This is a genomic window from Virgibacillus sp. NKC19-16 (assembly GCF_021560035.1).
GTDB classification, from domain to species: Bacteria; Bacillota; Bacilli; order Bacillales; family Amphibacillaceae; genus Virgibacillus_L; species Virgibacillus_L salidurans.
This window is the reverse complement of the sequence record NZ_CP074373.1, coordinates 402,956-460,626: the sequence shown is the minus strand read 5'-3', so window position 1 is coordinate 460,626 and position 57,671 is coordinate 402,956. Positions and strand designations below refer to the sequence as shown.

General features: G+C 38.8%; 68 protein-coding genes, 1 tRNA gene and 1 riboswitch (2 of these 70 running past the window's edge). Of the genes, 25 read left to right on the top strand and 44 right to left on the bottom strand.

All coding sequences use genetic code 11. The features are described from left to right. From KFZ58_RS02540 to KFZ58_RS02530, 3 genes are all read right to left on the bottom strand, one after another. Positions 1-672 carry the 5' portion of an alpha/beta hydrolase family protein gene (locus KFZ58_RS02540; RefSeq protein ID WP_235793294.1) on the bottom strand. The gene continues 624 nt to the left of window position 1, outside the view, so only the first 672 of its 1,296 coding nucleotides appear in the window; the start codon lies at positions 670-672; its stop codon lies beyond the left edge, outside the window. Between the two features lie 103 nt (positions 673-775). Then, positions 776-2,131 carry a tripartite tricarboxylate transporter permease gene (locus KFZ58_RS02535; RefSeq protein WP_235793293.1) on the bottom strand — a complete coding sequence of 452 codons (1,356 nt, stop codon included), beginning with the start codon at positions 2,129-2,131 and terminating at the stop codon, positions 776-778. Between the two features lie 3 nt (positions 2,132-2,134). Then, positions 2,135-2,401: a hypothetical protein gene (locus tag KFZ58_RS02530; RefSeq protein WP_235793292.1), complete on the bottom strand. Its 267-nt coding sequence runs from the start codon at positions 2,399-2,401 to the stop codon at positions 2,135-2,137. A 190-nt stretch (positions 2,402-2,591) separates the two neighbouring features. Between KFZ58_RS02530 and KFZ58_RS02525 the strand changes: the two genes are divergently transcribed. Then, positions 2,592-3,200 (top strand): spore coat protein, encoded by a 609-nt coding sequence (locus tag KFZ58_RS02525; RefSeq protein ID WP_235793291.1) that lies wholly within the window; start codon positions 2,592-2,594, stop codon positions 3,198-3,200. Positions 3,201-3,257: 57 nt separating this feature from the next. Here the strand turns inward: KFZ58_RS02525 and KFZ58_RS02520 are convergent, their stop codons facing one another. After that, positions 3,258-3,419 (bottom strand): hypothetical protein, encoded by a 162-nt coding sequence (locus tag KFZ58_RS02520; RefSeq protein WP_235793290.1) that lies wholly within the window; start codon positions 3,417-3,419, stop codon positions 3,258-3,260. A gap of 96 nt (positions 3,420-3,515) precedes the next feature. On the opposite strand from KFZ58_RS02520, the gene KFZ58_RS02515 reads away from it, so the two are divergent. From KFZ58_RS02515 to KFZ58_RS02480, 8 genes are all read left to right on the top strand, one after another. Continuing rightward, complete coding sequence (locus KFZ58_RS02515; protein WP_235793289.1) at positions 3,516-3,686, top strand: YfhD family protein; 171 nt, start codon at positions 3,516-3,518, stop codon at positions 3,684-3,686. A 116-nt stretch (positions 3,687-3,802) separates the two neighbouring features. Beyond that, entirely contained in the window at positions 3,803-4,249 is a 447-nt protein-coding gene (locus tag KFZ58_RS02510) for a YueI family protein (protein ID WP_235793288.1), read from the top strand. A gap of 97 nt (positions 4,250-4,346) precedes the next feature. Continuing rightward, positions 4,347-4,595 carry a DNA alkylation repair protein gene (locus KFZ58_RS02505; protein WP_235793287.1) on the top strand — a complete coding sequence of 83 codons (249 nt, stop codon included), beginning with the start codon at positions 4,347-4,349 and terminating at the stop codon, positions 4,593-4,595. 167 nt (positions 4,596-4,762) lie between these two features. Further along, entirely contained in the window at positions 4,763-5,665 is a 903-nt protein-coding gene (locus KFZ58_RS02500) for an ABC transporter ATP-binding protein (protein WP_235793286.1), read from the top strand. 29 nt (positions 5,666-5,694) lie between these two features. After that, positions 5,695-6,441: an ABC transporter permease gene (locus tag KFZ58_RS02495; RefSeq protein ID WP_235793285.1), complete on the top strand. Its 747-nt coding sequence runs from the start codon at positions 5,695-5,697 to the stop codon at positions 6,439-6,441. A gap of 21 nt (positions 6,442-6,462) precedes the next feature. Next, positions 6,463-6,924: a LytTR family DNA-binding domain-containing protein gene (locus KFZ58_RS02490; RefSeq protein ID WP_235793284.1), complete on the top strand. Its 462-nt coding sequence runs from the start codon at positions 6,463-6,465 to the stop codon at positions 6,922-6,924. After that, on the top strand, positions 6,914-7,324 hold the full coding sequence (locus KFZ58_RS02485) for a DUF3021 domain-containing protein (protein WP_235793283.1): 411 nt from the start codon (positions 6,914-6,916) through the stop codon (positions 7,322-7,324). Before KFZ58_RS02490 ends, KFZ58_RS02485 begins: the two co-directional genes overlap by 11 nt. Before the next feature lie 265 nt (positions 7,325-7,589). Next, a complete protein-coding gene (locus KFZ58_RS02480) occupies positions 7,590-9,584 on the top strand; it encodes an acetoacetate--CoA ligase (RefSeq protein ID WP_235793282.1) in 1,995 nt (664 codons plus the stop codon). 32 nt (positions 9,585-9,616) lie between these two features. On the opposite strand, the gene panF is transcribed toward KFZ58_RS02480, so the two are convergent. The 3 genes from panF to KFZ58_RS02465 all read right to left on the bottom strand — a co-directional run bounded on the left by panF (position 9,617) and on the right by KFZ58_RS02465 (position 12,384). Continuing rightward, complete coding sequence (gene panF / locus KFZ58_RS02475; protein WP_235793281.1) at positions 9,617-11,062, bottom strand: sodium/pantothenate symporter; 1,446 nt, start codon at positions 11,060-11,062, stop codon at positions 9,617-9,619. Next, complete coding sequence (locus KFZ58_RS02470; protein WP_235793280.1) at positions 11,059-11,343, bottom strand: YhdT family protein; 285 nt, start codon at positions 11,341-11,343, stop codon at positions 11,059-11,061. Before KFZ58_RS02470 ends, panF begins: the two co-directional genes overlap by 4 nt. Positions 11,344-11,661: 318 nt before the next feature. Then, a complete protein-coding gene (locus KFZ58_RS02465) occupies positions 11,662-12,384 on the bottom strand; it encodes a recombinase zinc ribbon domain-containing protein (protein WP_235793279.1) in 723 nt (240 codons plus the stop codon). Between the two features lie 140 nt (positions 12,385-12,524). Here KFZ58_RS02465 and istA point away from each other — a divergent pair, with 140 nt between their 5' ends. Both istA and istB read left to right on the top strand, forming a co-directional pair. After that, a complete protein-coding gene (istA, locus tag KFZ58_RS02460) occupies positions 12,525-14,018 on the top strand; it encodes an IS21 family transposase (protein ID WP_235792327.1) in 1,494 nt (497 codons plus the stop codon). Further along, entirely contained in the window at positions 14,011-14,739 is a 729-nt protein-coding gene (istB, locus tag KFZ58_RS02455; protein WP_235792328.1) for an IS21-like element helper ATPase IstB, read from the top strand. Before istA ends, istB begins: the two co-directional genes overlap by 8 nt. Positions 14,740-14,763: 24 nt before the next feature. Here the strand turns inward: istB and KFZ58_RS02450 are convergent, their stop codons facing one another. The 19 genes from KFZ58_RS02450 to KFZ58_RS02365 all read right to left on the bottom strand — a co-directional run bounded on the left by KFZ58_RS02450 (position 14,764) and on the right by KFZ58_RS02365 (position 29,495). Next, positions 14,764-15,750: a recombinase family protein gene (locus tag KFZ58_RS02450; RefSeq protein ID WP_235793278.1), complete on the bottom strand. Its 987-nt coding sequence runs from the start codon at positions 15,748-15,750 to the stop codon at positions 14,764-14,766. A gap of 75 nt (positions 15,751-15,825) precedes the next feature. Next, positions 15,826-16,020 carry a hypothetical protein gene (locus KFZ58_RS02445; protein ID WP_235793277.1) on the bottom strand — a complete coding sequence of 65 codons (195 nt, stop codon included), beginning with the start codon at positions 16,018-16,020 and terminating at the stop codon, positions 15,826-15,828. Between the two features lie 87 nt (positions 16,021-16,107). Next, entirely contained in the window at positions 16,108-16,362 is a 255-nt protein-coding gene (locus tag KFZ58_RS02440; protein WP_235793276.1) for a hypothetical protein, read from the bottom strand. A 53-nt stretch (positions 16,363-16,415) separates the two neighbouring features. After that, positions 16,416-16,751 (bottom strand): hypothetical protein, encoded by a 336-nt coding sequence (locus KFZ58_RS02435; protein WP_235793275.1) that lies wholly within the window; start codon positions 16,749-16,751, stop codon positions 16,416-16,418. Between the two features lie 46 nt (positions 16,752-16,797). Next, positions 16,798-17,295, bottom strand: a complete 498-nt coding sequence (locus KFZ58_RS02430) for a YddI family membrane protein (protein WP_235793274.1) — start codon at positions 17,293-17,295, stop codon at positions 16,798-16,800. A 2-nt stretch (positions 17,296-17,297) separates the two neighbouring features. Further along, positions 17,298-18,254: a lysozyme family protein gene (locus KFZ58_RS02425; RefSeq protein ID WP_235793273.1), complete on the bottom strand. Its 957-nt coding sequence runs from the start codon at positions 18,252-18,254 to the stop codon at positions 17,298-17,300. 116 nt (positions 18,255-18,370) lie between these two features. Further along, complete coding sequence (locus tag KFZ58_RS02420) at positions 18,371-20,431, bottom strand: CD3337/EF1877 family mobilome membrane protein (RefSeq protein ID WP_235793272.1); 2,061 nt, start codon at positions 20,429-20,431, stop codon at positions 18,371-18,373. A gap of 38 nt (positions 20,432-20,469) precedes the next feature. After that, a complete protein-coding gene (locus tag KFZ58_RS02415) occupies positions 20,470-22,968 on the bottom strand; it encodes an ATP-binding protein (RefSeq protein ID WP_304956812.1) in 2,499 nt (832 codons plus the stop codon). Then, a complete protein-coding gene (locus tag KFZ58_RS02410) occupies positions 22,853-23,374 on the bottom strand; it encodes a conjugal transfer protein (RefSeq protein ID WP_235793271.1) in 522 nt (173 codons plus the stop codon). The genes KFZ58_RS02415 and KFZ58_RS02410 overlap by 116 nt, the downstream gene beginning before the upstream one ends. Positions 23,375-23,385: 11 nt before the next feature. Then, positions 23,386-23,643, bottom strand: a complete 258-nt coding sequence (locus tag KFZ58_RS02405; RefSeq protein WP_235793270.1) for a TcpD family membrane protein — start codon at positions 23,641-23,643, stop codon at positions 23,386-23,388. Between the two features lie 12 nt (positions 23,644-23,655). Further along, positions 23,656-24,633 (bottom strand): conjugal transfer protein, encoded by a 978-nt coding sequence (locus KFZ58_RS02400; RefSeq protein ID WP_235793269.1) that lies wholly within the window; start codon positions 24,631-24,633, stop codon positions 23,656-23,658. Next, positions 24,630-24,899, bottom strand: coding sequence for a hypothetical protein (locus KFZ58_RS02395; protein ID WP_235794641.1), 270 nt, complete (start codon positions 24,897-24,899; stop codon positions 24,630-24,632). The genes KFZ58_RS02400 and KFZ58_RS02395 overlap by 4 nt, the downstream gene beginning before the upstream one ends. A gap of 9 nt (positions 24,900-24,908) precedes the next feature. Continuing rightward, positions 24,909-25,196 carry a hypothetical protein gene (locus tag KFZ58_RS02390; RefSeq protein ID WP_235793268.1) on the bottom strand — a complete coding sequence of 96 codons (288 nt, stop codon included), beginning with the start codon at positions 25,194-25,196 and terminating at the stop codon, positions 24,909-24,911. An 11-nt stretch (positions 25,197-25,207) separates the two neighbouring features. Next, entirely contained in the window at positions 25,208-25,489 is a 282-nt protein-coding gene (locus tag KFZ58_RS02385) for a hypothetical protein (protein WP_235793267.1), read from the bottom strand. 279 nt (positions 25,490-25,768) lie between these two features. Then, on the bottom strand, positions 25,769-25,903 hold the full coding sequence (locus KFZ58_RS19115; RefSeq protein ID WP_255695018.1) for a hypothetical protein: 135 nt from the start codon (positions 25,901-25,903) through the stop codon (positions 25,769-25,771). 28 nt (positions 25,904-25,931) lie between these two features. Then, on the bottom strand, positions 25,932-26,900 hold the full coding sequence (locus KFZ58_RS02380; RefSeq protein WP_235794640.1) for a replication initiation factor domain-containing protein: 969 nt from the start codon (positions 26,898-26,900) through the stop codon (positions 25,932-25,934). 128 nt (positions 26,901-27,028) lie between these two features. Next, a complete protein-coding gene (locus KFZ58_RS02375) occupies positions 27,029-28,444 on the bottom strand; it encodes an FtsK/SpoIIIE domain-containing protein (RefSeq protein ID WP_370642400.1) in 1,416 nt (471 codons plus the stop codon). 101 nt (positions 28,445-28,545) lie between these two features. After that, positions 28,546-28,932, bottom strand: coding sequence for a DUF961 family protein (locus KFZ58_RS02370; RefSeq protein ID WP_235793266.1), 387 nt, complete (start codon positions 28,930-28,932; stop codon positions 28,546-28,548). Positions 28,933-29,264: 332 nt separating this feature from the next. After that, positions 29,265-29,495, bottom strand: a complete 231-nt coding sequence (locus KFZ58_RS02365; protein WP_235793265.1) for a helix-turn-helix domain-containing protein — start codon at positions 29,493-29,495, stop codon at positions 29,265-29,267. A gap of 178 nt (positions 29,496-29,673) precedes the next feature. Between KFZ58_RS02365 and KFZ58_RS02360 the strand changes: the two genes are divergently transcribed. Together KFZ58_RS02360 and KFZ58_RS02355 are read left to right on the top strand one after the other, a co-directional pair. Further along, entirely contained in the window at positions 29,674-30,018 is a 345-nt protein-coding gene (locus KFZ58_RS02360; RefSeq protein WP_235793264.1) for a helix-turn-helix domain-containing protein, read from the top strand. A gap of 63 nt (positions 30,019-30,081) precedes the next feature. Beyond that, positions 30,082-30,567 (top strand): ImmA/IrrE family metallo-endopeptidase, encoded by a 486-nt coding sequence (locus KFZ58_RS02355; protein ID WP_235793263.1) that lies wholly within the window; start codon positions 30,082-30,084, stop codon positions 30,565-30,567. A 231-nt stretch (positions 30,568-30,798) separates the two neighbouring features. Here the strand turns inward: KFZ58_RS02355 and KFZ58_RS02350 are convergent, their stop codons facing one another. The 8 genes from KFZ58_RS02350 to KFZ58_RS02320 form a co-directional block, all read right to left on the bottom strand. Next, positions 30,799-31,374: a cupin domain-containing protein gene (locus tag KFZ58_RS02350; protein ID WP_068444938.1), complete on the bottom strand. Its 576-nt coding sequence runs from the start codon at positions 31,372-31,374 to the stop codon at positions 30,799-30,801. Positions 31,375-31,872: 498 nt separating this feature from the next. Beyond that, entirely contained in the window at positions 31,873-32,328 is a 456-nt protein-coding gene (locus tag KFZ58_RS02345) for a DUF3995 domain-containing protein (RefSeq protein ID WP_255695017.1), read from the bottom strand. 93 nt (positions 32,329-32,421) lie between these two features. Continuing rightward, the gene (locus tag KFZ58_RS19285) at positions 32,422-32,721 is read right to left on the bottom strand and encodes a YhfC family glutamic-type intramembrane protease (RefSeq protein ID WP_441360061.1); all 300 of its coding nucleotides are present in this window, start codon (positions 32,719-32,721) and stop codon (positions 32,422-32,424) included. A 26-nt stretch (positions 32,722-32,747) separates the two neighbouring features. Beyond that, positions 32,748-33,137: a YhfC family intramembrane metalloprotease gene (locus tag KFZ58_RS19110; protein ID WP_255695016.1), complete on the bottom strand. Its 390-nt coding sequence runs from the start codon at positions 33,135-33,137 to the stop codon at positions 32,748-32,750. A 261-nt stretch (positions 33,138-33,398) separates the two neighbouring features. Then, positions 33,399-33,797, bottom strand: a complete 399-nt coding sequence (locus KFZ58_RS02335) for a DinB family protein (RefSeq protein WP_235793262.1) — start codon at positions 33,795-33,797, stop codon at positions 33,399-33,401. 448 nt (positions 33,798-34,245) lie between these two features. Further along, positions 34,246-34,686, bottom strand: a complete 441-nt coding sequence (locus KFZ58_RS02330; protein WP_235793261.1) for a hypothetical protein — start codon at positions 34,684-34,686, stop codon at positions 34,246-34,248. 232 nt (positions 34,687-34,918) lie between these two features. After that, entirely contained in the window at positions 34,919-36,712 is a 1,794-nt protein-coding gene (gene ltrA / locus KFZ58_RS02325) for a group II intron reverse transcriptase/maturase (RefSeq protein WP_235791690.1), read from the bottom strand. A gap of 479 nt (positions 36,713-37,191) precedes the next feature. Continuing rightward, positions 37,192-37,332, bottom strand: coding sequence for a hypothetical protein (locus KFZ58_RS02320; protein ID WP_235791691.1), 141 nt, complete (start codon positions 37,330-37,332; stop codon positions 37,192-37,194). A 255-nt stretch (positions 37,333-37,587) separates the two neighbouring features. Between KFZ58_RS02320 and KFZ58_RS02315 the strand changes: the two genes are divergently transcribed. Next, on the top strand, positions 37,588-37,770 hold the full coding sequence (locus KFZ58_RS02315) for a hypothetical protein (protein WP_235793260.1): 183 nt from the start codon (positions 37,588-37,590) through the stop codon (positions 37,768-37,770). A 245-nt stretch (positions 37,771-38,015) separates the two neighbouring features. Beyond that, a tRNA-Ala gene (locus KFZ58_RS02310) sits at positions 38,016-38,087 on the top strand. 459 nt (positions 38,088-38,546) lie between these two features. Here KFZ58_RS02310 and KFZ58_RS02305 read toward each other — a convergent pair. Both KFZ58_RS02305 and KFZ58_RS02300 read right to left on the bottom strand, forming a co-directional pair. Continuing rightward, positions 38,547-38,759 (bottom strand): hypothetical protein, encoded by a 213-nt coding sequence (locus KFZ58_RS02305; RefSeq protein ID WP_235793259.1) that lies wholly within the window; start codon positions 38,757-38,759, stop codon positions 38,547-38,549. A 62-nt stretch (positions 38,760-38,821) separates the two neighbouring features. Continuing rightward, positions 38,822-39,385 carry an aminoglycoside phosphotransferase family protein gene (locus KFZ58_RS02300; protein ID WP_235793258.1) on the bottom strand — a complete coding sequence of 188 codons (564 nt, stop codon included), beginning with the start codon at positions 39,383-39,385 and terminating at the stop codon, positions 38,822-38,824. A gap of 217 nt (positions 39,386-39,602) precedes the next feature. Between KFZ58_RS02300 and KFZ58_RS02295 the strand changes: the two genes are divergently transcribed. From KFZ58_RS02295 to thiE, 5 genes are all read left to right on the top strand, one after another. After that, a complete protein-coding gene (locus tag KFZ58_RS02295; protein ID WP_235793257.1) occupies positions 39,603-40,736 on the top strand; it encodes an alcohol dehydrogenase catalytic domain-containing protein in 1,134 nt (377 codons plus the stop codon). A 62-nt stretch (positions 40,737-40,798) separates the two neighbouring features. Continuing rightward, positions 40,799-40,916: riboswitch (TPP riboswitch) on the top strand. A gap of 80 nt (positions 40,917-40,996) precedes the next feature. Continuing rightward, a complete protein-coding gene (gene thiW, locus KFZ58_RS02290) occupies positions 40,997-41,482 on the top strand; it encodes an energy coupling factor transporter S component ThiW (protein WP_235793256.1) in 486 nt (161 codons plus the stop codon). Between the two features lie 55 nt (positions 41,483-41,537). Then, entirely contained in the window at positions 41,538-42,344 is an 807-nt protein-coding gene (gene thiD / locus KFZ58_RS02285; protein ID WP_235793255.1) for a bifunctional hydroxymethylpyrimidine kinase/phosphomethylpyrimidine kinase, read from the top strand. Continuing rightward, positions 42,341-43,111: a hydroxyethylthiazole kinase gene (thiM, locus tag KFZ58_RS02280; RefSeq protein WP_235793254.1), complete on the top strand. Its 771-nt coding sequence runs from the start codon at positions 42,341-42,343 to the stop codon at positions 43,109-43,111. Before thiD ends, thiM begins: the two co-directional genes overlap by 4 nt. A gap of 3 nt (positions 43,112-43,114) precedes the next feature. After that, entirely contained in the window at positions 43,115-43,738 is a 624-nt protein-coding gene (gene thiE / locus KFZ58_RS02275) for a thiamine phosphate synthase (protein WP_235793253.1), read from the top strand. A 106-nt stretch (positions 43,739-43,844) separates the two neighbouring features. Here the strand turns inward: thiE and KFZ58_RS02270 are convergent, their stop codons facing one another. Continuing rightward, positions 43,845-44,585 carry a MerR family transcriptional regulator gene (locus tag KFZ58_RS02270; protein WP_235793252.1) on the bottom strand — a complete coding sequence of 247 codons (741 nt, stop codon included), beginning with the start codon at positions 44,583-44,585 and terminating at the stop codon, positions 43,845-43,847. 197 nt (positions 44,586-44,782) lie between these two features. On the opposite strand from KFZ58_RS02270, the gene KFZ58_RS02265 reads away from it, so the two are divergent. Further along, complete coding sequence (locus KFZ58_RS02265; protein WP_235793251.1) at positions 44,783-45,193, top strand: hypothetical protein; 411 nt, start codon at positions 44,783-44,785, stop codon at positions 45,191-45,193. A gap of 82 nt (positions 45,194-45,275) precedes the next feature. Here KFZ58_RS02265 and KFZ58_RS02260 read toward each other — a convergent pair whose 3' ends face one another. The 3 genes from KFZ58_RS02260 to KFZ58_RS02250 all read right to left on the bottom strand — a co-directional run bounded on the left by KFZ58_RS02260 (position 45,276) and on the right by KFZ58_RS02250 (position 50,261). Then, positions 45,276-47,222, bottom strand: coding sequence for an FUSC family protein (locus tag KFZ58_RS02260; protein WP_235793250.1), 1,947 nt, complete (start codon positions 47,220-47,222; stop codon positions 45,276-45,278). Between the two features lie 336 nt (positions 47,223-47,558). Beyond that, positions 47,559-49,115, bottom strand: coding sequence for a BCCT family transporter (locus tag KFZ58_RS02255; RefSeq protein WP_235793249.1), 1,557 nt, complete (start codon positions 49,113-49,115; stop codon positions 47,559-47,561). A gap of 327 nt (positions 49,116-49,442) precedes the next feature. Continuing rightward, on the bottom strand, positions 49,443-50,261 hold the full coding sequence (locus KFZ58_RS02250) for a squalene/phytoene synthase family protein (protein WP_235793248.1): 819 nt from the start codon (positions 50,259-50,261) through the stop codon (positions 49,443-49,445). A 194-nt stretch (positions 50,262-50,455) separates the two neighbouring features. Here KFZ58_RS02250 and KFZ58_RS02245 point away from each other — a divergent pair, with 194 nt between their 5' ends. Continuing rightward, positions 50,456-51,610: an MFS transporter gene (locus tag KFZ58_RS02245; RefSeq protein ID WP_235793247.1), complete on the top strand. Its 1,155-nt coding sequence runs from the start codon at positions 50,456-50,458 to the stop codon at positions 51,608-51,610. A 150-nt stretch (positions 51,611-51,760) separates the two neighbouring features. Here KFZ58_RS02245 and KFZ58_RS02240 read toward each other — a convergent pair whose 3' ends face one another. Continuing rightward, on the bottom strand, positions 51,761-52,393 hold the full coding sequence (locus KFZ58_RS02240) for a DUF1269 domain-containing protein (RefSeq protein WP_235793246.1): 633 nt from the start codon (positions 52,391-52,393) through the stop codon (positions 51,761-51,763). A gap of 332 nt (positions 52,394-52,725) precedes the next feature. Beyond that, positions 52,726-52,875: a hypothetical protein gene (locus KFZ58_RS02235; RefSeq protein ID WP_235793245.1), complete on the bottom strand. Its 150-nt coding sequence runs from the start codon at positions 52,873-52,875 to the stop codon at positions 52,726-52,728. A gap of 283 nt (positions 52,876-53,158) precedes the next feature. Between KFZ58_RS02235 and KFZ58_RS02230 the strand changes: the two genes are divergently transcribed. From KFZ58_RS02230 to thrB, 3 genes are read left to right on the top strand one after another with little or no spacing between them, the layout of a single operon-like run. Continuing rightward, the gene (locus tag KFZ58_RS02230; protein WP_235793244.1) at positions 53,159-54,484 is read left to right on the top strand and encodes a homoserine dehydrogenase; all 1,326 of its coding nucleotides are present in this window, start codon (positions 53,159-53,161) and stop codon (positions 54,482-54,484) included. Further along, positions 54,456-55,514: a threonine synthase gene (thrC, locus tag KFZ58_RS02225; RefSeq protein ID WP_235793243.1), complete on the top strand. Its 1,059-nt coding sequence runs from the start codon at positions 54,456-54,458 to the stop codon at positions 55,512-55,514. The genes KFZ58_RS02230 and thrC overlap by 29 nt, the downstream gene beginning before the upstream one ends. Next, positions 55,511-56,425, top strand: a complete 915-nt coding sequence (gene thrB / locus KFZ58_RS02220; RefSeq protein ID WP_235793242.1) for a homoserine kinase — start codon at positions 55,511-55,513, stop codon at positions 56,423-56,425. The genes thrC and thrB overlap by 4 nt, the downstream gene beginning before the upstream one ends. 24 nt (positions 56,426-56,449) lie before the next feature. Here thrB and KFZ58_RS02215 read toward each other — a convergent pair whose 3' ends face one another. Both KFZ58_RS02215 and KFZ58_RS02210 read right to left on the bottom strand, forming a co-directional pair. Continuing rightward, entirely contained in the window at positions 56,450-57,130 is a 681-nt protein-coding gene (locus tag KFZ58_RS02215) for a uracil-DNA glycosylase (RefSeq protein ID WP_235793241.1), read from the bottom strand. A gap of 27 nt (positions 57,131-57,157) precedes the next feature. Further along, a protein-coding gene (locus KFZ58_RS02210) for a class I SAM-dependent rRNA methyltransferase (protein WP_235793240.1) crosses the window boundary here: on the bottom strand, positions 57,158-57,671 show its 3' portion. The gene runs 683 nt beyond the window's last position; 514 of the gene's 1,197 nt are visible here — the last part of the coding sequence; the start codon falls outside the window, past its right edge; the stop codon is at positions 57,158-57,160.

Sequence of the window (57,671 nt, the reverse complement as noted above, 5' to 3'; positions counted from 1 at the left end):
AAAATCCATTTCTTCCTCTGAAGTAATAGCTTGCTGATTTTTCCCTGCTACTCTCTTCCCGTAGCGCACACTCGCCACTCCAACTTCTGAAAGTTGTTCAGCTACAAGCTTTAAACTGTCTGCGTTGATACCTTGTGCATTTCCATTACGATCAGTCGGTCCAGACCCTGGGATAATAAGCATAACAGGGAATGGCCCATCTCCATCTGGCGTTTCAAGTTCACCAGTGAGTGTTCTAAGATCTGTTTCAACCTCGAGGAATTCACCTTCTTCTTCAGAATCCGCTGCTGGAGCTTCTCCCTTCATTAGTTCAAACGGAAATGATTGTCCGGCCTGCATAAATGTCCCCGCAATTGTTTCCGCGTCCACTTCCCCATCAAAGGAAGCGCTTTGTCCCGGCATTTCCATTACAAAAGCGATACTTTCTCCATCTAATGCCAGTGACGAGAGCGGATAATCCTGAACACCTTGTGCAGGGATACTGATTACACCAGTAAGATCATCCTCATTTTCAAATTCCACATTAATTTGTAGCGGCTGATTCGGAATTTCAATTGCTCCAGTCCAATAACCGGTTATTTCCATGGATGAATCGCCTCCTTCCGTATCCCCACTACAACCTATTGCAAAAGTCAACATACATAAAATAATAACAATAATTCCTTTTTTCATCCTCATCATCCCCATATATCGTTATCCTATTAGTCCTACGTGCAACATGAAAAAAGGTTTCAAAAAAGAAGCACATCCAGTAACTGCAGTGCTTCTTTACTTATTATAAAACCAACTGACTCACAATCCACGGAGCTGCATATAGCACCATAAATTGTACACCATAATTGACACCCCAGCGATGTAATAACCCAGCTACAAGGCCGATTAACAAAACACCAGCAATATTAATTAAACCTGCATCCATATAGCTAAGCATTAACACAAGGCCGAAAAACACGCCGAGTAATGCCTCATGTGGAATATATCTGAAAACAAATGTAACAATTTGCTGCGTATACTTGATTGCAACGAAATAGGTCAAGCTTATTGCAATGGCAGCCCCAATTATCGTTGCCACAATAAAGTCACCCATTGATAAAAGATGATGTAAATTACGATCTTCCGTAAAGACCGGTGGTGCGTTAAACAAAGCAATCCCTGGACCAAGTGCCGTCGGAGAAACCGGCACCCCGATCGCAATTAAGGGGATTAATGTTCCTGCTATGTATGCGGCATTTGTAACCCCATCCATGCTCGAAATCGCTCGGGACGCCTTTTTTATTGGATCTTTTATCCGGCTTGATAATGTTTCTCCTAAAAATATCGTCATCCCAGCAGGACTCATGAAGAACGTGAAGACACCTAAAACAGAACCCAAGGAAGAGGTGCGAATTTCTTTTTTATCCAAAATCTTAAACGGATTTGGAAACCCTTTTACAGGCTTTTGTCTTTTTATAACGATATCATTCGTATTGCGCCGTGGTAAGCTACCCCGAATCTCATTATTCAGCAATTCAAATAAGCGTAAAATAATCGGTCCAATGGTTATTCCAAGGAAAAATGAAGTAAATACCGTCACATCTTCCTCAACTGCACCTACTCCCCAGTAAAGATGTCTTAATCCTTGGATAAGCAACGCAAACGGGAAAATAGAAATTAGTGCGAGCCAACGGTTTTTCGTCATAAGCGCCAGAAAGATGGCGCCAGCAAAGAAAATCTGACTGGAATAATCCGCAATAGCGTCTCCTAATGGTGCTATTAAATTTGCCAGAATTAAACTTAATGGCACGGAAATGAGTGTACCAATCACGGAACCTGATGCCATTTTCCGAATACTGACATCAGGCAGCCCGTGTTTTTTCAAAACCATCGCGTGATCAACCATAGGAGCAGATAATACGCCTCCCGGGATACCTGCGATTGCTACAGGAATGGAGTCTGCTAATTTTTTTGCAACAATCGAAGAAATAAAAAAGGCTAAGATAACAATTGGTTCCATACCTGTCAGTACCAAAACCAATGTCACTGGTGCTAAGACCGCAGTTTCATCAGTTCCTGGTGCAATCCCAATGATCGTATATAATACTGCTCCAAATACGGATGCAGCAATCATTTCAAAAATTAATGTTATTTCCATAGCCTAGCTCTCCTCATCTTCAAAGCGGAGTGTTCGTTTAGGTTTAATAATGATACTGCTGATAATAAAACCTATGACGACCCCAACCAAACCATAGATGAGCGGACGAGGTGGCTCGTTCGGCGCGATCAGGTAACCGCCTAATGCTAGAGCACTGCAAATCACCATACTTAAAAGCAAATCCTTAATATTCACCAAATCTTCCCATACCTCAATATTCTTACCTTTATCCTGTTCTGGCTTATTTGTTTCAGGTGGTTGTTTGGACATACGTACATCCTCCTAAGAAATCCTATATATGTAAATTTACATTATACAACTTTACCATAAAAAAATGAAATTATTTATGTGAAGACATAACATGCTTATTATTTTTTCATAAAATTGGGCTTAAAAAGGCGCATAACATGACGAAGTTTGATCAAAATAATCAAGACTACTTTAAGGAGGTAATTGTCAAATGCAAAACCAACAACAGAACTTTCAAGGGTCTCAAGGTATGCCTGCTCAAGAAAGCCATGGTGGGCACGAACTATTTGATGCTCATGAAGCTATATCTACTCTAGTTGGAGGAATGGAACAATATTTATTATATGAGCAGCATATTCAAGATCCGGAATTAAAAACGATGTTACAACAGCACAAAACATTTTTAACGCAAACGTATAATACCATGGTGGAAACATTGCAAACCGGGCAGGAGCCTACAGTAAAAACAAAGAACTACAACATGGGACAAAGTAATGACGTTATATACGGCATGCAACCATCACAACCAAAGACGCCAGCCCAATCTGTAAATGAAATTAATGATCAATGTGTCTCAAGCTATATGATGAGTGTACTGAAAGCAGGAGCAACTACTTTCACAACAGCAGCACTTGAGACCACAAACCCTGTTCTTAGAAGAGTTTTTGCAGATAGCGTTCCAAATATGGTGGAAATGGCCTATGAAGTGTTTTTATACCAAAATAAAAATCAATATTACCAAGTTCCACAGCTGAAGCAAGCAGATATGCAGGCAATCATGAATAGCTTTGCGCCAATTCAGGGGACTATGCCGCATTAGTTAAAGCTAAGAGTAAAAAGACTACCTGTCGTCTATATGGAAACAGGTAGTCTTATTTTAATCCAGCAATCGGTTATTCTCATCGACAGACCTTATTCTAGCTGGCCTTGAAGCATCCGTTTCAGAATACTCCCCATCACCATCACAAACACTGCATCTGTACTGCCAACCTTCATCATCAGAGAGCAGACCTGTTCCTTCACATGCTTTGCATCTCATTATGATCCCTCCTAATATTTACTTGGATAGTCATAGTATGTGAAAAAAAGCTTCTACACATACTAAGCATGAAAATAATGAAGAGAGGTGATTCCTTTGGGAAGAGATGAACACAATAAAGCAAAAAATAGCTTTCTCGCACAGACACCTAAAAGACAATTGACAGATGGCAAAGATGTAGAATTTGCAGAAGAATTTGCTGATCATGAGGATAAAGAAGCACAAGCAAGAAGTCGTGCTGCTGATAAACGTGTGAGGAAGAAATAATAAAGGAAGATAGGGGGTATCCTTGTCCTTAAAAGGTAAGGATACCTCAATTATTTGCTTCTCCCCAGGCAACTTTGTACAATTGAAGTAGACAGATAAGGAAGTGAGGCACAGTTATGGGAAAGAAGAATGTAGACGATTATCTCACAGAGGGAATGTACGGAAAGCGAAGACCAAAAGAGGAAGAGCGTGAACAATTCCTCGGAACGCTCAGAGAACGTATTGTGATCGCCCTAACCAAAGGCCAGGTGATGTCTGATAAGGGACTTGAGGAATTAGAAGAAGCGATGAAACATAACACGCAAGCCAAATTATTAATTAACGGCCATGTTTCTTATCGATTTTTAAAGGAAGAAAGAGAGCTTGCAAATAAATATAACATCCCTTCCACTACCGTTACGAATAAGGAAAATGATACAGATATCGGCGCTGTTTTAACCTATGACTATGCGATCGACAAGGAAGAAATTTTTATTGAAAATGTACCGGAAGAGGAATCTGAAAGAACCAATGAAACCGAAAACGGGTCATTTTTTTCTAGAATAAAACAATGGTTTGAATAAATTCGTCTAAGGTTGATGCACTTAGTCGTTTTTTATTTGTCCATTATGTAAATAAAAGAATGACAACGCGGGATAATAGTGGATGGAGGTGTTTAGATTGAATCAACCATACCGATGTCCGAATTGCAAAACCAACCGTTCAAGATTCAACATTATTGAACAAGTGGCTAATCCAGTCAAATTAGATGCACAGACTGGTGAGGTTATTAATGATTATGCAAATGAAAGTGTGGAAGTTTTTCATACGTCTTATAATGGACCGAAATATAGGATTCAATGTGGTTCCTGTGGTCTGATTGAAGATGAGAAAACTTTTATAAAGTACGGTGAATATAGTGGGAATTGAACTTTCATTTCAAAATACTTTTCATGAAACATCACTTACAACCAGGTGGTGTTTTTTTATGCATGCTTTTTGTCTCTTCATACATAAATCACTGTATGTTATTCACTTTCTCAAGTCATAAAAACATCCTGATGACATAATGGTAAAAAAGAGAAGGAGTGGACGTATTGCTTACAGTGAATAATGTACAAAAGCATTATGGCAGAATGCAGGCATTGAAAGATATCTCTCTTGCTATTCAGGATGGTATTTGTTATGGCCTTGTCGGTCCAAACGGTGCTGGAAAATCAACGTTAATGAAAATTCTTGCTTCCGTCATTCAAGACTATAGAGGGACAGTTCATATCAAGGCATCAACCATCGATCGAAAAATGAAAGAACAGATTGGATATATCCCCCAGGAAATCTGCCTGGAACAAACATTGTCCGCATTAGATAATCTATATTTTTTTGGAAGACTATACGGACTGAACGGAAAAAAATTAAAAAACCGCGCAAATGAGGTCTTGATAGATATCGGATTATCCGGGAGGGGGAAGGATAAGGTGATTTCATTCTCAGGTGGAATGAAACGCCGTCTGAATATAGGATGTGCTTTAATGCATGCACCAAAGATCATTATTATGGATGAACCAACAGTTGGGATTGATCCACAGTCACGCCGCTACATTTTCCAGATGATCGAACAGCTCAGACAAAAGGGTTGTACGATTATTTATGCCAGCCATTATATGGAAGAAGTGGAACAGCTATGTGATGAAGTTGCGTTCATCGATCAGGGAGAAATTGTTGAAAATGGGAGCATTGAAAGCCTATTACAAAAGAACGTTTCCCCTTCCATTTTTATTAAGGGGGAAAATAACAATTTGCCAGACAACATCAGGAAATTTGGGACACTAGAAAGCAAGGACGGAGGATATTTATTAGCGACCGACACCCCACTGGCAGCGATGGAGGCTGTGTTAAATCATTGCAAAACGAACAACGTGCAATTAGAACAATTAGAACTTGTTCAGCCGCGGCTGGAGGATGTTTTCTTTTCTTTAACCGGCAGTCAATTGCGGGATTAAGTATGTTAAACTAATAGGGAGGTTTTACCATGGGAGCGTTAATTTTCATCGAAATGAAAAAATATCTTCAAGACAGAGGCCTATTATTTTGGATGTTGATTTTACCAATTATTTTTACGGTTTTATTTATCGCTGTACTTACTTCCGGAACTGAAGCAGCCATCCGTGAACAAATTATCCTATCAATCGTACCAGGCTACACCGTTATGTTTGTGTTTTTCATCATGATTAATATGGTTGAAACGGTGCTTAAGGATAGGAATCTCGGGATGACTGCCAGAATCGCAAGCACGCCGCTTTCCCCCTATTTATATTTACTGGGAAAATGGATTCCGAACATGTTTATTGTATTCATACAGATTTTCATCTTGCTATTATTTGGCAGGCTCGTCTATAGCATACCACTGGAGCAGCCATTTCACTTGCTGCTATTAGCTGTGTTTTTAACATTTACTGTAACCGGAATTGGACTCGCACTCGCGCTGCTTGTCAAAACATTAAACATGGGAATTGCGATCACCCAAGTGATAGCCCTTGGCGGTGGATTACTTGGCGGACAAATGATGCCACTCGACACGATGCCTGCATTTATGCAAACAATCAGCAAATTACTGCCTCAATCCTGGGCACATCAAGCATTCCAAGATGCCATGGCAGGCACATTGCCATATGCGGAACTTTTTCAAGTTGCGCTCATCCTATTTGGATTTGGGTTTGCAGGATTTATGATAGCATTACTTAGCTATCCATTTTTTTTAAAACAGGCCAGAGGTTAGAATTACTGGGGGAATGACCTGATGAAAATAAACATTGATATCGATGATAAGTATGAGGAAACTTCGGTAACCATTCAAGCGAGGGAATGGACAGAGGAGCTGGAGGAAATTGTGAAGATTGTAAAGAAGCGAAGACAGCAGCGTTTATTCGGCATCGAATCTGATCAGACGATACTTCTGGACCCGAACGAGATCGATTTTGTTTATGCTGAAAAGAGAAAAATATTTGCTACATTAAAAGGTCGAACGATTGAAGTAAAAATGAAGCTGTATGAAGTTGAGGAAATGCTGACCCCTTATGACTTTACACGTTTTTCCAAATCAGTGATTGGAAACATAAATCGTATCGAGCGTTTCGAGTTATCCTTTAACGGCAATCTTTGTGTTTACTTTCATTCCGGAAATAAAGAATATATTACGAGAAAATATGTGGCAGCCATAAAGGAAAAGCTGATGAAGGGTGGGCAAGCATATGATCGTTGAAGCGCTAAAACGGATTACAGCCGGGATAGCTGTTGGAGGAATTTATACCTTTGTTGTTCTTTCCTTTGTCAAATTTTATGGAGTAGATGCTACCGTATCAGAAATTTGGCTGGGTATGTTGGGCAGTTTGGTGGTTGGTATTTACTTTGGATTATCTTCTTTTATATTTGAGGTTCATGACTGGAGTTATCTAAAACAAACCGTTATCCATTTCAGCCTATCGATTACTGTTTATTTTATCATTGCGTTGTCGGCTGGATGGGTCCCCTTTACACCACTTGCTATTCTCAGCAGCGCACTCGTGTGGATTGCGTTTTATACCTTAGTTTGGACTGGATTTTATATATATTTCAAAAAAGTGGAAGCTTCGTTGAATGAAGAATTGCGGAAAAAGAACTAGTGGAACTACAAAATAAAAGCTTCAGTGCTGAGTTGTCCAGCGCACACGGGCGGGTACTCCGCTCACAGGCTCGTTTGTCCAGCGGTCAGAGGCAGCTGTTCCGCGTTCAGACCCCTTTGTTTCGCGGTCGTGCTGTTTTATTCCGCGTTCGTGTAACCGAACAGTGCCTGGCACGCCCCGGATTTTGTCGAATAATCTTGCCTTTACATAAAGTAAGCGATTCCATATAATGAAACTAATGGTTATCATATTCAGGAGGGGTTAGATGGAGCAAATTGAAGAGGGTACTTTACTATGGGAACCTGATGAAGACTGGAAACATCAATCATTCCTTTACGATTATATGAAGTGGTTGAGGGAACATAAAAACTTGTATTTTGATGATTATCATTCCCTATGGAAATGGTCTGTAAATGAGGTAGAAGCATTTTGGGAATCACAGTGGGAGTACTTTGATATTCAATCGAAGCAACCCTATGAAACTGTTTTAACATCACATAAAATGCCTGGTGCCAGATGGTTTCCGGAAAGCACAATCAGTTACACGGAACATATTTTCAGAAATCGTGATGAAAATAAGGCCGCCATTATTCATGCTTCCGAAATGCGGGGAAAATCAGAAGTCACCTGGAAGCAACTTTATCAGGAAACTGCAGCGTTACAACAAACACTCCAAAAACTCGGTGTCCAAAAAGGTGATCGTGTTGTGGCATATGTAGCTAATATCTATGAATCTGTTGTGGCCTTCTTAGCCACAGCTAGTCTTGGGGCCATTTGGTCAAGTGCTTCACCTGATTTCGGAACACAAAGTGTCATCGACCGCTTTAAACAAATCGAGCCAAAAGTGATGGTTACGGTGGACGGCTATAGCTATAGCGGGAAAAATTTTGACCGTACAGAAGTTGTAGAAAGCATCCAATCAGAGCTACCGACGTTAGAAGCAACCATTGCAATTCCTTACTTACATGAAAATCCGGATTTTAGTGGCTGTAAAAATGTCATACCTTGGACAAATGCAGTAAAAACAAATGGACAACTCACGCTCACTTGCGTTCATGTCCCATTCAATGATCCATTATGGGTATTGTTTTCATCGGGAACAACCGGAAAGCCGAAGCCAATTGTCCAAAGCCAAGGAGGCATCCTAATCGAACACCTAAAAGCACTCACCTTCCATGCAGACTTAGGCGAAGACGACCGATTCTTCTGGTATACAACAACCGGCTGGATGATGTGGAACTTTCTTGTCGGTGGACTTCTTACAGGCAGCACGATTATTTTATATGATGGAAACCCTGCCTATCCGGATAAAAAAATGCTCTGGAAATTTGCAGAAGACACCAAAATGACTGTATTCGGTACGAGTGCAAGCTACATCACGTCTTGTATGAAAGATGATGCATTTAAACCTGGCGAGGAATTTGACCTAAGTCATTTGAAAAATATCAGCTCCACTGGGTCGCCCTTACCGCCAGAAGGCTTTCAGTGGTGCTATGAAAATGTAAAAGAAGATCTGTGGATTGCCTCCGCAAGTGGGGGAACCGATGTATGCACCGCTTTTATTTTAGGCGCACCGATTTTACCAGTTTATGCTGGAGAATTACAGTGCCGGGGACTTGGTGCTAAAATAGAAAGCTTCAGTGATGATGGCAAGCCTGAAATAGAGGAAGTAGGCGAATTAGTACTTACCGAACCATTCCCTTCGATGCCGATATATTTTTGGAATGATTCGGACGGGAGCCGCATGCATGACAGTTATTTCGATATATATCCGGGAATTTGGCGGCATGGTGACTACTTAAAAGTCACAGATCGCGGAACGTGTGTTATTTATGGGCGTTCGGATGCAACGATTAACCGTGCCGGTATTCGAATTGGCACAAGCGAAATTTACCGGGCTGTCGATCAGGTGAAGGAAGTTGCTGATAGTTTGATCGTGGACATTCCAAAGGATAATAGTGATTCTTTCACACCACTATTTGTTGTAATGACAGAGGGCTATGTGCTAACAGATAAAATTCAGCAAGTCATTAAAAAGCAAATCAAAGAACAATGCTCTCCACGGCATGTTCCAACAGGAATTTATGAAGTACCAGATCTACCTCAAACATTAAACGGAAAAAAATTAGAAATCCCAGTTAAGAAACTACTGATGGGAGAACCTCTTGATAAGGTAGTTAATAAAGGGTCATTAGCTAATGAGGAAGCTCTGGATTATTTTATACAATTTGATCAGGAAATAAAGACAAATCAACAATAAAGGCGAGCTTACGCAAGCTCGCCCTTTATATTTTAAATTCCTACATTTTCTACATCCGCTTTTCGCTGGGTCCCCAAACTAACCACAACATAGGCTATCAATGACAGGACGACTGGCAGCACGACCGAATGTAATCCCAGCGGCTGCGGGAAGAATGTATCAGATAATACATATAGCCCAACCCCTGCGATCATCGAGGCCAGTGCCCCGTATTTATTCCCTTTGCGCCAATAGAGCCCCAGCACAATCGGCCAAATAAATGCAGCTTCCAACCCGCCAAATGCAAATAGGTTTAGCCAAATAATTAAATCAGGCGGATCCAACGCTAATAAAAATACGATGATCCCTAAAACAGCTGTCACGCCAATACTTAATCGCATGACCTTTTTATATGATGCCTTTGGCTCTACATAATTTATGTAAACATCTTTTACAATCGTAGAACTAACTAACAACAGCAATGAATCCACTGTGGACATAATTGCTGCCATTGGTGCTGCCAACACAACTCCAGCCAGCCACGCGGGCAAAACCTCAAGCGCAATCAACGGCATGACTCTATCACCCACTTCAATGCCTGGTAAAATCGGTCGTGCAAACACACCAATCAGGTGCATATTAAGCATGATAAATCCGACTACGATCGTTCCAATAATTAATGCCCGGTGCATCGATTTTGAATTTTTATAAGACATTGCCCTCACTGTAATCTGTGGCAATGCAACAACCCCGACACCGACAAGTATCCAAAAGGATGATACATATCGTGGCGTTAATGACCCATCTGCTCCAAATGGTGTTATCAAATTTGGATTCTCCGTGGCAAGATCAGACATAATTGCAGATACCCCGCCACCAGCAATGATTGTGGCAATTAACAAAATCAACGTTCCAACGAACATCACACTGCCCTGAATCGCATCCGTCAAAGCAACCGCCCGAAATCCACCAATTGTCACGTAAATAAGTACAGATAAGGCGAATATAAACAATGCTCCTATGTAGGATAGGCCAGTTAAAGATTCTATTAATCTAGCCCCACCAATCCATTGTGCTGCCATTGCTGAGAATAAAAATACAATAATACTGAATGCCGAGAACAAGACTACCCATTTGGATTGATACCTTTCCTTTAAAAAATCGACCATCGTAACAGCTTTATATCTTCTTGTTACAATCGCAAACTTTTTACCTAAAACCATTAACACAAAATAACCCGTAGCAACCTGGGACATCGCCAGTAAAACCCAACCTAAGCCTTCGTTATAGGCAGAACCGGGGCCACCAATAAAGCTGCTGGCGCTCCCATATGTAGAAGTCATCGTCATCGCCAAAATAAAGCCACCGAGGCTCCTGCCACCTAAAAAATAATCCTGCAAGAAGGAACTTGATCCCTTAAGATGTCTGCTTGTCCAGATCCCGATAATGAAAATAAGTATTAAAAACCCTATTAATGGAATTAAAGCCTGCCAGTTCATTTGTCCTCTCCCTCATCATCAAATGGAACATCTACAAAGAATTTCTTCACAACAATGATGACCAGCACAGACATTACGATGACTCCAAGCACACAGCTATAAAAAAACCATGCCGGAAATCCGAATACATAACTATATTCACTAGGATCCTTGCTCCCGAGTCCATAGGCAAATCCATACCACCAGATAAAGTTAAAAATAGCAAGGCCCACACCAATTAATGCTTCCCTATTGGCTATTTTAAAACGATAGTCATTATTTACTAGATTATTATGTTTCATTGCCAATGCTCCTTTTTCTACTTTCAATCGTTTTCTTCTATACTATAACGCATAGTATATATGTTTGTAAATATTTAAAAAATTATATAAAATATATATCAATAAATATTCTACTACCAATTTACTTGAAAAAGAAATAGAAAACATGTAGAATATATTTCGGATTGATCATATTATCCACCGGGGCATTAGCTCAGCTGGGAGTCCTCGTTAGGTGCTTTCACTGCCCCGAAACATGTTAGTAATTAAATTAGATTATCAGTCGACCATGCTATTTTTTTCAATTTCTTCACTCATACGATTAATGGATAGTGAAATTCAAGAAACTTGGTCGACTTTTTTATTAAAGTTAATGCTGTCAATAAACTCTTTGATATTAAAATTAAATTCGATTTTTATTTCTTCTCTATAGACTGTTACTTGTTTGATAATTTTACTTATTGCCACCTTCTTTTCAGGCAAATCAAGATTTTCAAATTCATTTTTCCAATCGGGAATAAATGACTTTATCTTCTCTATTTGTCCAATCTCATCTTTTTCCTTTTGTAAATCCTTTTCCAATATTTCAATTTTGTTTTCAATTTCTTTGATTGTGATTTCCTTTTTCTTCATCAATTCATTTAACAATTCGGGAGTAAAACTACTGTCACCAGTCAAACTTTTAACTACTTCATCATGTAGCACTTCCAATTCCTTCTTATTCTTAGATAATTTTCTTTTTTGACTTTTTAATTCTACATCAGATTTCTTTTCAATCCTATTAACAGAACTTTTAATTCTTTTTTCCAGGTCTTCCTCTCGAAATCCTTCTATAAACTTTGATATTTCATTCAAAAAAACAGATTCAATTCTATTATGAGAATATATGGTTTGTCCAGCACACTTAGTCATTTTATGAGCCTTGCCGCTACATCTATACTTAGGACTTCTCCTTTTAACCTTTTCTCCATTTTTTCTAGTGTAAGATTTAGTATTATAAGTTGTAGTTAATGGCGAACCACAATATCCACAGCTTATTAACCCCATACCTGTTAAAAGCAAAGGACTTTTTGTAGTAACACTTGTTTAGTGCATAATAAAAGTAGAGAGTATTGCAACTAAAATCTTAGAAGGTTGCACAAATAAAAAAGGCTTGCCAGCCCGATCAAAAAACCCTATCGTTAATAGCGACTAAACTGTTAATGATGGGAGTAATGAAAGGAATGCTGGCAATGCCTGAAATTAATCATATCAAAAAATTAAGGAATATTAAATCACTATCGATCAACGAAATTGTAAAACGTACTGGTTTTTGTTGGGAAACGGTGAAGAAGTATGCGGATGAGGATCAGTTACCGAAGGAAAGAGAATCGAAAAAGAGAGGAATGATGTATGAAGAAAAGTGGGGCGAAATTGTATCGGATTGGTTAACAGAGGACTATGCGCTTAAAAAGAAATTAAGAAGAAATAATAAAAACATTTTTGAACAGCTACAGAAGTTGGGTTTTCCAGGTTCATACCGGACGGTATGCGTCTATGTGAAAGAGTGGAAAGATAAGGTGTTAGATGAGTCTGATGAAATAAAAGAAGAAGCAGAAAGGCTAACACATCCACCGGCGGAAGCCCAGGTAGACTTTGGCGTCACAGAGGTTGTGCAAGAGGGAAAAGTGAAGGATGTTCATTGTTTAATTATGAGTTTCCCATATAGTAATGGTGGATTAGTAGTTCCTTTACCTGCAGAAAATCAGGAATGTTTTTTAGAAGGCATTAAAATGCTTTTTGTACAGGCTGGATATGTTCCAAGAAAGCTGCGCTTGGATAATCTTTCAGCTGCAGTGGTTCAAGCTAGAGGACGAGGGCAGGAAACTATTTTCACAGATGCCTTTCAACGTTTCAGCAGCCATTATGGATTTGAGCCACAAGCCTGCAATGCGAGAAAAGGCAATGAGAAAGGGCATGTTGAAAATAAGGTGGGCTATGTTCGATATAATTTCTTCACACCGTCACCTGTCATAGAAGATTTAACGCACTTGCGCTGTTTATTGCTGGAACATAGTAAAAAAGATCATCAGCGAAAACATTATAAGAAAGGGTATATCATTGCTGATTTAATGGAAGAAGAAAAGAAATATGGCTTGGCATTACCTGAGAATGAATATCCCGTATTTAAAGAATCCACGGTTACTGCTAATAAATATGGTGAAGTAATCATTGATAAACAGGCGGTGCATGTCCCAAATAGTTATCACTATAACAAATTACATTTAATCACCTATTGGGACCGATATAAGGTAGTTTCGATGCATGGGGAAATGCTTTCCGAAGGGCCACGAGCCTATATGAATAAAACGAGAGAAATACCATGGAAATCGATACTAAATAATTGGATGCGAAAACCAAGATCCATTGTATATTCACGGTATTTCCCTTATTTACCTGGAAGGATCGCCCATCACTTAAATATTGAATCGACGGAACTGCGAAAAGAACGGGTTAAATGGCTTTTTAGTTTCATAACCAAGTATGACATGGTGGAAATAAATGATAGATTCTATGAATTAGCACCTATCGAGGAAGTGGAAGGAGCATCATCCCAGAACACCATTGATCATCCTTATGATGTGAATTGGAGCATTTACGACTCACTTCAACCTACGGAAAATAGGAAAACCAAGGTGGAGGTGTCACATGTCTAATTCAATACGTGAAAAATGTAAAGCACTACGATTAGCACATCTGGCAGATGTGTATGAGAAAGTACCTTTTGAAAATCCAGAGCAGTTCTTGACAACACTATTACAGGAAGAATTGGATTTAAGAGAAGCCGCAAAAGGAGAACGATTAATCAAAAGGGCTAAGTTTATGAATGAAAAGGAATTAGAAAATTATCAGTGGAGTGATCATGTTCGATTCCCTCCACAACTTGACAGAAGCGCACTTGAATCGCTCCATTTTATAGATAGAAAAGAGAATTTAGTATTGACTGGAGCGCCAGGCACCGGGAAGTCGCATCTTGTGACTGCATTGGGCAGGAAAGCTTGTAGAAATGGATATGATGTTCGTTTTTATCGAGTGGCCGATTTGGTAGAATTGCTTGAGAAATCGTGGAGAGAAGGACGCTACCAACAATTTCGCAACAAGTTTAATAAAGTTAGTATGATTATTTTAGATGAAATGGGCTACGTTCCGTTTAGCAAGGATGGTGCTGAATTACTATTTCAGCTCATCTCTGATTGGTATGAACAGCGCAGCCTTGTCATTACATCTAACTTAGAGTTTAGCCAATGGAATAAAATATTTGTGGATGCGCGGTTAACCGCTGCTTTGGTAGATCGTATCATTCACCACGCTCATATCTTGAGTTTTACTGGAGATAGTTACCGTGTAAAACATGCATTATCGAATCATCACTCCTAACCGAAATAAGGGCTGGCAAAGTTCTCAACTTTTCTTTGCATTATTCTCGACTTTTTGCTTGCAAAACACAACACTTAAATTTGTATTTTTATCCCCACTCTTTTTATAATTTCTACCATTTCTTTGCTTTTGAACTTCTTCCCAAATATCCTCATCAATAATTTCTAACTCTTCTATTTTTTCCCTAGACTGAACCCATTCATTAGATTTATTGGTTCTTGCTTTACCATTGTTACCTACCGATGTTCTAGAAGATACAAGATAACCTTTGTAAACTGGATTTCTTAACACATAATCGACAGTTGTTGCCCTCCAAGAGTTGCCATTTCTTGTCTTAATATCATTTTCATTCAAATATTTTGCTATTCGATTTCCCCCATAACCTTTCTTATTTGATAACAAATATATTAATGTTACAATTTTAGCTTCTTCATGACTTCGCACCAGCATCATCAGCTCTTTACCTTTTTTATTAAATTGGCCACTCTGTACTAATTTATAACCATATGGAGCTGAACCACCTGTAAATTTACCATCTAAAATTTTTTGTTTAAGGCTTTCCTTCACCCTTAAAGAAGTCTTCTTGCTTTCACCGCTTGCTTGCCAAAATCGAATGAAGTTAATCAAATCATCACTATGATCTTTAAAACTTTGTCTCCCCTCTTCAACAGACCATAATTCTATTCCCAAGTTATCCAATGTTTTAAGAATAAAAGGAGTATCATACTCTTGCCTCCCTATCCTATCAAACATATAAACAAGCAGAATATCAAAGTCACCATTACTAGCATCATTCATAAGAGTTTGTAATACATTACGTTCTTTTGATGATTTTTTAAAACCAGAAACCCCTTTTTCGACATAGGAGTTTTCTTCGTCGTAATACCACTCTTCCTTACCTTTTAAGAATTCTTTACAAGCAAATCTTTGTATTGGAATATCATCTTTATCTAATTGCTTATTTGTTGAGACACGATACAATGTCCTAACAATTTTCCTCTTTTCTTTCATTAAAAATCACCTCTTTTGAGGCTCTACAATGAAATTATAGTATTTTAGACAAAAAAAATACAGCCTTTAAGGGCTTTAAGAAAATGAATCTATAAAATTTTGTCTTAATAGTTCTTTAAAATGATTAATTCCATCATCATTATTTTCCTCATTATTAAATTTCATTGTGACCCACATTTTATTTTCATGATTATATTTTTTAATCGTTCTTTCATTTATCATCTCATAACTATCAGGATGCCCCATCATCTCTTGTATCTTTTTAGCCATTTTTTTAACCTCCCCTTACAAAACCATTATTTAAAGCAACAAAAAAAGAGCAGATATTTTTCACCTGCTCTTTCACATATATGCTTATCAAAACATAATTTTTCGTTCGATCTTGTCAATACGCCTATCATGCTCTGCCCATTTTGAGAATTGATATACTTGCTCTTTTTCAATCCCATCTTTATTTTCTTTAAGCATTGTTACATCTTCACGCAAAGATATAACTTCTTGATGTGTCATATTTGCTTTCTTTTTTACATCTGTTAAATCTGATTTTATATTATTAAGCCGTTGATTATTTTCTACCAACAATTCTAATACTTTATCTTCAAATTCTGACACCACAATCACTCCTAATAACACTTTATTTTGTTAGTTCTTTAATACTAACATGATTATATTTCCTCTCCAAACTGTTCACGATAGTCAGGCTCTTTTTCCATTAACTGATCAATCTCATAACCTCTAATAGCTTCATAATCCCCTTCAACTATTTCATAAAAATAATCTGGTTGCGACATACCTTCTACATCCAAGGATACACCTATATATCTACCATTATCCCAAACATAAATATAAGCATTTTCACGAACATTTAAATCTTCATATGAACCAACTAAACTACTCTCCACTTCATTTACAGTACTTTCTATTAAATCTTCATATTCCGAACCACCACAACCAACCAACAATAAAAATAAACAAACCAAAAAGAAGACCTTTCCTTTCATGTCTTTATGTCCTCCCATTTCTTACAGTCATTTCCTGTATCATAACTTATAATTGGTAAAAATCAAAATCCCTCACTTTCCAACTCTCATCATTGATTCCCATATCCAAAACTAAAACCGTTAATGTAGCACTTTCAATACCATCTACTAATATCTCATTATCAAAAATAACGACCGTTTCCTGCCGATCATCCGTTGACTGACCGTGATAAACATTCACATCTGAAACACTAGACCTAACCACTTTCATGTTATCATCTTCTTGTACAGTTTCTTCAAATTGCAACTGATCTAAAACCTGAGGTTCTGCATACGGTTCAACATCCACTTGATTGGGTTTATTTTCATATACAAAATAACCTTCCACAAAATGTCTAGCACTTTCTCCGGCTTCCTCATGAATCACTGATTCATTTTGAATACCTTCCATCTCTTCCAACTCAGCTTTTAAAAATGAAGCCTCATTCTTTAAATGAGAATTTTCCAACCACAAATACCCTCCAGCCAACAGTAAAACAAGCAAGGCAGCTATCAATTTTTTCAACGTTATTCCTCCAATCCTAACACTTCTCTAGGGTCTTCTTTATCATCATTACTAGCATGATTTGCCGTATGATATTCTAAGTGTAAATGGGCACCGGTTGAAGCCCCTGTAGAGCCACATTCTCCAATCTTATCGCCTTGATCTACATCATCCCATGTACTCACAGATATATCTGACATATGACCATAAACACTATATTCATCACTAGCATGCTCAATCTTTACATGTTGCCCCAAACCGCTATTTTGTACCGTTGCAACAATTACCGTTCCATCTGCAACCGCATAAAGATCATCACCGGTACTACAACCAAAATCAATACCAGCATGTAATCGCTGTTCGTTATAAATAGGGTGTTCACGCATGCCAAACTCCGAAGTTACTGTTATTAAATCTAAAGGCAATCCCCAATCACCATCACCTTCGCCATCTGTACCATCACATTTTTCTAAATAACGCATCACATTATCTACATAGTTTTCATCACCATAATTATCCCACCCCATTTCCATCGCTTGTTCATTCCCAAAGGCTTCAGCTGATTCCTGACTATATTCACCATTGTTATTTTCCTCTACATAATTAATATAGCCACTACCCATGTTATAGGCTTGTAACGCTAATTCCGTATCACCGTCTGCCTGTTCTAATACATCCGCAAAATACGATACACCTTGTTCTATAGATGTTTCTGGGTCGCTAATCGTATTAACAGGGTCTCTCATGGATTCTGAAGATTGCATCACATCTGCTAATCTTCCTCCAGACTCCTGCATGGTCATCCCCATTAAAATTTCTGTGTGATCTTCAATGCCGTTTTCAAAGGCATATTTTTCAAAATAATCACGGTAACGTTCCACATCATCATTAATCGTATTAAAACGACAGGAAGGCGCATCCGTTTGCTGTTGATTTCCATTGTTTTCTTCTTCTGGAGGCTCATTGCCTGAAATCACCATTATCACACCCCCTAAAAACAAAAACACAAACATCATCAAACCAAAGAAAAACAAGAAAACACCGTTAATCCCCTTCACATTATCACCACCAAAAAAGGAATGCCCATAGACATTCCTTAATGACCTTTTCCGTCATACTCTTTGCTTGAAGCATTTTTTTCTCTTTTTATATCCGCCTTAGACTGTTTACTCCGTTTTACTCCCTCCGGTTGCCTAGAAGCACCAAAACGCCTTACTTTCGAACGATTTTCCTTTTGTGATGTTTGACTTTGCTGTTTTTGAGGTTGATGGCTCTTATCTTTTCCAGAAGAATGATAAGAATTACTTTCTAATGGTTTTGAACGATAAAATTTGTTGCCTAACCATGTTTTAGAGGATTTTTCCTTAGAATTGGAAAAATACTTATCTTTTGCCTTTGTTGTATCTTCATTCTGCTGTGTTTTCTCTTTCTTACGATCTTCTAAATGAACAACAGATGGCGAAGAATACTTACCACCACTTGAAGATGTATTGCCTTCCTTCTCATCTCCAGAAGATACTTCGGAAACATGATCATGCTGGGAAGTACGCTCACGACGATTAGAAGATGGCTTCTCTGAGTGATGACTTTCAGATGGCGACGTTTCAGAACCAGAATGTTGCGGTGTACGTTCCTTACGTAAATGACTTTGATTGATACTACCAGAAGCACTATCAGAAAGTGTAGCCGCCTGTTGCATTCGATTCACATTTTGTATCGCTTTTCCAGCACCAGGATGGAAATGCGAAACAGCTTTCGCTGTCTTATCCATGGCAGGACTTACCATTCTTTGCTGTACATTATTCATGAAGTTACCGTCCATGGACTGCACACGTCCAGCCGTAACCAACTTCACCATGGCATCCCGTTTTTTCATCATCAATAGAAGCAATGCAATCAACGTAATCATATTCACCAGATACATTGGGAAAGACTCCGGCGGTATCATTACATCTACCACATAAGTCAAAGCAAAAACAAACACAATAACTAAAGCAAGCATTGCCTTTACCACAAACGTAGTCAATAACTTAAGAAATACCTTAAATCCACTATAGGCAAATTGAGGAATATACGAGACAATGAAGGCAAAAGGTAAAAAGAACGCTAAAGCCAAAGCAATTAACTGAAGCACAAAGTTTAAAATGCCTAAACCCAGAAATGGAATGGCAAGAAAAACCGCTGCTAAAAAAGCTATAAGCACTTGCCCTGATTGTCTCCAAACTGAACCTTCAGCCATAGACTGATTATTATAATCCCTTAATTCAAAGTTCTTTATATATTCTTGTTTTTGTTCTAAACCATCCTCGGTACGCTCATAAGCAAGCAAACGATCAACACGGTTATAATCTTCTCCCCCCGGTAAATCTTCTGAAGAATACTCATACGCATTATTAATCGTCTGTTCATCTGTTTCCCCATAATTTATAATCAAATACGGACGCTTAAAAGACATATCAAAATACACATTACGCATCATACCAATTGTTCCACTTACCGGATTCTCCAACTCTATCTCACTTGCCTGTTCATAAACACCACCTTCATCTTCTACCATCGTAATTAACCCGTTACCTGCTTCTAATAAATAACCCTGTACTTCTACTGAAAGATTATTCAATGTACTAACAAAGTAACCAGCATTTAACATCCAATAGCCGCCAAAAAGAAGCACCATCAGAAATAAAACCGAACGGCGAAATGCTTCCTGAAACGTGCCCTTTGCCACTGCCAAATAAATCATATAACTGACCGCAAAGACAAAAAGCATCTGTCCAAAATAATCCTGAAGGGTGTCATAGATTGACTGCGATATTAAATTAATATGCCCCGAAAAACGATCAATCGGCTCAAGCGTAAATAATTCTTGTAACGCTGTATCAACACCTGTCACAATATAGCCTGTAAATGTAAATATCGCATTAGAAAATCCCAAAAATGCACCCTTTATCATATCTTCCTCTGCCTCATTATTTACGTTATAACGATCAATCGGAATCCGGGTACTTTCTAACTCAATGCCTCCCTGTGTTTCTATCTCCGGTTCAGACATATAATCTGCATGATCTTTATATTCTGCAAAAACAACCCCACTTGCAGGAATCAAAAAAAGGAGTAACACCATCAACCAAAGCAACGAACGCTTAAGCCACCTCACAAACTCCCTCCTAAAAAGAGCCACTTCAGAAAGTGACCCTACAAATATTTTTCCTCTGCTTGTGCAACTGCTGTCCCCTCAATTGTTTCAAATGCACCAGCCCATTCATCAAACAAGCACTCCACACTCATTTTAGCTGTCCGTCCATAATAATCCTTAAATAAACACTGCCCTTGATACATCTGCTCCAACATATCTATATTTTCCTCGGTAGCTTCCATGTTCATCCACTTTAAAACGTCATCCCGTTCTGTCGGCTCATCAAAGGCAAAGGCAACACCAAAGTTGCCACTTTCTTCTTCCCTCAAAGCATCTTTTGTTGACTGCGAAATAAAGAAAAGGGCATTTTTATAACTCCGACCAACACGGCGCATTTGCTTTTCAACTTTCCTTCCAGTTGGATTAGAAGTAAGCATCCACGCCTCATCGATAAACTCCGCTGTCCGTTCTTCTTTATCTTGACCGAATAGTTCACAATACTTTCCTAGCGCATACATAACAGCACTGGATTTCATTTGTGCGTTGGTATAACTTTCCACGCTATCCGTTACCTCCGGTAAGTCCAAATTTTCGATCTCCACAATACTAATACGCTGATGAAGTGATAACGCATCTTGCGAGCCATCATGCACACACAGCTTCATAATAGAATCGTTTGTAACTTCGGCTAGAAACTCTCCAGCTTTCCGTATCATTGATTCATCATGTTTACAAAGAATATCAACCACATGTTTACTTCCAACCTGTTCGCCTTGTTCTTTTCGCTCCAAGACTTCTGTCACAGCCTTTAAAAAAGCCGTGTGAATATCATCTTTACCCTTGAAACTATAAACTTGCGAAAAGATCGTTTCGATCATTTCTCTAGCCTGCATCGGTGGAAGAAATACAATCGGGTCTAATGCTCCCCAGTTAGATTCATCTTCCGCATCCAACGTAGTAAAATGAAATTTTTTCAGATGTTCAACAAATAAAGGATAATCCCGTTTGACTTGTGGACTCAACATTACTTTTCGTATCCACTTCCGCAATTCTTTTTTCGGGTCAATATACAGCGATTTTACATCCATCATGCTGATATAAATAAACAACAGTTTCGCTAAAAAAGATTTCCCGTTTCCAGTATCGCCTGTAATCAACACATGGGGACTTCGTGTTTTCGAACCTTTCACTTGTTGATTGGCTAAGAAAGGATGAAAAAAGATCGGGTCACGACTGGAACCAATCGCCGAAGCTAAATCTTTATGCTTTTCAAACCGATCAATCCATCCGATAAAAAAGCCAACCTTCGAGCCAACATCCGCATAAACACCGAAAAAGTTTTCTGCCAGTCCGTCCTGCGTTGTTTTTTGCAACCAGTTCCGATTCGTTATATCCAAACTTTTCCCTGGTAAAAACTGATAAAAAAGGGAAAGTTGATCAGCAACCGGAATCCGGCAAGTAATCCCAGCAGCCTTCATATGCCGTTTGACAAGTTTGGCACGCTGCAAGCAATCTTTTTTCGTTTCACCATCTACAATAATCACCGCTACCCAATTAAACATGTTTACATCATCTTTTTTGATTTCATCCTGTAAACCACGGATAAGGTAATCACTGGCACTTACCGAAGCATCCGTTTCATCTCCTACTTGGTTTTGTTCTCTGGCCGATTGCCGTAACTGTTGCTTTTTTAAATTGACATTCATTTTTGTTTTCGATTTATTTTCCGCCTGCGCCTTAATATCCACTTCCACGGAAAAAGGAAGGGATTGTGCTTCATAAAACAATTCACTTTCTGCCATGTTATGATGAAATTCATCCACGACCAAGAAAGATATATACCCTTCGTCACCCTCCGCATTTAACTTCAAAGAGCTAGAGGAAGTAGGGTCTATGACAGTATTTGTAATACCTTCTGGCGTTGCATCATCCGATTGTTCAGATACGTCATGATCAATGCCACGCAGGAAGTTATACCGATTGACATAAATCATCTCTTCCTCTGTTAACCGAACACCCCCAACCATGGCAACCAATTTTGATAATTCATCCTCTGCTTCATCAAATTGTTGGAAGAAGGAAACAGATACATCCTGTTCCCAACCCAACAAATTAACAATCGTGTCCGTGACTCTGGAAAAAGCCGAAAACATATTATCCTTTAAATCTGCATCCACCTTAATATTTTCCATTTTCAAACGAACACCTAAAATAAAATCACTTTTGGTTAACTTTCCTAAACGCTGTTCCAATAAATTCGTTGTTTCCTGCAGGTAATAACCTGCCATATCATCCGCATCCATCGCTATATCCTGCTTTAAATCATCCAAACGTTCACCTAAACGAAATTCCTGCGGGTACATCATCAAGTGAAAATCCTTATAATCCGTTAATTCTTCAAAGAACTGTTTCCAGTTCCTTTTATAAGACGCCGTCTCTTTCTCATTTTGCCTTGGAATGGATGTTGTCTGAATACGATACAACCCCCACACGTCGCCCGTTTGCGTTAATAACAGGTTGCCTCTCATTGTTTTCATTGGCGTTTTTAATACGCTCACCCTTATCCACCACCTTTACACACTTCCGAAACTGAATTTTTTTATCACGCATCCACGTCACCTTTTTATCGTGACAAAAATACTTCTTTGGCAATTTCACCCAAAAAAAGTATTTCGCAAAATCATATAAATAGAGATAAATATTCTTTCCGTCTGGCTGAATCTTTCGCATCATACTGGTTAAAAGTAACGGAATTCCGATCAGAAACACTAAAAACGTCCATTCCAGCAAATAGGGGAAAACCGTACGCAAAAGATACAGAAAAAATCCCGTAATCATTAGAAATACCAAAAAGTTGATGGCTGGTATTAACTCAATCGAAAACGGGAGAGAATATTTCTCTGTAATTTGTTGAATCTTTTTAGGTTCACGTAAAGCCTGCCGATAATTAAATACCGTTCGCATGTAAGACCTCCTTACAACAGCTCAATGATGCTTTCAACCCATGTTGTGACTTGCGAAAAGTTCTGTATGACAAACACAACTGCACCACCAATCAAAATACAAGTGATAATGCCACCGATACGCAAACGTGCCAGATTCTTTGCAACTAAATAGATAACAATAATCGTAACGGCTTGCACCACAATATTTAACCACCAGTTTTCTACTTGACCCAAATCTGGCAAATTACCAGTTGAACCTAAAAGCAAGCCTTGAAAAAGGTTTCCCATCTTTGCGCCTCCTTATTGATAATCCAATTGTTCCACATAATAATGATTTTGCTGATCAGTAATAAGCATTTCTACATCTATTTCATACGGTAACTGGGTCACATCATCCAGCAGCCTTACTTGGGCATGAACAATAAAACCTTCTTCTCTTTGTTCCATTTGCAAATCTATGATTTCCTCAAAGGTAAACGCACCTTGTAACGTTTCTGGTTCTTCCATCATATAAGCAAGATCATCTGTATTTCCCGAAGCATATTCCGTAAAGAAATCATCCAGAAACACCTGTATTTCCTCCTGTTTTGCCCCTGTATAAGCATTCAAATTTTCTCCTTCTTCTTCTACTTCAATATTGCCTTGTAAATAATCGACCTGCGTAAAATAAGGCTCTCTGGCCACCGCAAAACGATCATTTTCCGTAACAACAGGAATATTTAATAGTAACGTTTGCCGTTCATTGTTATTATTCGCTACACTAGAATAAGTGACTTCATATTGAAAGATCGTTTCATTTTCCTTTTCTTCTACATGGAAAAGTTGTTGATTTTTTAACTCTCTTGTTCCTTCCATATTTCCATTTCCTGTTTCATCATAAGTTTCTTGTTCACCAGCATTTTTATTAATAACCATATAGTTCTGTAATGCTGCTTTTCTTTGTTCTAAGGACTCAGGGTCATTTTCTACATTGATGTACTCCCGAACAAAATCACGTAAATAACGATCTGTCCGAATAATATTCATTTCTTCTGCTTCATCTTCAGAAGCATTAGCTTCAAAATGCTCATTCCAATCATTCATAGATGATTGCGTATATAACGAAAGCATCACACCTAAAAAGGAAAGAAAAACTAAACCAGTTATCATAAACCAAACTAGAAAAGCTGTACGTCTAGAAGTATCTTTTTTAACAATACTCTTCTGTTTCTCCGGTTTTTTAATCTGCGACTTTCTTTTCTTCATACGACCAAAAACATCTTTAAAAAAAGCCTTCAATTTCTCACCCCTTCCAAAAAAGAAATAAAGGATGCTACACGTTGTAACACCCTTCTTGGAGAAGCATTTTCCATATACACCTTTTCATGGCTGCCCTTTGGATAATAGGTAATCTTATAAAACGTATACCGATACGTCGAATAACCCTTTTCTCTATGACCTTCAACCACCAAAGACGTACGTATGGATATATCCCTTATAAACACTTGCGACGGTATACCGACCTGAAACCCTAAACCCAGAAAGCGTTGATTGATAGTTCGCATCATCAATCACTATCCTTCATGTTCCAGGAGTAAAAATACGACATTTACAGGTTGGTCGATTTCTCTATCTTCAAGTGGATCTTCATTTTCAGTTGTCGTAAATGCAACCCGAATCGTTTCCAATAGCTCATTTTTCATCAAACGAACATCAACTAAAAAAACTTCATGAAGATGCACAACCATGGACCGAACATGTTCTTTCATCCGTTCGATCACTTTTTCTGTCGCTTCTATCATTCCCTCAGAGTCTAATCTTTGTTCCAGCATCGAACGATTCATCAATTCTACCTGTTTCATAGAAATACCTCCTACGTTTTATCATGTGTAAGATACATAAAGCGATAAACATCACGAGCAATTTCTAATTGGCCGCTGTCTTCATTCTCTTCCAAAAGATCAAGCACTATAAAATGATAGTTATATATATAATCGGTCATATGAACACCAACCGAAACCCTTTCTCCACTAGTTAAACCCTTTGCCATATCCACTAACTGGGTAGTTAGATCATCATAATAAGATAATAAACCATGGGCATCTAACGTTTCGATAAAAGCCCATCTGTTATCAAACTCTACAATCAATCCCATACAAGCACCCCTTATAGAATTTTTAAAGACGGCTACTACCACCGTTCACTATTTATTACTCGTAAAAAGCCGTTTCCTTTTTGCGATGAACCTTGCATCCCCCTGCACCCCCAAAATCAGCCAGTCGCTCAAAATAACCTTGATAACTCACAAGGCGACTGGCTCGCAAAAGTGTAGCAGGGGGATTCTTCATCTCAAAAAGACTACGTTTTTTCCTGCGTCATAAACCGTTCACTGACATAACTGCTTAAAATCTACTAAACTGTTAATCACAACGTCCTAAACCTTTAAATTCTCTATAAAAAAGTCAAGTTCGTTTAAAATTCCCATCATTAAGGCAGGATTATCCATTTCCTTTTCATGCCATTTGATAGATTTTCTCAATTCAATTGCTTGTTGTTTTAATGCTTCCATGATTATGTCCCCTTCTTTAATCAGCAATTTAACAAACCATATCTCCCACATCTGCAAGAAACACAGCAAGCATCTTTTCCTGCTTATCCGACAATTCAGCTTCTACGATCATGTCGGACAAATCTTGATTACCTAACACTTGGTCCGATTCTAAAATCATCTTCATCGTTGGGGCACATGAGTTTTTCAGCCAATTCCGAGATTTTTCATAAAAGTCTTCTTCCGGCTTTTGATACAGACGAAGTTTACTTGCATCCCCAATAAAATCTTGCCAAAAAGCACTAGTTTCATAGTATTCCTTTGACACATCATCACGCCTATCAACAAATCGAATATAATTATTGACAATCGAAAGGGCAACATAACGTAAATCCTGCTCTTCAATTAATATCTCTATGGCTACTTGCGCTCGATCGTCCTTTAAACGGATTTCATAACGATTCCATTCGCCAAATTCCTCAACATCCCGTTCATACTTTCTCGCCTGTTCATAATTCTTTTCATAGAAACATAGATAAGCATCTGATTTTTTCGAACCAAAATAAAGGGTCGTACCACCTTCCTTTTCTTCACCAATATCAAACGAACCATTATAATCCATCCGTTTAAAACGGGTAATCAATTCCGCCCGTTTGATTTTTTCCAATAAAAAAGGCACGGAGAAATACGTTTTCGTATCATCCAGCGCCAAATCAAAACGGGTAAACGAACCGTTATGTGCGATACAGTCTTGAAAAAAGTCATACCACGTTTTATTCCTTGCCCGAAGGAAACTTTCAAATTGCCGGCAACCTTTGCCAGACATTTCAACTAGTACGCCTCGACTATCACCAGGAGTGGAATAGAACACTTTAATATAATCTAGCTGTACAGTACCTACATAGCCATAAAAACCGGTTTCCTTCTCCTGCATGAAATCTCGTTTTAGATGAACCACGTTTTCTAAAATAGAATCCACATCATGTGTTTTAAACGACACCCGTAAATAGTCAACCATTGCTGTTAAGGCGTTTTCTACTTCACATTCTCTATTTTCTGCGATTACTACCCCCCTGTTAGCTAGGGGGGTTCGTAATAAGTCGTCATCCGCTGTCGCTCCTTCCTCCGTGCATCCGGTCGCTCGCTCTACACTGCCGTTGGCGACTGCCGTCGCCGCCGCTCACTCCCTTCTCCCGATGCACGACCAATTTTTTTCAAAAAATCATACCCCCTTGGTACTAATGGTGTATAAAATTCTGTAATCACCGATGTTCCTGTATCTGCATACCCACGACCTTTAATGCCTTTATAACTAAATGTTTTATCTACATCACCAAACATCATGCCATAGCCAGACTCACTCATCTTACCTAACGCTACACGAAAGCTAAATTGATCACGTATACCATCCGCTAAATATTTAGCATCGGGTCTTTGTGCAGCTAAAATTAAAAAGTAACCCATCTGCCGGCCAAGCATCACCAGTTGTTTCATATACTCCAATGCTTGCATCTTTTCTTTCGGGTCTAACATTTCCATAAAAGCCACAAATTCATCAAACACGATAAATACCGGCGGTAATCCAACATCTGCATAATTACTACCCGTTTGATACGACGGCATTTGTTTCATATCCTCTGACCGTTGCAACATTTCTTCTACCGATTTTCGTAACGTCATCATAATACCGGCGCTTTTAGAAAACACCGTTTTCTCTGGCATCACCGTTTCTAAATCCGCTAAATCTGCCCGTTTCGGATCTAAAATACGTACATCCGCACCAGACGTCAATAATGCTTCAATCAGCGTCAATATAAAATACGTCTTTCCACCACCTGTCCCACCAGCAATCAACATATGAGGCATTTTATCAAATTTCCAATAAACATTATCCATCAACCTCATAGCGCCATTCTCAACGGTTACCTGTTTAATTGGAATACGATTTTTCTGCATATCATAAAGCAAGGTATACTTCACAAAATTTTCTTCAACTTCTCGTTCTACCAAATTACAATACAAACCGTTTTCTAAATCCTCACCTAAATGTAAAAAGCGGTCTTGAAAACGGCTCATATCTAAAGCAATACGAACAAGTATATAACCTCTTTTCACCCGATAATAAGCACGGGGAAAATACGTGATTTTTTCTTTCGTCACTTTCTTTTCCGTAAGCGACCACATCGAATCCATTGTTTTTTGTTCCTTCTCTAAAAAACGATTGGAAATTAACATACGAGCCAACTTTTGTTCATGCCAAACGTGTTGGAAATGGCGGTAAAAACAAAAGTAAGCTATAGCTACGACTAACCCACCAACTAGCACAGCTATAAGCATACCTATAAGAATAAATGACCATTCCCAATCCTGTGGACGTATGATGGCTTCCACTTGAAACCAATCACGCCAACCGGTGAAACTTTCCCAAAAATACACCAGCAACATCAATAAAAAAACTGGTATAAAAATGCCTATACCAGATCGTAAAACCGCATGATAATCACTAGGGCGTATCCGATGCCCCCGGTACTTCCATAAACGCTGCTTGAGCCATTGCTTCACAACAATAACACCACCGCCTTAAGTCTAACTGGATACTTTAAGGTATCCGCCACAACTATTTTTTACAATAAAATCGTACAAACATTTAACTGTACGTCTCGTTATTTTTTATCCGTACTTGTATTAACCGATTCAACATCATTCTTTACGGCTTTTTTACCAACTTCTAAAATATCTTCAGCATTCACAGTCCAAACAACATTCGCAAACCCATTTCCACTTGCTTGCGCTCGTGCCGTTATGGTTGGATTTTTTAATTCTACCGGTGCATTAAAATGTATTTCTTTTAAATCTACGTAGTCCGGCAATGTTACCTCAATTTGTTCCCCTTGGGTCGAGGACGCTAAATTATAGATACGAGATTCCAATTGATCCGTTCTGACGCCTCGTTCCCGATCAAAATACATTTTTTCTCTTGCCAATCCCATAAAAATCATATCGCCAAACGTTATCTTTGCATCTGGTTTAATCCCACTTCTAAAATTCATCATATATCGCTCCTTTTGTTATCTAAAATATTTAACATTATTCCTATCTTTCAATTTGATATTTATCTGTACCGCTCCTATCATGGCGCTTATCAGTCGCTACTTTCAGATCACGGCGACATTCTAGTAGGTAATGTTTTATTACCATCAGGACGCTTCTTCTAGCCTCCTACAACATTTTCAAAAGTGTCTAGCTGTGTACACTTAATACTAACGCGTGACATTTTTGCCAAGATGCCCTATAATAAAAGTGTTCAGGTTTTATAAAGGCGTATTTGGCAGGATTGTCATATACGCTTTCTTTCTATATATAGTTTTCAATGTGCAATACCTTAAAAAGTATTATTTTTTTGTTTCAAATCGCTACAATCTTTCTCAAAAAAAATTTTCCAATCAAACCCAATCACTTCAGCGATTTGTTTAGCAACTTTAACGCTAGGACTTCTTAAACCTAACTCAATTTGAGAGTAATAAGGACGTTTAATATTTGAACGAATCGCTACTTCCTCTTGAGTTAACTTTTGATTTGTCCTTTTTCTATACAACCATTCTCTTTTTGTCATACCATCTTATCACCCGCCTTTTTTGTAGCGTTTTGCTACTTGATAATTCTTATTATACAGTAGCGTTTCGCTACAGTCAATGATTATTTTGTACTTTTTTGAAACAAATATTTAATGTAGCTTTATGCTACAGTATAATATAGATAAACAAATCTAATGATGGAAACGAGGAGTTATCATGTTGGGAGATAGACTAAAAAAATTACGAACAGCAAAGAATTTATCTCAACAAGAACTATCACAAAAACTTAATTTAAATAGAGGTACGTACGCTCATTATGAACTCAACAAAAGGCACCCCGACTACGAATCGCTAAAAAAATTATCAGATATATTTAATGTATCCATTGATTATTTAATCACTGGAAATGAACATAGTAATTCTCCTGAAGAAATGTGGAAGGAATTTTTAGACCCGAAAACACAAATATTTTTTAAAGACTTACAAGACGCACCAGAAGAAAAAATAGATGAATTGATACGTTTTTGGGAATTTATCAAAGAAAGAGACAAAAAAAAATAAGCCTATTATTGGGCTTTTTTTATACTCATTAAACGAACATACATTCTAGAAAGGAGACAAACTATGAATTATCATACAACTTTATTAGAAGATGCAATCGAACAATTTTATTTCAGTTTAAACATTCACCATCCTCAAGAATTAAAGATGAAAGCGATAGCTGAACTTTTAGAAATTCCAATCCATTTTGTACCTATTTCAAGCAGAACTTATAATGGAGAAATTATCATTGATTCCCGTTTGTCTCCTGAACTACAATGGGAACATTTCGGGCATGAACTTTGTCACGTTTTACTGCATTTCGGAAATCAAATTCTGAATATAAACACTCTTTTCTTCCAATACCAAGAATGGAAAGCAAATAACTTTATGCTTCATTTTTGTGTACCTACTTTTATGTTGCAAAAATATAATATAACTAATATTAACGAAGGAATACCGTTTATAATGGAAGAATTTAAAGTCACTCAAGAAATGGCAGAAATAAGATTGAATCATTTTAGAAATCAACTACAAATATCAAAATTACAACAACAATTTAATGCATAATTTCAAAGTGATTAATACAACAAAAATAATCCCTACCAACTTATTTTTTGGTAGGGATTTTGGTACAGAACTATGTCATTTTTAACTTATTTTTTTCGTTTAGATTCGAATAAACACTGTTAAATAGGCGTTAACTCTTCAAATAAAGTTATGTCATTATTCCACCTGTGTTGTTCCACAATTGCGCCCTTTAATTGAAGATTCCAAACCAGTAAACATCTTTCAACCCAATTAGTAGTGATGGTTTTCTTCGGCAGCTATTGCGTCTGCTTTCGTTTCATGAACGGTTCCAAATGGATGGTTAGGCGGAGCATATATCGAATAAAGTTTTAATGGAATGTTACCTGTATTTGTTAGATTATGCCATGCTCCAGCAGGTATTACGATTGCGGAATCATCATAAACATTCCTTTGGAAGTTTAAATTATCTTTACTATTTCCCATCTGAGTAATACCCTGACCCTGTTCAATACGTAAGAATTGATCAACATCAGGATGCATTTCTATTCCAATATCTTCTCCGGGATTCAGACTCATTAATGTAACCTGCAAATGATTTCCTGTCCATATGGCTGTACGAAATGTATTATTTTGCTTAGCAGCTTGGTTTATATTCACGACAAATGGTTCTCTTCCATGATCTTTTAGTACGGTACCTGCATAGCTTTGAGTGTTTGTATGTGGCCAAAAGTAATTTGCATAACCGGATTCATTTGACATACACCGGCAATCAGGAATCTTGTAACAGTCACACATTGGTGGATTAGCATAATAAGGATACGCGTAAGGATATGGATAACGATACATATTTTTTCATTCCTCTCATGGCATATAGTTTATAAAATCATCATATGTCACATGCTTTGGAATGTTATTGCTGGACTACCTAATCAAGGTGTTTGTTCTTATCCGTTGACCATCCATAATATGGCCCGATTCAGGCACAATGCTTCTTCAACAACTGCGCCCGATTGCTTAATATGCAGTTGCTGTTTATAAGCTAAAAAAAGTTGTTCAATATTAAAGATAAAACAAAGAAAATAACAGTAAACACTATACCGCTTATATATTTTCTCGAAGAGCTTATTCCAATCTTTTTGAAATATATCCCCATAATAATGGTGTAAATTACTCCTGCTATCAAGGAGCCAACAATTGTTTTTATAATCAACTTTAATCCCCCCATAACGGAACAATCTGGCCCTATTACAGTACGAGCGCAAATCCTTATTCCAGAATTGCGCCCGTTTCTGGAAGATCATTTCAAACGCCTTATCAAAGAAATAGTTCCCCTAGTAGTGTTAACTAAATCGTACTCTTTTTAACGGAAAAAAAGTAAAATACCCCTCCAGCCATCCAGAAAGGTTCCCAAAAAGCTAACCTCCAAAACGTTGCATATGAATCTAAGTCAAATTCTAAAACGTTAAACACACTCAGGGAAATCGTAATGAAATTTAGTAAGCCATACAAGAACAATAAAGCTCCTATAATTTTTGTGACGTAATAAAGCATTCTGGTTATTATAGGCTTCTTCCATTGAATAAGAAGCATCAACAATAATAGTAACCCAAGTAATTTAATAAAACCGGTAAGCCAAACTATCATAACGAACGAGGGGGAAGGGTTTAGGGACATCTCATAAATAAACCCTCCTAGAGATTTAACACCAAGTAAGCCACCCATTGCCCAATAAAAGCTCATACCTGAAAAAATAATAGTCCAAACAATACCCAAAGCTATGAACCAATAACTCCTCTGCATTAGAAAACACCCCTCGATAATTCTACAAAATGGCCCTTTGCGGCAGACATTTATTCGATTATCGCGCCCGATTAAGGAACAACTTCTATAAGTTTAAGTCTGTCTGTGTTTAAATAGGGACTTTGATTTCACTATAAAAATAACGGCCACAATCGCAACAACACAGTTGAAACCCTCTATTATAAAGATGTTAAAATCGAGTATTTGCAATATGGCCGTAACAAAGTAAACTACGGCATTAGTCAAAATCGCGTATAGTAGAAATTTAATTTTCTGATTTCGCACGCTGTAAAGAACCAATAGCGAAAATCCTAAATGATGCGTAAAAACGAATACTCTCCCTAGGCCGGTCAAATCCATATAGGCAGGTGAATTAATCAATTGGTTACCCATAGAGGCATTAATCATTAATGAAATACTTACTCCCCCACGAAGAGTAGTACCTCAACTCCACCATGTCCGATTCCATAAGCAATACCGTCTTTCCAGTCTCGGTACTTTTTCAAAAGATAACGAAACCCAATGTATCTTCCTATCTCCTCAAATACGCCCGTAGCCAAACAACCATAAAGAGCAAAAAGATAGGGGTTTTTTAACCACTCCGATAAGGACGGATTGATCCCAAACACATATCGATGCAGCATTTGTTCCAGTATTTGCGAAAACACAATAAAAACCATAATTCCAATTAGAATCGGTTTCCAAGAAATCCGGTATTTTCTTATAAAATAAATTGTACAAAACAATGGAACCCCAATCGCTAGAATTCCCTCAAGCGCCATAAATATAATAGATACAGTATCAATCAAATTTATCATCCTTTTATTGCTTTATTCCTTTGAATGATTAATGCCCACCATTTAATTCGCCACTATTGAAGAAAAACCATAATCACATCGGTATCCAAACTCCCGCCGACCACTTCAACTATAGATCAAAAAAATATTGTCAGGACAGATGTTATTATGGGGATAACACCAAAAAGGTTTCCTTTTAGACAAGATGCCTCTTATATGTAAAATAGGGCTGAATCTTTTTCCATTCTCGCGCCCTATAATTGAACAATATGGTTACATATCCCAATCCTGAATCCATTGTTTCGGTAACTTAATCTTTGCCTGTTTAAGGGCGACAAAGTACTGTCCCTGATGAATGCCTTCGTGTTGTACTGCAGTATTTAACAGCTCTACTACAGATAAATATTCTTCACCCATCTTAATACGTTGATTACTTGCTTGTGTAAATGCAAAAGCTAATTCATTCATTGATCTGTCTAATTGCTCAATTAAATTGTCATCACTTGACGGTAGATTGCCTGGAAATTCTATAATACCAGTTCTTAATCCATCCCTATAAATATCTCTAACACGAATGATATGGATGAATAGTTTTCTTAGTGATCCTAAATTTTCAATCAACTGAACATCCCATTTATTTTCTGGAATTTCTTCTGCTAAAGTATTGATCATCTTAGCAGCATAAATAAAACCACTTGAATCTATGACTTTTCACCCCTTTAAAACAATACCTATCTTACCCAATTTCACCCCTAAAAATGGCTTTTGTTTGTTCCGTTAAATGGCCCTTTTGCTTAACAAATTTATTCGGTTATCGCGTCCGATTGCAGAAGACTTTATTTTTTATTTAATCTCTCTTTGAATCAACTATCTTTGTTTTCGTTTGCAAAATGCCAATGATAATCAAAGAGAGCAAATTCAGAGCAAATAGTACCCAATTATAGATAGTCACAGATCCTTCTAGAAGATAAGTTCCATACCTCAAAGTATTAATTCCTAAAACAGCTACTAACAAAATAAAGACTTTGGAATTCATATTTTTCATCACCTCTAATATTCCGCAAAATGGCACTATTGCGGCACATATTTATTCGATTATCGCGCCCGTTAATGGTATAAGTTAGCCAGATTTAGCATCGTTCTTTTTAAAATAAATTGTTAAAGTTAATACAATTCCATAAAAAAGTGACATCAACAATGAGTACCCACCGTAACTTAAATCGAATAACATATTACCACCAAATACTGGGATGGTAAAAATAAAATAAAAAGGATACTGTATTGAAACTATTAAGTCTAAAATACCGTTACCAATCATAGTTGACTCAAATGTTGCAATGACAAACACAAGGATACCTGATATAACGCCAACAATTGAAAACAGTTTTAATATCTTGCTTCCTTTCTTTGAGTACATTAGTAATAAGAACATAAACAATAGAGTTACTAATAAATTGAAAATGTTTATATTCAAATCTGGATGCTTCAATGCAGGCATTAAATTTACTGAAAAAGCCAATAAATATGAGCCTATTAAAAGTATTAAAAATTTATAATTCACACTAACTCCCCTTCACTCCATATAGTAATTACTTTCATAAAACGTTATTCCACAAAATGGCCCAATTCTGGCATAACACTGTTCGATTAACGTCAGCAATAGGTAAGCATTTGAAGTCATCTCCAGCTTTTCCCCTGCTCCACACGGAGCGTGCAGGTTTCCCCGCACTCCGCGTTCCATCTAACAAAATATACTGAGTTATAAGTTCCTCGTTACTTATTGTTTGAGATTTTCAAATTGTTTCAAGCTCACATTTCCTACGGAAACGATTGACTTTATTTATCATGTCTCCAGTAAGCTGAAACTCTTTTATAAGTCCATCAATCATCTTTTTATTAGTGGCATGAATTAACTTGTGTATCCCTTTATGCAGGATACGAAGGTTATCAAATTGGTCGTTTCCGCCAAGACTTAAAGGTACATAATGGTGGCAATGAACCTCAGCCGCGGACAATTCCACGCCTGTGATTTCACATTTTCCCATCTTCATACTGTACCTGCTGATTCGGTTATCCATGTATTCAATACTTCGGTTTGGAAGTGTTGATTTCATGAGTAAGCCTATTTCACTTTGGATGTCCGAACGCAACTTTTTGTGTATCATATTCCTTCCTTCTTCCGTGAAGGGCGTCATTTTTGGAGTAAACCCAAAGGTATTCAAAGTTTTTACATCCGCAAGTGGAAATAGATATACACCAGCGATTTGAAATGTTTTAAATCTATTAAGATACATTTTTTTATAAGTTGGTGGCGGATTAGCTGGGTGATCATATTTACCTACTGGTCTAAGCTGATTGTAGATGAACGCACCTAAATCATAGGCAAGACGTGAAAACTCGAGATTAACCTTGGTAGCCCTTTTGAAATATTGATGAATTCCCAAAACAAAACTATTGAAAAGCAACGCATTCATCGCCGAAGGAGAGGTTCTAATTCTTCGAATTAGTTTCTTTGCCTCCTCTTTGATTTTACGTTTTTTACTCGCTTTAATGCCGGTGCGTGCAACACGTTTTTTACCCTTTACGTCAGCCCGGATGGTGAATCCTAGAAATTCGGATTCTCTCTTTCGCAAATTCACTATCTGTGATTTTTCGGGCGAAATGTCCAGTCCCAAGTGGTCCTTGAGATATAGCCTTACGGCATGATACCATTTTTGAGCTGTTTTTCCATCCTTACATAAGATTTTAAAATCATCCGCATAGCGTACGAGATAGCCTTCTTTCAGATTAGTACGCTTTTTGGCTAGTGTTTCACCAGTCCTAGATTGAAAGGATTTGGAAAGAGGGAAGAACTCCCACTGTCCCGCAACCCACTGGTCGAGGTCATTCAACACAATGTTTGCAAGTAAAGTTGATAACAATCCACCCTGTGGAACGCCTTGAGATGGTATCCCTTCACCATCTATTTCAGCTTTGAGCATTTTGGCAATACAAGCTAGTACCTTTCGGTCTTGAATTCCCATATTCCATAGTTGCTTAATAAGTAATGTATGGTTAATATGGTCAAAGAATCCCTTTATATCAATATCCACCACAAAATGAAAATGGGCTTGATTGATTAGAAATTGAATTCTTGCCATGGCGTGATGCGCAGAACGTAATGGTCTAAATCCGTAACTATGATTATAGAACTGGGCTTCCGCAATCGGTTCAAGTACCTGTTTAAAACATTGTTGAATGATTCGATCTAACATACAAGGGATGCCAAGGGGTCTCCACTTTCCATTATCTTTTTCAATCCATTTTCGTCTAACCTTTTTCGGACAATAGTTTTCTAGCTGGTTTTGGATTTCCATCATAAGTTTTTCCTCAGACCATTTTTTCATATCGCTTATCGTTCTTCTATCCGTTCCAGGTGTCTTAGACCCTTTGTTGGACTTGATAGTACGATAAGCAAGCAAGATATTTTCTCTTGATGTGATAACATCATAAAGATGTGAAAAAGCTTGTTGATTCAAACTTTTATCATACAGATCCGTAAACGTTTCCGTCATATCGTAGTAATCCCAATATCGCAAAGCTTGCACTGTGGCATCCCTCCTATTGGAGTGATGTTCCCACGTTCCTACCCGACCGGTGCAATGCACGTGTGGAAAATAACTTTTCATTTCATTAGACTTGGGGCTGTTCCTCCATTCCCATTACAGGAACTTCGTCAGTCATGCCCCTACCCTCGCAAGGATAAATGCTTTTTGGCATAAGCCTTATAGCAACCGTTTCGGATGACAGTCCTTGTTTCAACGTTCCTTGTTTTCCAAGTCCCTTACAACCTAGCTATCCGTACTGAACTTAGGTGTTCCCCTGGAAGCCTGTGAGCTGGATACCGCCTTTGTCCGGTATAGCGTGTTTCATAGGGCGCATTTTTACTGCACACCACTCACCCCATCGCTAGATAGGACATAAGTTTCCCTATGTTCAAACTTTAGACCTGTATATTCGGTTATTCGTCAGTTTCATTTCGCTGAAACCATTCTCACCATATCCAGTTTTTCAGCCGCGCGGCATATCAGTTGGCATACCTTCTCCTACGGAGTGGCTTCAGCCTTCGTTCTGCCGAATCTACCTGTACTTCAAACCCCATGACCTGCCAGTCATGACGCAAGCAGGAGTATTGACGGGATGGTTTCGGGAAACATGGTTCCTTCATTCCCATCCTCCGTTGTAAAGTTTGGATTAACTATAAGTAATCCGCTGCATTTCACGCTTCAAAGCGCTTATAGCATAGCTTGTCGAACGGCGCCCGTTAGCTTAAGTACATTTCATCACAAACTTAAGTTTAATTGCAGGAATGCTACTAATTTTTATTCGTTTTGGATTAAATTTCTATCAGTTATTTATTTTTATGGTATAAGTTTAAATGCCATTGCAGATAATACCCCTATAACAAATTAGGGGGGATAAAATGGAAGAAGCAACGACAAGTAATAATGGAGTGACTGGATCTAATAAACTAAACCTTACAGGTCTTGGTGTTGGAGCAATTGTACTAACCACTGTTTATACGGCGGTTTTGGCTTCACAGTTAATGGCTACCAAACATAAAGTCGATTACCTTTATTACAAAGAAATAACACATAATAAGTAGCTATATATAGACGGTGCTTTTTTGACCGTCTTTTATTATGTATAAAATAGCTTATTAAACTAACTTGCTGCGTTAGTCAAATAAGCCTTACTCCATAATATGGCCCGTTTGCGGAATTAAAAGAATCCACCATATCAACATAATTGTATCAAACTTTATTTCAAAGCCACAAATTAAAAACTTGATATAATCCCATCAAAATTATATAATGGTTTTGCTTGCGATTTTTAACTATATTACATCATGGGGCTGTAGTTCAGTGGGAGAATATTTGTCTGGCAGACAAAGGGTCACGGGTTCGAATCCCGTCAGCTCCATTTCAAAACATCACTCTTACTTATTCTAATTACAGAATGAGAAGAGTGTTTTTTAATTCGAAAAAGGTTGTAGAGCCTCATTTTTATTATTGTAGTGAAACCATCCAGTTCGGGAGAGCGCTTGGCTGGCAGCCAAGAGGTCATCGGTTCGAGCCCGATATGCTCCATAATGAAGCAAAGGTTAGCTGGACGTTCTACTAGAGTGTCCAGCTAACCTTTTTATACTCCACAATATTTTTTCAGGAAATATAATTTCTTAGGAGGTTGAGATATGATGCTTGTTTTCTCTGAAGATTACTGTGAAAGATGTATTACTTGGGGTTCAAATGTAGAGTTAACTTGTAGGTCGATCCAATTATGACTGAACATGTTTAAAATGACTTCTCGTTTCAACCGTAAAATTATCAAACTTCTCTTCTAAACGAGCCTGACTGGTTGCAAATGATTTTTGATTCACTTCTAGGCGAATTTGTCTTTCTTCCATACGAGTTTGATTAACAGCAAGAATTTATTAACTTTTTCTACTTGACCAAGTTTCTCTCCAAAGGTATTTAAATTTTGCTCAACTCGATCCAGCCTCTTGCCAAAGGTATTCAAGTTTTCCTCAAATCGAACTTGACCTTGTTGTAGGATTTCCAAATGTTCTAAAATAGTATTTAATTTCTCCTGCACATCCACCCTCCTTTCCTAATATTATACCACGATACATATAAAAAACTATCAAAAATATAAATCTATTTACTTTCACTCACCGCCCTCATCAAGTGCACGACATACTGATCCAACCGTTCCTCCATCATTTTATCCGTTAATCCTATAACACCAAATTCCTTCCAGCCCGGGTATACTTTTGGATATTCTTCAGAAAGCATGTCCATTAATGAAATAAGATCCCAATAGAGGTCATAGGTAAATGCTTTTCCGGCAAGTCGATTATATGCATCTAAAAATCCATCAGCGGTTTTAACATCGTACAACATCGCCAGGTTTACTCTGCAATGTCCAATATCAATCCCTGATGGCCCTTGGCAGGCATTCACAAAGTCCACGACACCACTGACTGCGCCATCACGCCACATCACATTTGCAGGATAATAATCTCGATGGATGAAGTTATTTTTAGCATTAGGGCGCGGTCCTTTTGCAATAGCTATTGCCTTTTCCCATACATCTGGAACACTAGACCATTCCGGGATCTCAACCTTTGAAATGTCATTATAGGAAAAATAAATCCATGGAAAATCACTGACTTCAACAGCATGAATTTTACAAGTACACCTGCAAGACCAGCTAACCATTCATGCATACCCCTTGGCTTTAATTCAACACTTCCCTCAAGCTTTGTCATTAAAACTACTGGAACACCACATATTTTTTATTTCTCCCCTTCATACTCTAATCTTTTTTGACTGATTATATAATACTTCTAAGTAAATCGCCAAAAACCCCTGCGTTTAAATTCACCCAATTAAGGAAATATGCTTTATAACCAACTATTTAAAGGATGGTGAAAATATGCAGGCAGTAACATTTCAAGGTAAAGAGGCAATGGAGACGAAAAGAGTCGACGATCCAACTATCCAAGAAAATGATGACATGATTGTCCGGATTACCGCTAGTGGAATTTGCGGATCAGATCTTCACCTATATAAGGGTGGGATCGTTCCGGCAAATGATTATGTTGTTGGGCATGAGCCAATGGGAATTGTTGAAGAAGTCGGTCCAAATGTAAAAAACTTGAAAAAGGGAGACCGAGTAGTCATCCCTTTTAACATTGGATGTGGAGATTGCTTCTTCTGTAATAACCAAATGGAAAGTCAATGTGATAACTCGAACCCTCACGGAGAACCTGGTGGTTTGTTTGGATTTGGCGAGGACTTTGGGAATCATCCCGGCGGTCAGGCAGAATATTTACGTGTGCCCTATGCAGACTTCTCATCTTTTAAAATACCAGAGTCAAGTGAACTGGAAGATGAGCAAGTATTATTGTTATCCGATGTCATTCCTACTTCCTATTGGAGTGTGGAGCATAGTGGAGTGAAAGAAAATGACACAGTAATAATCTTAGGTTGCGGACCAATTGGGTTGATGACACAGAAATTCGCATGGCTAAAAGGAGCAAAGAGAGTAATTGCTGTAGATCAGATAGAGCATCGATTAGAACATGCGAAGAAAACAAATAATGTGGAAACGTACAGTTTTAAAGAATATGAAAAAATCGGACAGCTTTTACATGAAGATACAAAAGGTGGGGCTGATGTTGTCATTGATTGTGTTGGAATGGACGGAACCGTACCGCCTAAAACAGAGTTCGGGTCTGAAATGGACAATCAATTTGGAACAATTAGCCCGATCATTACCGCTTCACAAGCTGTACGGAAATTCGGTACGGTTCAATTAACAGGAGTGTATGGAAGCGATGCAAATAATTTTCCACTCGCAGACTTCTTTACACGTAACGTATCTTTAAAGATGGGACAAGCACCGGTAATTAATATCATGCCAAAACTTTACGAAATGATTGAGAACAAACAATTCGACCCAACAGATATTATCACACATCGAGTAGGCTTAGACAAAGCATCGAAGGTTTATGATATTTTTGATAAGAAAGAAGATGGAAGTATTAAAGTTATATTTAAGCCATAACTATTCCATGACAAATGTAGATTTATTTGCTAAACTGAAAATGAATGAACAATCAAATAAATAGTAACTACTAGGGGTGCCCAAAAATACGTGGGCTGAGAGGAAAGCACGTGTGAGCTTTCTGACTCTTACGGACCTGATCTGGATCATACCAGCGGAGGGAAGTAGTCAGACGAAATGTCTAATCTATCTTCAAATTCGAAGCCAGGTCCCCCACGGGATCTGGCTTTTTTGGTCTCTCCCTTGAGAGGAGGTAATTAATGAATCGAACACGCTTACTGACAACGATGGCCGTTTTCGTAGCAATCGGAGTCATTACCGCACAATTATTATGGTTCCCCGCAGGTGTTGCAAGAGCATACCCTGTCCAGCATGCTATTAACGTCATGGCTGCCATCATACTTGGCCCGGGTCCGGCTGTGGCTATCGCCTTTATGATCAGCCTGCTCAGGAACATGCTGGGGCTCGGGACATTACTCGCATTCCCCGGCGGCATGGTTGGAGCCTTTTTAGCCGGTTATCTCTATCAAAAATTCGGTAAAAGAGCGTTGGCAACAGTTGGTGAGGCATTTGGCAGTGGGATCATTGGTGCACTATTTGCTGTACCTTTTGCTCAACTTCTCATAGGAAGTTCTGTCGGTGCATTATTCTTTGTTCCTTCATTTCTAGTGAGCAGTATTACTGGAGCAATGATTGGCTGGTTTATTGTTTCAAAGATAAACTATGAAAAATTAGTGCGTATATAGTCTAGGAAACTACTATGCTTTAAGACTTTCAAACCTATTAGAGGAGGATTTATAAATGACACAAATTCCAACTGCATTTACGATTGCTGGCACAGATCCAAGTGGTGGGGCAGGTATTCAAGCAGACTTAAAAACATTTCAGGAATTAAAAAGCTATGGCATGTCTGTAATTACCTCTGTTGTTGCTCAAAACACAACCGGCGTCCAACGTGTTCACCATCTTCCCGTTGAAATGATCGAACAACAGCTGGATTCCGTGATTTCCGATATTCCGGTTCACGCATTTAAAACAGGAATGATTGCAAATAAGGACATGATGAAAGTGATCGCAAAACGTGTTTCAGACCTGGATGCATTCTATGTCATGGATCCGGTTATGGTTGCTACAAGTGGAGACTCCCTGATCGATCAGGATTCGCGTCATTTTTTACGTGAGAACCTCTTGCCATTAACAACGTTAGTTACACCAAATATTCCGGAAGCTGAATTTATTACCGGGGATAAAATTGAGACAACCGATGACATGAAGCAGGCTGCGGAAAAAATTGTTGAGGATTTCGGTGCTGATGCAGCTCTTGTTAAAGGTGGCCATATGTCTGGCAAAGCTGTGGATTTTTTATATGACGGCATGACGATAAGCACCTTTACGGCTGATCGAATTGATACAAAAAATACACATGGAACAGGGTGCAGCTATTCCGCTGCCATTACAGCCTATTTAAGTCAAGGTATACCACTGCAGAAAGCTGTTCAAAAAGCAAAACATTTTGTAACAGCTGCAATTAAGCATTCCTTTGAACTTGGTTCCGGAAGCGGTCCTACCAATCATTGGGCAACAAGAGAGGAGGCGGTGAAACAATGAATCCAAACATTATTCAAGAGGTACGGGAAAATAGTCCATTGATTCATCATCTGACAAATCAGGTTGTCATGAATTTTACAGCGAACGGTCTATTATCCTTTGGTGGAGCACCAGTTATGGCAAAAGCAGAAGAAGAAGCTGCTGAAATGGCTTCTGCTGCCGACGGGGTTCTCCTTAATATTGGCACACTTACATCCGTTGAGCTTTCAGCAATGATTCTCGCTGGAAAAGCTGCAAGCGAAAAAGGTATTCCAGTAGTACTCGACCCGGTAGGAGTTGCAGCCACCTCTTTTCGCCAATCCGCCGTTAAGAGAATCCTAGAAGAAGTAAAGCCAACCGTAATCAAAGGAAACGCAGGTGAAATGGCCCAACTTGTACAAATCCCCTGGGAAACAAGAGGTGTTGAATCAGTTGGGGATGGAAATGCTGAAGAAATTGCTGTTAAGGTTGCAGAAGTCTATGAAACGGCAGCTGTCGTAACCGGAGAAACAGACATTATTTGTACTGGAAATGATGTTATCTCCAATGAAACTGGTGACCCACTTTTAGAAAAAATAACAGGCGCTGGTTGTTTATTGGGATCTATTTTAACAGCCTGTTTGACAACGGACGAACGGATCGAGGAACAGGTTTTAACGGCAGTCGATTTTTATGGGTTAGCAGCTGAATACGCCGCTTCACATGACGAAGTGAGAGGATCTGGAACCTTTTTGCCCCGCTTCATTGATGCACTTTCACTTGGGCCTGGAACGCTTGAAAGGAGATAACCAATGTCATTTATATTACAGCAAAGCTTACGTAAATATTTTATCATGGGTAGTCAAAATTGTGATTATGATCCTGCAGAAATACTGGAATCTGCTGCAAAAGCTGGAATAACGGCCTTTCAATTCCGTGAAAAGGGTGAAGGTTCATTGACTGGTATTGCAAAACTGGAATTAGGAAACCAATTGCGTGAAATTTGCCGGGAGCACCAGATTCCCTTCATCGTGAATGATGATGTTGAATTAGGTAAAACCTTAGATGCTGACGGGATTCATGTTGGCCAGAACGACCAATCGGTAAAAATGATCCGTGCGCTTTTCCCTGATAAAATCATCGGCCTTTCCGTATCAAATTCACATGAAGTTACCAGTAGCCCGATCTCTTTAGTCGATTACGTTGGTGCCGGTCCAGTTTTTACAACAAGCTCAAAGGCTGATGCAAAGAAAGCTGTTGGTCAGGAATGGATTACTGCATTACGCGAGCAATTCCCAAGCCTACCTATCGTAGGAATTGGTGGTATTACATTAAAGAATGCCGCTTCGGTTATCGAAGCCGGAGCAGATGGTGTTTCGGTTATTTCAGCAATTACAAAGGCTAAAAATATAAACGAAGTAGTTCAATCCCTATAGTTCTATCACAACTATAATCGAATCTATTATGTATAAAGGGGCAAAAATTTTTAAATTAGTTTTGCCCCCAAATCTTGATTTTCAACGATTGTAATTACAGAAGGAGTTATTTTTTATTCCGATCTGCATAAACAGCCATAGCATCACGCATAAACACTGCTAAACCATCGCCAAATTGGTCGATATTTTTAGTAAAACGTTCATCGTCAACATACATTTGACCGAGGCCTTTAAAAGCATCTAGCGAATAGTTACCTATTCTGTTTAAGAAGTCGTACCATGCTTTGATCTCCTCTTGAGCTACATCTGATTCAGGAGGCTCGTAGCGGATCTCTGCTAATTTTCGATAAATGGCATTAAACTCTGCTTCAAACGCATTTTTTTCGTCTTTGGACATATTAATTACTTTCGTATTGGATGCCTCAACGGCTTTGTCTCCCCAGCGTTCGCGTGCTTCCTGTTCATATGGGTTGTGACTGAAGTCAAATCCTTCAAATTTTTCTTTATCACTCATTTGTATTTCTCCTTTCGTATATCGGATTGTTTTATCAATTGTTTGAATCATATGATCCAGTCTGTTTCTTTTTTCAAGCAGCATTTTGCGATGAAGCTCAAGCGCCTCGTGCTGGTTAAATGATGGTCTATTGATAATTTGTTTGATTTTTTTCAAAGGGAAACCAAGTTCTCTAAAAAATAAGATCTGTTGCAATGTCTCGAGATCATCTTGTGAATATAGCCGGTACCCGGACTTCGTCGTATTTTCCGGGGTTAATAATCCAATCTCATCATAATGATGAAGTGTGCGCACACTAATCCCGACTAAATCAGCAACTTCTTTTACTTTCAAGTCTGATTACCTCCCTTCATGAATTACTATAAAGTATTACGTAACGTTAGAGTCAAGTCACGATTGGAATACAAATAAGGGAGCTCCAATTTCCCCTAATTTGTTTCCAGCCCGCCTATTCTTCAAAAAATCATTCCCCATTTGTAGCTATCACCCATATAGTAAAGGGAACGAATTTATAAGGGAGGGAATAACAGGTGAATTATAATCGACCACCGTTTGATGATCAGAGACAATTTAATATTCCCCAATTTTTATGGGGGCAATTATTCGGACCAGGAGGACAGCAGCAGTTTCCTGGACAACAACCTCCAGGAGGATTTCCCGGAGCAGGCGGGATTCCTGGCGGAGGGCAAGCTGGCGCTCCTAATACCCCGCCACCACCTTTTACGCCGGAACAGCCCCAATTCCAAACCTTTGCAGTGGATCCTGGGGGAATTCGCGGTTGTATGTTCCGTTTCACCTATATATGGCTAAGAAGAGATGCCTTCTGGTTTTTTCCAACATTTGTAGGTAGGAATTCCATTGCAGGTTTTCGTTGGCAAGGATTTAGATGGGTTTATTTCGGAATTGATTTAGACAGAATTGAAGCCTTCCAATGCTATTAAAGTGACAGGCACCACCCGGATTTTGTCGAATTGGAAACAGACGCTAAAAAGAGACCGTAATCGAATTTATACGGTCTCTTCTTTATACAACTGGTACTCTATCTTTCACCTGCAGGGCTTCCTGCAAATCTGCAATTTCTTTTTCTATGTGTGGAAATCCTTTTATTTTGGGTACATACCTCGTGATCGGAGATTTCTTTTGCTTTGCAGCTTTTGCCATCATCTCAAAAACGAACAATAATTGTGCTAATTCCGCGTCCTGAAGTGTTGGACGGTCTGACTTCTTGGATGCATCATCGAGTAGATAGCCCAGTTGTTCAATCGAAAATATAACAGGCCAGAGCTTACCCAATGCGTCCTTATCTCGCGGAATTTCACCTAATGCCGTTGTATAAACAACGCTTAGATTCGTTAAATTTGTTCGCATTTTTAGCATTTCACTACTTTTTTCAATATCCGCATCAGACCGTTGTTCAGAAAACAGCAATAGCATAAATTGTATCTGACTCCGAATTGTTTTAGAAAGTAAATGCGGGAGACGACTGGAGGCTGAGCGTCTTCCAATAATAAATGTGCCTGCCAAGCCAATAGCGCAACCAATGAAAATATCCGTTATCCTCGCCGTAGCAAAATAACTCACATTATATATCTGTGTTGTATTTTCTGCCATAAAAATCGCATTTGGCGTAATAAAAAATAATGCAATTGCATAATTTCGCGGAATAAACAACTCTGTCATAAATGTTAAAATCAAAATAATAATGACAATTAGATACCCATCAGGATGTGTTGAAAGGAGCATACTTGCTAGTAGTATCCCTATAATTGTTCCGACTGTACGTTGAATCGCACGGTGGAAGGTAGTCATAATCGTAGAACCTAACATAACAGCTGCACACGACAGTGGTATCCAATAAGAGCGGTCAAATTCAAACGAAAAGGCGACTAATGCAGCAATCATAAGGATAACCCCATATCTGATAGCAGAAAGAAATACGATTGAATTTTTATGAAGGTTGCCACTCAAAACAGTATTTACCCGCGGCTTTGAAATATGGACATCTCTCTCCATACTTCCGTTTGATTGATTTATTATGTCCTGTACTCCTTTTATATTTCTTACTAACCGATAAATCATTTCATCTGGTTCTTCTAAATTTATGTCAATAGATGCCTTTTTGCCAATGGAATTGGTGATCCTTCGTACAGAGTCCCCTACTTGTTGTGGAAGCTTTTTATTACTCGAAGCATAAAATTCAATGACCTCGGAAAATATCCTATTAGCCTGCCCGTACAATAAATATAACTGCTTGTATAAAGGGGATCTATCCCAAGAAATATATCCGGACATTAAAACGTTCTCTGCATCCTTTAATTTTTGTAATGTATTTTGTCTTTCCGTGCTAAAATTTTCAGTGCCAATGGCATCAATTAGTAAGGCTAATTGTCCATAAACACGTTTCATCGCATTTATTTCGGGGCCACGCGGGTTTAAAAACCAACCGGACATTGCAACCACCCAAGATAATGCCCCTCCGAGTAAAACGAGACCAGCACGAGAGGCTGCTAGCGACGGATCTATTTCCATTGCTGATGTCATTGAAAAAACAAGCACAAAGAAAACAGCAGCTGGCCCGGGGATTTTCAATGCACCGAAAATAAATGTTACAATGGCGCCAATTAATCCAACTGTGACTGCTATGGCGTAAGGGTAAGGTGCAAGCAATGTGCCGAGTCCTACAGCAACAGAAAGACCAACCATGACAGAAAACAGCTTTTTCGCTCGTTGGGCATAAGGCTCGTTAAACATATAAAGAAATGTAAAGCCACCAATTCCAGCATACAAGCCATTTTGTAAGTTCCCAAATAATAAACCGATTAAAACAGGTAACGCCATACAAAACCCTGCACTAATAGCCTTACTCCATGGCAATGGATTCTTTTTAATCTCAAAGGCTTGTTTAATTGTTACCCAAAAGCTATACAGCTGGTTTGAATTTGATTCTGCATATTTTACTTGTTTACTCATTCGAATTCCTCTTTCATTAATGCTTTTTCGTAAGTATTGTTGTTTTTAGATCTTCGCAGCGTGCTAGCACAAGGGGGGCTCACCGCCACCCTAAGGAGCGCGAAATGTATTTCCGTAGCGAATCCCTGCTCTCAACCAGTTTGCAAAAATTGTCACTGCGCCGTCTTTATATCTTTTGTGTCAAAAGCGACAATCTTTTAGAAAACAGCTTTCATTAAAAATAAGAAAGAGCCGATTCCAAAAAATCAGCCCTTCCTTATTGTATCCCTATCCAAATAAATATACAAATTACCTTGCTAAATTACTTTCTAATCAAGCCCTGGATGAGTGCCTTCGCTAATCATCAAATTTATTTACTTTTTTCCGCATTTCCCGCTGCCAGATAAGTCCCTGTTCTAACGCCATCTTTTTCGCTACTCTCGGCGCATTCCAGAGTGGCGGTAGTAGTAGCAGCGATACGGGAACAGCTGTTATAATGATCGAGTTCTGGATCGATGAAACACTGTCTTCTCCAATCGTTAATATCACGACTGTCGTAAGGCCAAAAATTATCGCCCAGAATACACGCAACCATCTTTTTGGATGATCATTCCCTTCGAGGGTAGCAGCTACTGTATATGACATGGTGTCCGTTGTAGTTGCAACAAAGACGATCGACACGAGTAAAAATCCTAATCCCATGATGGTACCCATTGGCAACTGATCCGTAATTGCCATTACGGATGCCGGCATTCCACCTTCATTCAAGGCATTTGAAATCGACCCTGGATTTTCCCTTTCGAAAAATACACCTGTTCCACCTACGACAGAGAACCAAAAGTTATTAACTAATGGTGCGACAATAGAAACAGCAATAATTAATTCCCGAATCGTCCTTCCTCGGGAAATTCGACTAATGAACACTATCAGCATTGGTGCATAGCCGATAAACCATCCCCAGAAGAAGATCGTCCATGCTGAAAGCCAGCCCTCGTCTCCGCGATACATACTCATCGTGAAGAAGTTTTGCAAATGAAAGCCAGTTCCACCTACAAATGCATCGATAATAAACATCGTAGGTCCAATAATGAGTACAACAATAGCCAATAAAATAGTAAACCTTACATTGTAATTACTTAGATGGTAAATTCCTCGATCCACCCCTGTAGCAGCTGAAACTGCTGCGATCGCAACAAGTACTAATACAACAATGATACTAACTGTCAATGTATTTGGCACATCAAACAGGTGATTCAGTCCATAGGATATCTGCAAACCCAGGAACCCTAAAGGCCCTAGTGTACCGGCAACTGTTGCAATGATAGAAAAAATATCAGCTGATGATCCAAGCACACTTTTACCATATATTTTTTCACCAAAAATCGGATATAATAATCCTCTTGGCTTCAGGGGATACCCCTTACTGTAATGGACATACATCATTACAACTACAGCAAGTGTTCCAAGTATTGCCCAGGCGGTAAATCCCCAATGCAAGAATGACTGTGCTAACGCTGCATTCATATTATTGAACTCACCACCACCAAATAATGGAGGAGTATCCATATAATGGTACATTGGTTCAGCAGCAGCCCAGAACACACCACCACTCGCGAGTAATGTAACTAAAATCATCGAAACCCAGCCAAAATAGCTATATTTAGGCTTATCCTGATGCCCTAATTTCACCTTTCCATACCTTGAAATAGCCAACCCCAGACCAATGAAGAAATTTGCGAGTAATAATATTTGCCAGTATGCTCCAAAGAGATCTGAAGAATAAGCAAATAACGTGTTTACTGCATCTGAGACCATTTCGTTGTTAACCAATGATATAATGATAAATGCGATTAAAAACCCACCACTTACGATAAATACCGGCCAATCTAGTTGTGCCTTCTTTTTTGATTTCACGCTTTTCCTCCTAATTTGTTTTAGGAGCAAGTGTCTATAATTTAGTGTTCCTTTGCCATTAAAGACCGTTGGATGGCAAATGACTATTATTTCTCAGTACATTTAATAACCATTGACAAGTACCACCGGCTTGCTCAATTAAGTAACACATTTTATTATTATAGGAATAATCCAATAGCTAGTCAAATTTTTAAAATAACGAATGATCACCACCTTTACTACTGTAAGATTTACTATATGCATTAGTAAACGAATATATTATCGAAAACACCGCGTTAGGCTTAATGCTAAAAAACACGGTTAGAAAGTCTAACCGTGTTTCACTTTTTATTCATTTATAATCTCATCCACTGTCGATTCTACTTCCTGGCGTGTCATTTTTTCATTGCCATTTTGCATTGTCTTTAGTGTTCTTTTTGCTAGTTCTAATGGAATTTTAGAAAAAACAACAACGTTTTTATTATTGATACTTTCTATGTACCTATCTCCTTGCTTTAAATTGTTTGATGCATAGGCAAATAGGTCCTCCCTATTCCAATTATCCGGAACAAATCGAACACCACGTTCTGCGTCTTCTCCCTGATTACGTAAAATGTTAACCGCTTGTAAGCCTCTGCCATATCCGGTAGCCAATTCTCTATCTGTTTCTATATTCTCATGCCACTGCCAAACATCGGACAACATTACACCGACTAAACCTGCGACGTAATACGTGTAATCATCCAAGTCCGCTTTCGTTTTAATGCGCCAGTCTTTCTCTACCCAATCCGCCATGCCATCAGCCATGACACTTGTTGATTCTTTCATTTTTTCAACAAATCCTCTAGGACAAAAATCGATCCAATCTCCCAGTCTTAATGTAACTTCTGGCAGTAGAGATTCATATGGCTTTGTTAATTGGCGGTATGCCTCCTTATCAAATTCAGTCTTCAGTAATTCGCTGGTTGTCCGTAATAAATGCTGCTTGGTTTCAGAATCCAATTGCTCATGGTCTTCGATTTCATCAACTGCACGCATGCATAAATAAGCCGACCCTACTGTCTCCTTCAGTGTTGGTTTCAATAATTTGATCGGTATGTAAAACGTTCTACTCGTGAGCTTTAATACGCGCATGGCATCTTTATATAAATCCGTGTTATTATTCAACGAGGCGTTCCCCTTTCTTTTATGTAAGTATATTAATTATATCAAAAAACGCAGCTTATTTCTTGTTATTTGTTGAGTGCCTGTCACGCCCCGAATTTTGTCGAATATGCGAGAATTTTTTCTTGTCTTTCGTTTCAAATAGGATTAATATTGGATAGGTAATTTTATTTACCAGAAGAGGGAAGTTATTTTTTATGGATAAACGTGTATATTTGCTGACAATTGTCTCGTTTGTTGTTGGGATGGTTGAATTAATTATTGGTGGGATATTGGATTTAGTTGCAGTCGATTTAGATGTGAGCCTCGGACAGGCTGGACTTTTAATCACTATTTTTTCGTTGATTTTCGCAATTGCAGCTCCAATCCTATTAATTGTAACAGCTAAAATAGAACGGAAGCGACTAACATTAATTTCTTTACTCGTATTTTTACTGGGGAATATTGTCTCGGCTATTAGTCCCTCGTATAGCGTACTCTTTATGGGACGAATCATTACAGCGTTGAGTGGATCCCTGCTTATCATTCTTTGTTTAACCATGGCTGCTAATATTGTCAAACCGGCATATCGCGGACGTGCAATTGGAATCGTCACGATGGGAGTCAGTGGCTCGCTTGTACTAGGTGTTCCTATTGGATTGATGCTGGGAAATGTCTTTGGCTGGCGAGCGCCGTTTGTATTCATTGCGGTATTAACACTCTTTTCTATCACTGGTGTATATTTCCTGATGGAAAAGGTTGCTCCTAAACCGTCGGTCCCGCTTCGAAAACAGTTAGCAACACTTAAAAACCGGAAAATATTCTTTGCTCACCTGACCACATTTCTGTTCTTAGCAGGACATGCAACGTTATACACCTACCTAACCCCTTTTGCCAAAACGACAATGGGACTTGAAGGTACGTGGGTGAGTGTTATCTACCTCATCTTCGGGATAGCTGCCGTAAGTGGAGGCGCGATTGGTGGTACATTATCCGATCAAATTGGATCAAAACGTATGATTCTAACAGCAATGGTTCTTTTTGGCATAGCGATTTTTTCCATTACCTACACAACGTTTGCTTTACCGATATTCTTAGTGTCATTGGTCTTTTGGGGGATGGGGAACTGGGCAATCACACCAGCCATGCAAAGCTACCTGATTGAAACTTCCCCTGAAACATCCGATATTCAACAGAGCCTAAGCAACTCGGCATTGCATTTCGGAATCGCATTTGGTTCTTTTGTTGGTGGTATCGTAGTTGAACAAGCTTCCGTTGAAGTAACTCCAATTTTCGGCGGGTTGTTCGTGATTATTGCGCTTGTCTCCGTGTTCATTTCCATGGCAAAAAGTAGAAGCAAGGAAAATGCATAAACCTAACCAGGAGTCAGTAATGCCCTCCAACTTATGGCGATTGGTCCCGTGTCAGCTAGGTGGCAACATCAAAACCTTCACGAAAATCTGCTGTCAGTGTTGCTGTATGTATTAATAAAAGGCACACAAGCAATGTGTGCCTTTTCGCCGTTATTCATCATCTCTCTTAAAACCGGATTTGATATCCTCAAAGTCCCGTTTGATTTTCTCTCTAAACCCTTCCCGTTTTTCATTTCTTTTTTCTGTTCGTTCTTCATTTATTTCTTTATCAGCCTGATCTCGAAGGTGACTTTCCACTTCTTTTGCATGCTCAATTTCTTCTTCGATATGACCGGCATCATAACGGACATTGATTGCGTCATAATTTTCGACCACACGGTTATAGACTTCTTCATCATCCTCCTGGACCACAGCTACAATGGCAACGTCGTCTTCCTGCATTCTCTTTGTAACGGTAGAAATAAGACTGACTTCGTCTTTACGGTCGCCGGAATCCTTAACCGCGCCGGTGAGGGTACCGACACCAAGTCCGAGAAGAATGCCGAGCGGGCCGCCAAGAATGCCGACCAAGGAACCGATGAGCCCACCTTTAACAGTATCATTAGAGGTGACTCTGCCTGTATCAAAACCATCCTTAGAAATGATGACTCCATTATTCTTTTTCAGTACTGCAACCTGGGAAAAAAGTATGCGATCCTCATACGTTGTCATGTGTTTAATTTCCGACAGGGCCTGAAACGCTTCGCTTTCTACATTAAAATAGGTTACGATAATATTTTCCAACTAGTAACAACTCCGTTTCTTTTTGTTAGGCAATTCCAATTTTATAAGAATGCATGTCATATTTCAATTTCAAGCCATTTATTGCTATGTTCTTTCTTGCTGTCATTGGGAGAATCCTTCAAACTACAAGGCTTGCTCTCAACAAATGAAAACAAGCCTCCTTAAACCAATTTATTGTGCTTTTTTCGTTCGTACATAATGCGTTGAGCATGGGACCTTACACTTTGTTCTATCTTTTCCCTGCTTATAATGCCCCTTCATACCATATTCATTAATATCAGACTGGCAGAGTATATTTTAAAGAAAATATCTTCTGCCAGTCTTGCGTCCTATTACGACCTTCTACTAAGAACAGCCAAGGAGATAAGCCCTCCCCCTACGCCAATTGCTGCCCATGCAGCTACATTACCGAACAACATACCAATCCCTGACCCAAGAAGGATACATCCAACAAAAGCAATGCCCGCATTGTTATAGTTCATCATCTACACCCCACTATTTTATTCTTTACAGTAGTGTATTCAATCAAATTTCGAATAAGCCTTCTCCTATAAAATTCATCTATCTTTTTTTACGTACGATAGCAAAGTTTAGTAAAGCTAAACCCAGAATTTTATAATGTAAGCGATGTTATAGATGATACTTCATATTTATCTATTGCCATGCTTCTTTTTTCGTGTTTAAATGACTATTAAACAAAAAACTAAATTTTTAATTAGAAAACTTGGTTTTTATCTGTTAAAAAGAAATGATGAGGTGGTATGTTTGGGAAATAAAATATCTGTCGGTCTATTAGGCTTTGGAGTTGTTGGGTCAGGAGTTGTGCAAATTATTGAAAATTATCAAGCAAAACTTATTCATCAACTCGGAACAGAAGTTCATGTAAAAAGTATTTTAGTACGCGATCCTGAAAAGTCTCGAGCTGTGGATGTAGATCATACGCATATCACCACCAATCCGGACGCTATTTTAAATGACCCGGAAATCGATGTTATTATTGAAGTAATGGGCGGAATTGATGAGGCAAGAGAGCATATTTTGAAGGCTTTTTCAGCAAAAAAACATGTTGTAACCGCAAATAAAGACTTGGTTGCCTTACATGGCCCCGAACTTCAGGACGCGGCAAGTCAAAATAAATGTGACTTTTTTTATGAAGCAAGTGTCGCTGGAGGCATTCCCATTTTAAGAGGAATAACCGGCGGGCTTTCAGCTGATCGCATTCAGCAAGTTATGGGAATTGTAAATGGAACAACGAATTATATTTTAACAAAAATGGACAACGAAGGTATGTCTTATGAGGATGCCCTTCAAGAAGCGCAGGAACTTGGATTTGCGGAAGCTGACCCCACTTCAGACGTAGAAGGTTTAGATGCCGCCAGAAAAATGGCCATCTTGGGAAGACTTGCCTTTTCCACTGATATCGAACTGGAAGAAGTAGAAGTCTCCGGGATTAAAAATCTTGCGTTAGAAGATCTGCAATATGGGGATCAACTTGGCTACACGATGAAATTAATCGGTTTTGCAAAATGCCACGACAAGGAAGTGGAAGTAAGTGTAGAGCCAACACTTCTATCTAAAGAACATCCTTTAGCAGATGTAAAAAATGAATACAACGCCGTATATGTATATGGTGAAGCTGTCGGCGAGACAATGTTTTACGGCCCAGGCGCAGGGAGCCTGCCAACGGCTACTGCTGTCATGTCTGATGTAGTTGAAGTCATTCGAAATGTTCGGTTAGGTGTAAACGGAAAATCCGTCACGGAGCCTCAATTTAAAAAGGAATTAAAAACACCGGACCATCGCTTTGGACAGTATTATATGAGATTGCATGTTAAGGACGAAGCAGGTGTATTTTCCAATATTTCTTCCCTATTCCATGAACTCGACATCAGTTTTAAGCGTATTTTACAAAATCCGATTAAGAAACATGAAGTAGCAGAAATCGTTTTGGTGACACATCAAACATCGTTAGGGAATTTTAATCAAGCGTTAAACCAGCTTCATCAATTACGTGATGTACTGGATGTCAAAAGCTATTATAAAGTCGAAGGAGATGTTGAGCATGTGGCCGGGACTACTGAAACACTATAAATCAAATCTTCCTGTTACAAAAGAGACACCCGAACTATCCCTACAGGAAGGAAATACACCACTTATTCATTTTCCAGCTTTATCAGCGGAATTAGGGATAGAGCTGTACGGGAAAGTGGAAGGTGTTAATCCAACAGGTTCATTTAAAGACAGAGGAATGGTCGTAGCCGTTGCAAAAGCAATGGAGGAAGGAAGCAAATCGGTTATTTGTGCATCAACTGGTAATACCTCTGCCTCAGCAGCGGCATATGCCGCAAGAGCAGGACTCAAAGCAATTATTGTCATTCCAAAAGGGAAAATCGCACTCGGCAAACTAGCCCAGGCGGTAATGTACGGTGCTGAAATCGTTGAGATCGAAGGGAATTTTGACGAAGCCTTAAAGATAGTCCGGAAGTTAAGTGAAAAATCTTCCATTACACTCGTTAACTCTGTGAACCCATACCGCTTGGAAGGGCAAAAAACAGCAGCATTTGAAGTTTGTGATCAGCTTGGGTCAGCTCCTGACATACTCGCTATCCCAGTCGGCAATGCAGGGAATATCAGTGCCTATTGGAAAGGGTTCAAGGAATATCATCAAGAAAAGCAAACAGGACTTCCGAAAATGTTCGGTTTTGAAGCAGAAGGTGCTGCAGCCATTGTAAACAATAATGTATTTCCTAATCCGGAAACAATCGCAACAGCTATCCGTATCGGAAATCCGGCAAGCTGGGAACTCGCGGTTAACGCTAGAGACGAATCAAATGGAAAGATTAACGCTGTTTCGGATGAAGAAATAGCAAATGCTTTTAAACTTCTAGCAAGAAAAGAAGGTGTTTTTGCAGAGCCAGGTTCCTCTGCTTCGATTGCAGGCCTTATCCAGCAACTTGAAAAGGGCAACATCGAAAAGGGAAGTAAGGTTGTAGCAGTACTTACTGGAAATGGATTAAAGGATCCACAGACAGCCATCGACCAACTGGAGATAGATCCTGTAACACTACCAAATGATGAAAAAGCCGTGATGGATTATTTAGAAAACAAGGTGGAAGCATGAAAAATTTCACCATCACTGTACCAGCAAGCTCTGCAAATTTAGGACCAGCATTTGACTCAGCAGGCATTGCACTAAATCTTTATTTAACATTGGAAGTGACGGAGGCTGAACAATGGGAGCTCGAAACCCGCTCCCATTTCCTACCCGCAACTACATATGTTGAAGATAATTTAATTTACCAAGTTGCCGAGCAAACAGCCAAGCGCCATGACAAAGTGCTTCCAGCCTGCAACATTATCGTCACGAGCGACATTCCTTTGGCACGGGGGTTTGGTAGCAGTGCATCAGCTGTTATTGCAGGAATTGAATTGGCCAATCAAGTATGCGATCTCTCTCTTTCTCAGGAAGAAAAACTCCTATACGGAACGGAGTGGGAAGGACATCCGGACAACATAGCGCCAGCGTTATTGGGAGGCTGCACTGTCACAGCAGAATTATCTGAAAATGAAGTTGATTGGATGAAAATACCCGAGCTTGATGTTGATATAGTTGGATATATTCCTAATTTCGAACTAAAAACAGAAGCAGCAAGAAAAGCTCTTCCGGAGCATTTTTCAAGGGAGAGCGCCATTACAGCAAGTAGTATAAGCAATCTCCTCATCGCTTCCCTACTATCAGGCGACTACGAGCGAGCCGGTAAAATGATGGAAGCAGATTTATTTCATGAACCATATCGGTCTGAACTCATCCCCCGTTATCATGAAATTAAGGAAGAAGCTAAAGTCTACGGTGCGTACGGAACAGTGATCAGTGGCGCAGGTCCTACGATGGTTTCCTTTGCGCCAAGGGGTGAGGGCAAGGCTATTGCTAAACATATGCAAACATTGCTTGAGGGTTATCAGGTTACAGCACTAGAAATGGACAGGAATGGACTTGAGGTTTTGAGTAGTGAAAAGACAGCTGCAGAATAACATGCAGCTGTCTTTTTTGGACCTTTATTCTTGCTTATCAGAAATGGACCAATCAATTTCCGGGCGACCTGCTTCTCTTAAAAATTGGTTTGCGCGCGAGAAAGGCCTACTTCCAAAAAATCCCTTGTTCGCTGAAAATGGACTGGGATGAGGGGATTTAATAATATGATGATGGGGGGCAGTAATTAACTCCTCTTTTGCCTGCGCATTTCTACCCCAGAGGAAAAACACGACCGGCTCCTCTTTTGCATTAACCTGGCGAATCACCTCATTGGTAAAGTGCTCCCAGCCCTTCCCTTTATGAGAATTGGCTTGTCCTCCCCTAACAGTCAATACCGTATTTAGTAGAAGTACACCTTGTTTTGCCCAGTTTATTAGACAGCCATGACTTGGAATTGGTACGCCCATATCAGCTTGAAGTTCCTTATATATATTTTTTAGTGAAGGCGGGGTTTTTACCCCTGGTTTAACGGAGAAACTTAATCCGTGAGCCTGATTCGGCCCATGATATGGATCCTGTCCGAGAATTACTACTTTTGTATTTTCGTAAGCAGTATAATGAAGCGCGTTGAAAATATTATTCATATGCGGGTAGACAGTATACATTTGGTATTCTTCTTTCAAAAAGGAACGTAGCTGCAGGTAATAATCTTTTTGGAATTCCTTTTCCATCTTGGGAGCCCAGTCATTCGTTAATATAGCCATATCAAAACCTCCCCCTAGTTTTAAAGCTTAATCTGTCTTCCTCACAACCAACACCTTCAAATAATTCCCCTGTGGAAAATTCCGATCTACATGAAAATCCTCCGGCAACGAAAATTCCTCCAGTATTGCATATTTCGTATTCATCTCCCGAAACGCATCCGCGACAAAGCCTTTAAATTTCTTCATACCGAATGACGAATTATTCGTAGACGCAATGATGATACCGTTCTTCTCTGTAATCGAAATCGAATCTTTAATCAATTCAGGATAGTTTTTAGCAGCACTGAATGTACGCTTTTTGGACCGTGCAAAGCTTGGTGGATCAAGGATTACCATATCGAATTTCATGTTATGCCGAGTTGCATATTTAAAGTAGTCAAAGACATCCATCACGATGATATCCTGCTTTTCATAATCGATTCCATTAACACTGAACTGCTCGATCGTCTTACTTTTACTCCGTTTTGCCAAATCAATACTTGTCGTTTTTTCGGCACCACCAAGTGCTGCCGCTACGGAAAAAGCCCCGGTATATGAAAAG

What these genes read in the sequence shown, in the direction of transcription:
- thrC (WP_235793243.1), top strand. Translation starts at nt 54,456, where the DNA reads ATGTGGCCGGGACTACTGAAACACTATAAATCAAATCTTCCTGTTACA.
- KFZ58_RS02530 (WP_235793292.1), bottom strand. Translation starts at nt 2,401, where the DNA reads ATGTCCAAACAACCACCTGAAACAAATAAGCCAGAACAGGATAAAGGT.
- KFZ58_RS02345 (WP_255695017.1), bottom strand. Translation starts at nt 32,328, where the DNA reads ATGCAGAGGAGTTATTGGTTCATAGCTTTGGGTATTGTTTGGACTATT.
- istA (WP_235792327.1), top strand. Translation starts at nt 12,525, where the DNA reads ATGATGGGAGTAATGAAAGGAATGCTGGCAATGCCTGAAATTAATCAT.
- KFZ58_RS02295 (WP_235793257.1), top strand. Translation starts at nt 39,603, where the DNA reads ATGCAGGCAGTAACATTTCAAGGTAAAGAGGCAATGGAGACGAAAAGA.
- KFZ58_RS19115 (WP_255695018.1), bottom strand. Translation starts at nt 25,903, where the DNA reads ATGGAAGCATTAAAACAACAAGCAATTGAATTGAGAAAATCTATCAAA.
- KFZ58_RS02445 (WP_235793277.1), bottom strand. Translation starts at nt 16,020, where the DNA reads ATGGCTAAAAAGATACAAGAGATGATGGGGCATCCTGATAGTTATGAG.
- thiW (WP_235793256.1), top strand. Translation starts at nt 40,997, where the DNA reads ATGAATCGAACACGCTTACTGACAACGATGGCCGTTTTCGTAGCAATC.
- KFZ58_RS02335 (WP_235793262.1), bottom strand. Translation starts at nt 33,797, where the DNA reads ATGATCAATACTTTAGCAGAAGAAATTCCAGAAAATAAATGGGATGTT.
- thiE (WP_235793253.1), top strand. Translation starts at nt 43,115, where the DNA reads ATGTCATTTATATTACAGCAAAGCTTACGTAAATATTTTATCATGGGT.
- KFZ58_RS02405 (WP_235793270.1), bottom strand. Translation starts at nt 23,643, where the DNA reads ATGGGAAACCTTTTTCAAGGCTTGCTTTTAGGTTCAACTGGTAATTTG.
- istB (WP_235792328.1), top strand. Translation starts at nt 14,011, where the DNA reads ATGTCTAATTCAATACGTGAAAAATGTAAAGCACTACGATTAGCACAT.
- KFZ58_RS02480 (WP_235793282.1), top strand. Translation starts at nt 7,590, where the DNA reads ATGGAGCAAATTGAAGAGGGTACTTTACTATGGGAACCTGATGAAGAC.
- KFZ58_RS02485 (WP_235793283.1), top strand. Translation starts at nt 6,914, where the DNA reads ATGATCGTTGAAGCGCTAAAACGGATTACAGCCGGGATAGCTGTTGGA.
- KFZ58_RS02425 (WP_235793273.1), bottom strand. Translation starts at nt 18,254, where the DNA reads ATGGTGATTTCAGGCAATGAGCCTCCAGAAGAAGAAAACAATGGAAAT.
- KFZ58_RS02260 (WP_235793250.1), bottom strand. Translation starts at nt 47,222, where the DNA reads ATGAGTAAACAAGTAAAATATGCAGAATCAAATTCAAACCAGCTGTAT.
- KFZ58_RS02510 (WP_235793288.1), top strand. Translation starts at nt 3,803, where the DNA reads ATGGGAAAGAAGAATGTAGACGATTATCTCACAGAGGGAATGTACGGA.
- KFZ58_RS02450 (WP_235793278.1), bottom strand. Translation starts at nt 15,750, where the DNA reads ATGAAAGAAAAGAGGAAAATTGTTAGGACATTGTATCGTGTCTCAACA.
- KFZ58_RS02390 (WP_235793268.1), bottom strand. Translation starts at nt 25,196, where the DNA reads ATGAAACAGGTAGAATTGATGAATCGTTCGATGCTGGAACAAAGATTA.
- KFZ58_RS02520 (WP_235793290.1), bottom strand. Translation starts at nt 3,419, where the DNA reads ATGAGATGCAAAGCATGTGAAGGAACAGGTCTGCTCTCTGATGATGAA.
- KFZ58_RS02315 (WP_235793260.1), top strand. Translation starts at nt 37,588, where the DNA reads ATGGAAGAAGCAACGACAAGTAATAATGGAGTGACTGGATCTAATAAA.
- KFZ58_RS02215 (WP_235793241.1), bottom strand. Translation starts at nt 57,130, where the DNA reads ATGGCTATATTAACGAATGACTGGGCTCCCAAGATGGAAAAGGAATTC.
- KFZ58_RS02360 (WP_235793264.1), top strand. Translation starts at nt 29,674, where the DNA reads ATGTTGGGAGATAGACTAAAAAAATTACGAACAGCAAAGAATTTATCT.
- KFZ58_RS02245 (WP_235793247.1), top strand. Translation starts at nt 50,456, where the DNA reads ATGGATAAACGTGTATATTTGCTGACAATTGTCTCGTTTGTTGTTGGG.
- thiD (WP_235793255.1), top strand. Translation starts at nt 41,538, where the DNA reads ATGACACAAATTCCAACTGCATTTACGATTGCTGGCACAGATCCAAGT.
- KFZ58_RS02235 (WP_235793245.1), bottom strand. Translation starts at nt 52,875, where the DNA reads ATGAACTATAACAATGCGGGCATTGCTTTTGTTGGATGTATCCTTCTT.
- KFZ58_RS02435 (WP_235793275.1), bottom strand. Translation starts at nt 16,751, where the DNA reads ATGAAAGGAAAGGTCTTCTTTTTGGTTTGTTTATTTTTATTGTTGGTT.
- KFZ58_RS19285 (WP_441360061.1), bottom strand. Translation starts at nt 32,721, where the DNA reads ATGGGTAACCAATTGATTAATTCACCTGCCTATATGGATTTGACCGGC.
- KFZ58_RS02385 (WP_235793267.1), bottom strand. Translation starts at nt 25,489, where the DNA reads ATGGGATTGATTGTAGAGTTTGATAACAGATGGGCTTTTATCGAAACG.
- KFZ58_RS02410 (WP_235793271.1), bottom strand. Translation starts at nt 23,374, where the DNA reads ATGCGAACGGTATTTAATTATCGGCAGGCTTTACGTGAACCTAAAAAG.
- KFZ58_RS02495 (WP_235793285.1), top strand. Translation starts at nt 5,695, where the DNA reads ATGGGAGCGTTAATTTTCATCGAAATGAAAAAATATCTTCAAGACAGA.
- KFZ58_RS02300 (WP_235793258.1), bottom strand. Translation starts at nt 39,385, where the DNA reads ATGGTTAGCTGGTCTTGCAGGTGTACTTGTAAAATTCATGCTGTTGAA.
- KFZ58_RS02350 (WP_068444938.1), bottom strand. Translation starts at nt 31,374, where the DNA reads ATGTATCGTTATCCATATCCTTACGCGTATCCTTATTATGCTAATCCA.
- KFZ58_RS02355 (WP_235793263.1), top strand. Translation starts at nt 30,082, where the DNA reads ATGAATTATCATACAACTTTATTAGAAGATGCAATCGAACAATTTTAT.
- KFZ58_RS02380 (WP_235794640.1), bottom strand. Translation starts at nt 26,900, where the DNA reads ATGGTTGACTATTTACGGGTGTCGTTTAAAACACATGATGTGGATTCT.
- KFZ58_RS02320 (WP_235791691.1), bottom strand. Translation starts at nt 37,332, where the DNA reads ATGAAGGAACCATGTTTCCCGAAACCATCCCGTCAATACTCCTGCTTG.
- KFZ58_RS02470 (WP_235793280.1), bottom strand. Translation starts at nt 11,343, where the DNA reads ATGAAACATAATAATCTAGTAAATAATGACTATCGTTTTAAAATAGCC.
- KFZ58_RS02490 (WP_235793284.1), top strand. Translation starts at nt 6,463, where the DNA reads ATGAAAATAAACATTGATATCGATGATAAGTATGAGGAAACTTCGGTA.
- panF (WP_235793281.1), bottom strand. Translation starts at nt 11,062, where the DNA reads ATGAACTGGCAGGCTTTAATTCCATTAATAGGGTTTTTAATACTTATT.
- KFZ58_RS02535 (WP_235793293.1), bottom strand. Translation starts at nt 2,131, where the DNA reads ATGGAAATAACATTAATTTTTGAAATGATTGCTGCATCCGTATTTGGA.
- KFZ58_RS02365 (WP_235793265.1), bottom strand. Translation starts at nt 29,495, where the DNA reads ATGACAAAAAGAGAATGGTTGTATAGAAAAAGGACAAATCAAAAGTTA.
- KFZ58_RS02525 (WP_235793291.1), top strand. Translation starts at nt 2,592, where the DNA reads ATGCAAAACCAACAACAGAACTTTCAAGGGTCTCAAGGTATGCCTGCT.
- thiM (WP_235793254.1), top strand. Translation starts at nt 42,341, where the DNA reads ATGAATCCAAACATTATTCAAGAGGTACGGGAAAATAGTCCATTGATT.
- KFZ58_RS02370 (WP_235793266.1), bottom strand. Translation starts at nt 28,932, where the DNA reads ATGAATTTTAGAAGTGGGATTAAACCAGATGCAAAGATAACGTTTGGC.
- KFZ58_RS02395 (WP_235794641.1), bottom strand. Translation starts at nt 24,899, where the DNA reads ATGCGAACTATCAATCAACGCTTTCTGGGTTTAGGGTTTCAGGTCGGT.
- thrB (WP_235793242.1), top strand. Translation starts at nt 55,511, where the DNA reads ATGAAAAATTTCACCATCACTGTACCAGCAAGCTCTGCAAATTTAGGA.